General features: G+C 56.5%; 50 protein-coding genes (2 of these 50 running past the window's edge). 22 read left to right on the top strand and 28 right to left on the bottom strand.

All coding sequences use genetic code 11. The features are described 5' to 3' along the window. A protein-coding gene (locus AFL22_RS02955) for a zinc/cadmium/mercury/lead-transporting ATPase (protein WP_052270764.1) crosses the window boundary here: on the top strand, nt 1-567 show its 3' end. It extends 1,725 nt beyond the left edge of the window; 567 of the gene's 2,292 nt are visible here — the last part of the coding sequence; the start codon falls outside the window, past its left edge; its stop codon occupies nt 565-567. Between the two features lie 54 nt (nt 568-621). Here the strand turns inward: AFL22_RS02955 and tusA are convergent, their stop codons facing one another. Further along, the gene (gene tusA, locus AFL22_RS02950) at nt 622-873 is read right to left on the bottom strand and encodes a sulfurtransferase TusA (protein ID WP_010253330.1); all 252 of its coding nucleotides are present in this window, start codon (nt 871-873) and stop codon (nt 622-624) included. A 204-nt stretch (nt 874-1,077) separates the two neighbouring features. Between tusA and AFL22_RS02945 the strand changes: the two genes are divergently transcribed. Both AFL22_RS02945 and AFL22_RS02940 read left to right on the top strand, forming a co-directional pair. Continuing rightward, nucleotides 1,078-1,743: a 7-cyano-7-deazaguanine/7-aminomethyl-7-deazaguanine transporter gene (locus AFL22_RS02945; protein ID WP_052270763.1), complete on the top strand. Its 666-nt coding sequence runs from the start codon at nt 1,078-1,080 to the stop codon at nt 1,741-1,743. 116 nt (nt 1,744-1,859) lie between these two features. Next, nucleotides 1,860-2,414 carry a DcrB family lipoprotein gene (locus tag AFL22_RS02940; protein ID WP_010253333.1) on the top strand — a complete coding sequence of 185 codons (555 nt, stop codon included), beginning with the start codon at nt 1,860-1,862 and terminating at the stop codon, nt 2,412-2,414. 55 nt (nt 2,415-2,469) lie between these two features. Here the strand turns inward: AFL22_RS02940 and iolE are convergent, their stop codons facing one another. The 3 genes from iolE to iolD all read right to left on the bottom strand — a co-directional run bounded on the left by iolE (nt 2,470) and on the right by iolD (nt 6,427). Continuing rightward, nucleotides 2,470-3,366, bottom strand: a complete 897-nt coding sequence (iolE, locus tag AFL22_RS02935) for a myo-inosose-2 dehydratase (protein ID WP_052270762.1) — start codon at nt 3,364-3,366, stop codon at nt 2,470-2,472. A gap of 47 nt (nt 3,367-3,413) precedes the next feature. After that, complete coding sequence (locus AFL22_RS02930; protein WP_010253336.1) at nt 3,414-4,424, bottom strand: Gfo/Idh/MocA family oxidoreductase; 1,011 nt, start codon at nt 4,422-4,424, stop codon at nt 3,414-3,416. 62 nt (nt 4,425-4,486) lie between these two features. Continuing rightward, a complete protein-coding gene (gene iolD, locus AFL22_RS02925; protein ID WP_010253337.1) occupies nt 4,487-6,427 on the bottom strand; it encodes a 3D-(3,5/4)-trihydroxycyclohexane-1,2-dione acylhydrolase (decyclizing) in 1,941 nt (646 codons plus the stop codon). 545 nt (nt 6,428-6,972) lie between these two features. Between iolD and iolC the strand changes: the two genes are divergently transcribed. Beyond that, complete coding sequence (iolC, locus tag AFL22_RS02920; protein WP_033773070.1) at nt 6,973-8,886, top strand: 5-dehydro-2-deoxygluconokinase; 1,914 nt, start codon at nt 6,973-6,975, stop codon at nt 8,884-8,886. 499 nt (nt 8,887-9,385) lie between these two features. Beyond that, complete coding sequence (locus AFL22_RS02915) at nt 9,386-10,228, top strand: MurR/RpiR family transcriptional regulator (protein WP_010253340.1); 843 nt, start codon at nt 9,386-9,388, stop codon at nt 10,226-10,228. Between the two features lie 98 nt (nt 10,229-10,326). Here AFL22_RS02915 and iolB read toward each other — a convergent pair whose 3' ends face one another. Then, nucleotides 10,327-11,145 (bottom strand): 5-deoxy-glucuronate isomerase, encoded by an 819-nt coding sequence (gene iolB, locus AFL22_RS02910; RefSeq protein WP_010671521.1) that lies wholly within the window; start codon nt 11,143-11,145, stop codon nt 10,327-10,329. A 119-nt stretch (nt 11,146-11,264) separates the two neighbouring features. After that, on the bottom strand, nt 11,265-12,770 hold the full coding sequence (locus AFL22_RS02905) for a CoA-acylating methylmalonate-semialdehyde dehydrogenase (RefSeq protein ID WP_010671520.1): 1,506 nt from the start codon (nt 12,768-12,770) through the stop codon (nt 11,265-11,267). Nucleotides 12,771-13,191: 421 nt separating this feature from the next. Here AFL22_RS02905 and AFL22_RS02900 point away from each other — a divergent pair, with 421 nt between their 5' ends. Next, a complete protein-coding gene (locus tag AFL22_RS02900; protein WP_052270761.1) occupies nt 13,192-14,007 on the top strand; it encodes a TIM barrel protein in 816 nt (271 codons plus the stop codon). A gap of 84 nt (nt 14,008-14,091) precedes the next feature. On the opposite strand, the gene AFL22_RS02895 is transcribed toward AFL22_RS02900, so the two are convergent. Next, entirely contained in the window at nt 14,092-15,315 is a 1,224-nt protein-coding gene (locus AFL22_RS02895; protein ID WP_033785697.1) for an MFS transporter, read from the bottom strand. Nucleotides 15,316-15,615: 300 nt separating this feature from the next. Here AFL22_RS02895 and AFL22_RS02890 point away from each other — a divergent pair, with 300 nt between their 5' ends. Beyond that, nucleotides 15,616-16,671, top strand: coding sequence for an AI-2E family transporter (locus AFL22_RS02890; protein ID WP_010253354.1), 1,056 nt, complete (start codon nt 15,616-15,618; stop codon nt 16,669-16,671). Here the strand turns inward: AFL22_RS02890 and AFL22_RS02885 are convergent. Next, nucleotides 16,660-17,343 carry a FadR/GntR family transcriptional regulator gene (locus tag AFL22_RS02885; protein ID WP_010253357.1) on the bottom strand — a complete coding sequence of 228 codons (684 nt, stop codon included), beginning with the start codon at nt 17,341-17,343 and terminating at the stop codon, nt 16,660-16,662. The two genes, AFL22_RS02890 and AFL22_RS02885, sit on opposite strands and share 12 nt — an antisense overlap. A gap of 149 nt (nt 17,344-17,492) precedes the next feature. Between AFL22_RS02885 and uxuA the strand changes: the two genes are divergently transcribed. The 5 genes from uxuA (at nt 17,493) to AFL22_RS02860 (ending at nt 24,677) form a co-directional block, all read left to right on the top strand. Then, the gene (gene uxuA / locus AFL22_RS02880; protein WP_010253360.1) at nt 17,493-18,677 is read left to right on the top strand and encodes a mannonate dehydratase; all 1,185 of its coding nucleotides are present in this window, start codon (nt 17,493-17,495) and stop codon (nt 18,675-18,677) included. A gap of 286 nt (nt 18,678-18,963) precedes the next feature. Further along, complete coding sequence (locus AFL22_RS02875; protein WP_052270760.1) at nt 18,964-20,571, top strand: EAL domain-containing protein; 1,608 nt, start codon at nt 18,964-18,966, stop codon at nt 20,569-20,571. Between the two features lie 423 nt (nt 20,572-20,994). Continuing rightward, a complete protein-coding gene (proP, locus tag AFL22_RS02870) occupies nt 20,995-22,500 on the top strand; it encodes a glycine betaine/L-proline transporter ProP (protein WP_010253365.1) in 1,506 nt (501 codons plus the stop codon). 127 nt (nt 22,501-22,627) lie between these two features. Further along, nucleotides 22,628-23,605, top strand: a complete 978-nt coding sequence (gene hemB / locus AFL22_RS02865) for a porphobilinogen synthase (protein WP_010671515.1) — start codon at nt 22,628-22,630, stop codon at nt 23,603-23,605. Between the two features lie 103 nt (nt 23,606-23,708). Beyond that, a complete protein-coding gene (locus tag AFL22_RS02860; RefSeq protein ID WP_010253370.1) occupies nt 23,709-24,677 on the top strand; it encodes a sensor domain-containing diguanylate cyclase in 969 nt (322 codons plus the stop codon). Between the two features lie 26 nt (nt 24,678-24,703). Here AFL22_RS02860 and AFL22_RS02855 read toward each other — a convergent pair whose 3' ends face one another. After that, nucleotides 24,704-25,726: an alpha/beta hydrolase gene (locus tag AFL22_RS02855; protein ID WP_033759078.1), complete on the bottom strand. Its 1,023-nt coding sequence runs from the start codon at nt 25,724-25,726 to the stop codon at nt 24,704-24,706. Nucleotides 25,727-26,070: 344 nt separating this feature from the next. On the opposite strand from AFL22_RS02855, the gene AFL22_RS02850 reads away from it, so the two are divergent. Next, on the top strand, nt 26,071-26,571 hold the full coding sequence (locus tag AFL22_RS02850) for a helix-turn-helix domain-containing protein (protein ID WP_010253373.1): 501 nt from the start codon (nt 26,071-26,073) through the stop codon (nt 26,569-26,571). Here AFL22_RS02850 and AFL22_RS02845 read toward each other — a convergent pair whose 3' ends face one another. Continuing rightward, nucleotides 26,572-27,231, bottom strand: coding sequence for an epoxyqueuosine reductase QueH (locus tag AFL22_RS02845; protein WP_052270759.1), 660 nt, complete (start codon nt 27,229-27,231; stop codon nt 26,572-26,574). A gap of 271 nt (nt 27,232-27,502) precedes the next feature. On the opposite strand from AFL22_RS02845, the gene AFL22_RS02840 reads away from it, so the two are divergent. Beyond that, nucleotides 27,503-28,891, top strand: coding sequence for a sugar porter family MFS transporter (locus AFL22_RS02840; protein ID WP_010253379.1), 1,389 nt, complete (start codon nt 27,503-27,505; stop codon nt 28,889-28,891). Between the two features lie 15 nt (nt 28,892-28,906). Here AFL22_RS02840 and AFL22_RS02835 read toward each other — a convergent pair whose 3' ends face one another. After that, nucleotides 28,907-29,584 carry an SDR family oxidoreductase gene (locus AFL22_RS02835; protein WP_010253382.1) on the bottom strand — a complete coding sequence of 226 codons (678 nt, stop codon included), beginning with the start codon at nt 29,582-29,584 and terminating at the stop codon, nt 28,907-28,909. A gap of 228 nt (nt 29,585-29,812) precedes the next feature. On the opposite strand from AFL22_RS02835, the gene AFL22_RS02830 reads away from it, so the two are divergent. Continuing rightward, nucleotides 29,813-30,832: a LacI family DNA-binding transcriptional regulator gene (locus AFL22_RS02830; RefSeq protein WP_010253385.1), complete on the top strand. Its 1,020-nt coding sequence runs from the start codon at nt 29,813-29,815 to the stop codon at nt 30,830-30,832. A 58-nt stretch (nt 30,833-30,890) separates the two neighbouring features. Here the strand turns inward: AFL22_RS02830 and AFL22_RS02825 are convergent, their stop codons facing one another. Together AFL22_RS02825 and AFL22_RS02820 are read right to left on the bottom strand one after the other, a co-directional pair. Beyond that, complete coding sequence (locus AFL22_RS02825) at nt 30,891-31,718, bottom strand: hypothetical protein (RefSeq protein ID WP_052270758.1); 828 nt, start codon at nt 31,716-31,718, stop codon at nt 30,891-30,893. A 1-nt stretch (nt 31,719) separates the two neighbouring features. Further along, on the bottom strand, nt 31,720-31,917 hold the full coding sequence (locus tag AFL22_RS02820; RefSeq protein ID WP_033773307.1) for a hypothetical protein: 198 nt from the start codon (nt 31,915-31,917) through the stop codon (nt 31,720-31,722). A gap of 292 nt (nt 31,918-32,209) precedes the next feature. Between AFL22_RS02820 and AFL22_RS02815 the strand changes: the two genes are divergently transcribed. Beyond that, nucleotides 32,210-33,196: an aldo/keto reductase gene (locus tag AFL22_RS02815; RefSeq protein WP_052270757.1), complete on the top strand. Its 987-nt coding sequence runs from the start codon at nt 32,210-32,212 to the stop codon at nt 33,194-33,196. Between the two features lie 5 nt (nt 33,197-33,201). On the opposite strand, the gene AFL22_RS02810 is transcribed toward AFL22_RS02815, so the two are convergent. Beyond that, complete coding sequence (locus AFL22_RS02810; protein ID WP_072123800.1) at nt 33,202-34,386, bottom strand: NAD(P)/FAD-dependent oxidoreductase; 1,185 nt, start codon at nt 34,384-34,386, stop codon at nt 33,202-33,204. Nucleotides 34,387-34,629: 243 nt separating this feature from the next. Between AFL22_RS02810 and pitA the strand changes: the two genes are divergently transcribed. After that, nucleotides 34,630-36,132 (top strand): inorganic phosphate transporter PitA, encoded by a 1,503-nt coding sequence (pitA, locus tag AFL22_RS02805; RefSeq protein WP_010253391.1) that lies wholly within the window; start codon nt 34,630-34,632, stop codon nt 36,130-36,132. Between the two features lie 37 nt (nt 36,133-36,169). Here pitA and uspB read toward each other — a convergent pair whose 3' ends face one another. Continuing rightward, complete coding sequence (uspB, locus tag AFL22_RS02800) at nt 36,170-36,505, bottom strand: universal stress protein UspB (RefSeq protein ID WP_010253393.1); 336 nt, start codon at nt 36,503-36,505, stop codon at nt 36,170-36,172. Between the two features lie 416 nt (nt 36,506-36,921). Between uspB and uspA the strand changes: the two genes are divergently transcribed. Beyond that, nucleotides 36,922-37,359, top strand: a complete 438-nt coding sequence (uspA, locus tag AFL22_RS02795; RefSeq protein WP_010253396.1) for a universal stress protein UspA — start codon at nt 36,922-36,924, stop codon at nt 37,357-37,359. Nucleotides 37,360-37,409: 50 nt separating this feature from the next. On the opposite strand, the gene rsmJ is transcribed toward uspA, so the two are convergent. The 3 genes from rsmJ to AFL22_RS23920 form a co-directional block, all read right to left on the bottom strand. Then, the gene (gene rsmJ / locus AFL22_RS02790) at nt 37,410-38,156 is read right to left on the bottom strand and encodes a 16S rRNA (guanine(1516)-N(2))-methyltransferase RsmJ (protein WP_010253398.1); all 747 of its coding nucleotides are present in this window, start codon (nt 38,154-38,156) and stop codon (nt 37,410-37,412) included. An 8-nt stretch (nt 38,157-38,164) separates the two neighbouring features. Further along, nucleotides 38,165-40,207: an oligopeptidase A gene (prlC, locus tag AFL22_RS02785; RefSeq protein ID WP_010253402.1), complete on the bottom strand. Its 2,043-nt coding sequence runs from the start codon at nt 40,205-40,207 to the stop codon at nt 38,165-38,167. A 150-nt stretch (nt 40,208-40,357) separates the two neighbouring features. Further along, nucleotides 40,358-40,525: a hypothetical protein gene (locus tag AFL22_RS23920; protein ID WP_156311573.1), complete on the bottom strand. Its 168-nt coding sequence runs from the start codon at nt 40,523-40,525 to the stop codon at nt 40,358-40,360. Between the two features lie 112 nt (nt 40,526-40,637). Between AFL22_RS23920 and AFL22_RS02775 the strand changes: the two genes are divergently transcribed. Next, the gene (locus tag AFL22_RS02775) at nt 40,638-41,480 is read left to right on the top strand and encodes a 23S rRNA (adenine(2030)-N(6))-methyltransferase RlmJ (RefSeq protein WP_033780945.1); all 843 of its coding nucleotides are present in this window, start codon (nt 40,638-40,640) and stop codon (nt 41,478-41,480) included. Nucleotides 41,481-41,540: 60 nt separating this feature from the next. After that, entirely contained in the window at nt 41,541-42,359 is an 819-nt protein-coding gene (locus AFL22_RS02770; RefSeq protein ID WP_052270756.1) for a CPBP family intramembrane glutamic endopeptidase, read from the top strand. On the opposite strand, the gene rnz is transcribed toward AFL22_RS02770, so the two are convergent. Beyond that, on the bottom strand, nt 42,356-43,267 hold the full coding sequence (gene rnz, locus AFL22_RS02765) for a ribonuclease Z (RefSeq protein ID WP_022623987.1): 912 nt from the start codon (nt 43,265-43,267) through the stop codon (nt 42,356-42,358). The two genes, AFL22_RS02770 and rnz, sit on opposite strands and share 4 nt — an antisense overlap. A gap of 128 nt (nt 43,268-43,395) precedes the next feature. Here rnz and gorA point away from each other — a divergent pair, with 128 nt between their 5' ends. Further along, nucleotides 43,396-44,748 (top strand): glutathione-disulfide reductase, encoded by a 1,353-nt coding sequence (gorA, locus tag AFL22_RS02760; RefSeq protein ID WP_052270755.1) that lies wholly within the window; start codon nt 43,396-43,398, stop codon nt 44,746-44,748. A 385-nt stretch (nt 44,749-45,133) separates the two neighbouring features. Here gorA and AFL22_RS24365 read toward each other — a convergent pair whose 3' ends face one another. The 5 genes from AFL22_RS24365 to AFL22_RS02735 form a co-directional block, all read right to left on the bottom strand. Further along, nucleotides 45,134-45,424 (bottom strand): helix-turn-helix domain-containing protein, encoded by a 291-nt coding sequence (locus AFL22_RS24365; RefSeq protein ID WP_241773159.1) that lies wholly within the window; start codon nt 45,422-45,424, stop codon nt 45,134-45,136. A gap of 1,110 nt (nt 45,425-46,534) precedes the next feature. Next, nucleotides 46,535-47,431 (bottom strand): alpha/beta hydrolase, encoded by an 897-nt coding sequence (locus AFL22_RS02750; protein ID WP_052270754.1) that lies wholly within the window; start codon nt 47,429-47,431, stop codon nt 46,535-46,537. Between the two features lie 744 nt (nt 47,432-48,175). After that, nucleotides 48,176-48,520 carry a hypothetical protein gene (locus tag AFL22_RS02745; RefSeq protein ID WP_010253423.1) on the bottom strand — a complete coding sequence of 115 codons (345 nt, stop codon included), beginning with the start codon at nt 48,518-48,520 and terminating at the stop codon, nt 48,176-48,178. Between the two features lie 22 nt (nt 48,521-48,542). Beyond that, nucleotides 48,543-49,889: a cation:proton antiporter gene (locus AFL22_RS02740; RefSeq protein WP_010671500.1), complete on the bottom strand. Its 1,347-nt coding sequence runs from the start codon at nt 49,887-49,889 to the stop codon at nt 48,543-48,545. A 61-nt stretch (nt 49,890-49,950) separates the two neighbouring features. Next, nucleotides 49,951-51,153, bottom strand: coding sequence for an MFS transporter (locus tag AFL22_RS02735; RefSeq protein ID WP_010253427.1), 1,203 nt, complete (start codon nt 51,151-51,153; stop codon nt 49,951-49,953). A 93-nt stretch (nt 51,154-51,246) separates the two neighbouring features. Between AFL22_RS02735 and AFL22_RS02730 the strand changes: the two genes are divergently transcribed. Further along, complete coding sequence (locus AFL22_RS02730) at nt 51,247-52,215, top strand: LysR family transcriptional regulator (protein WP_052270753.1); 969 nt, start codon at nt 51,247-51,249, stop codon at nt 52,213-52,215. Between the two features lie 34 nt (nt 52,216-52,249). Here the strand turns inward: AFL22_RS02730 and AFL22_RS02725 are convergent, their stop codons facing one another. The 4 genes in view from AFL22_RS02725 to kdpB are tightly spaced (at most 54 nt apart) and all read right to left on the bottom strand, a layout consistent with a single transcriptional unit that may run on beyond the window. Then, nucleotides 52,250-52,753, bottom strand: coding sequence for a TIGR00645 family protein (locus AFL22_RS02725; protein ID WP_010253431.1), 504 nt, complete (start codon nt 52,751-52,753; stop codon nt 52,250-52,252). Nucleotides 52,754-52,807: 54 nt separating this feature from the next. Beyond that, nucleotides 52,808-55,483, bottom strand: coding sequence for a two-component system sensor histidine kinase KdpD (gene kdpD / locus AFL22_RS02720; RefSeq protein ID WP_010253433.1), 2,676 nt, complete (start codon nt 55,481-55,483; stop codon nt 52,808-52,810). A 16-nt stretch (nt 55,484-55,499) separates the two neighbouring features. Continuing rightward, nucleotides 55,500-56,066 carry a potassium-transporting ATPase subunit KdpC gene (gene kdpC / locus AFL22_RS02715; protein WP_052270752.1) on the bottom strand — a complete coding sequence of 189 codons (567 nt, stop codon included), beginning with the start codon at nt 56,064-56,066 and terminating at the stop codon, nt 55,500-55,502. Between the two features lie 10 nt (nt 56,067-56,076). Beyond that, nucleotides 56,077-57,671, bottom strand: partial view of a potassium-transporting ATPase subunit KdpB gene (kdpB, locus tag AFL22_RS02710; protein WP_010671495.1) — the 3' portion only. 454 nt of this gene lie beyond the right edge of the window; the window shows 1,595 of its 2,049 coding nt (coding positions 455-2,049); its start codon lies beyond the right edge, outside the window — the gene reads right to left on this strand; it ends in the stop codon at nt 56,077-56,079.

The following is a 57,671-nucleotide window of genomic DNA, read 5'->3' as shown; positions in this document are numbered from 1 at the left end:
ATGCGCGATGGCGAAGCGCTGGGTGCGCTGGCTCTGCGCGATCAGTTGCGCGACGACGCCGTCGAGGCGTTAAAGGCGCTGAAAAAGCTGGGTATTGAGAGCCTGATGCTGACCGGCGACAATCCGCGCGCTGCGGCGACCATTGCCCGCCAGCTCGATATTGATTATCGCGCCAGTCTGCTGCCCGCCGATAAAGTCGCGGCGATCCGCGAACTGAGTCAGCAACAGCCGCTGGCGATGGTCGGGGATGGCATTAACGACGCGCCAGCAATGAAAGCGGCAACGCTGGGCATTGCGATGGGCAGCGGCACCGATGTGGCGCTGGAAGCGGCCGATGCTGCCCTGACGCGTAATCAGCTCAGCAATCTGGCTCCGATGATTGCGCTGGCACGCCGGACTCGGCGCATCATCCGTCAGAATATCGGTATTGCGCTGGGGCTAAAGGCGATTTTCCTGGTCACAACCCTGCTGGGTCTGACCGGACTCTGGCTGGCGGTGCTGGCAGATTCGGGTGCGACCGCGCTGGTCACCGCCAACGCGCTGCGGTTACTGCGTCGCCGCGCCTGAGCAGGCGGCTTCTGATCTGAAGAGTGAGGTTAACGGCGGCCTGTACGGCTGTCGTCAACCCGCCATGCCTTTGCGGATCAGAAACTGATAGGGCAGCGTGTCGGTTTGCTGCGCCAGCAAGCCATGTTCCATAAAGCGGCAGAAGCCGGGAATATCGCGCGTGGTGGCCGGATCATCGGCGATGATCAGCAACGTCTCGCCATCCTGCAGGCTGCGTACGGTTTTGCGCACCATCATCACCGGCTCCGGGCAACGCAGGCCACGGGCATCCAGCTGATGGTCGGCAGAGGAAAAAGCATCGCTCATAATCAACTCGGTTCAGGTAAGGGGCGCTCATTCTAGCGCGTGCTGGCGGTGAAGCAAGGCGATAACGATTGCGCTAAAATTAACCATTGCATAAAAAGCACAACGCGGTAAGATGCCGCCGCTTTTTGCTCATAAAACTGCCAGGCGCTGCCCGAACGGCGTCCCGCAATGGGTTCCCTCACCCCAACATTAAAAAGGTTGAATATGCTCGCATTTTCTTCGCGTCAGCGCATGCATGCGCTTTTCTGGTTATCGCTGTTTCACCTGCTGGTGATCACTTCGAGTAACTATCTGGTTCAGTTGCCTATTTCAGTGTTTGGCTTCCACACCACCTGGGGTGCATTCAGCTTCCCGTTTATCTTCCTGGCGACCGATCTCACCGTGCGTATTTTTGGCGCACCGCTGGCCCGACGCATTATTCTGGCCGTGATGATCCCGGCACTGTTTATCTCTTACAGCGTCTCAGCGTTGTTCTATCAGGGTGAATGGCAGGGCTGGCAGGCACTGGAAGTGATGAATCTGTTTGTTGCCCGTATCGCCTGCGCCAGCTTTATGGCTTACGCGCTGGGTCAGATTCTCGACGTTCACGTATTCAACCGTCTGCGTCGCCTGCCACAGTGGTGGATTGCGCCGGGCTGCGCCATGTTCCTGGGGAATATCAGCGATACGCTGGCCTTCTTCTTTATCGCCTTCTATAAAAGCCCCGATGTGTTTATGGCGCAGCACTGGGTTGAGATTGCTCTGGTGGATTACAGCTTCAAGGTACTGATCTGCATGGTCTTCTTCCTGCCCGCCTACGGCGTGCTGCTCAACGCGGCGCTGAAACGTCTGGCTGAACGCCAGACCGCCCGCCAGGTCAATTTCGGCTAAGTGCCCATACGGTTTCCACTACTATCCGCTAAGATCTTCTGACAATCATCAGGTTGCGTTTGCAACCTGATTCCTGTTGTATTAATGCCTGACTGGAAACTTAAAAAGGGATTCTGATGCGCAACCTGGTGAAATATGTAGGAATGGGTTTACTGGTACTCGGCTTAGCGGCCTGTGACCAGAAGAAAGATGAAGCGGCGAATGACAACGGCGTCAGCGCCAGTCAGTCGGCGCAAACCGTCACGCTGATGGATGGCAAACTGAGCTTCTCGCTGCCACCAGGCATGTCCGATAAAAGCGGTAAACTGGGTTCGCAGACCACTAACATGCACGTTTATGCGGATGAAACCGGTGCCCGCGCCATTATTGTGATTGCCGGTGACCCGACCAATGATGGTCTGGATGTGCTGTCGCAGCGTATGGAACAGCAGCAGCGTAACCGCGATCCGCAGTTGCAGGTGGTGTCGAACAAATCTGTGACGCTAAAAGATCAGCCCGCACAGCAGCTGGATACGGTGATTTCTGCCAATAACCAGACCTCATGGTCTTCAGTGGTTCTGGCGAAAGTGGATGGCAAACTGGTGACGCTGCAGATTACGCTGCCAGGTGATAATCAGCAGCAGGCGCAGAGCGATGCTGACAACATCGTGAAAAGCATTACGCTGAAGTAAAACAAAAGGCTGGCTTCCCTGCACGGGGAAGCCAGCCTTCGTTCAGAAGGGCTTTTTATAAACCTGCATTCTCGCGAATATATTTCCGCGCTTTCACCGCATATTCAAACGGATTGGCCAGTGCCGGATCCTGCTCCGCTTCAACCACCATCCAGCCTTTATAGCCGTAATCATCCAGGATTTTGAACACCGGTCTGAAGTCGATCACGCCATCGCCCGGTACGGTAAAGGTGCCCTTTTTCACTCCTTCCAGGAACGAGAGATGGTTCTCACGCACCTCGGCGACCACCTCATCACGCACATCCTTAAGATGAACGTGGAAGATGCGCGGCAGATATTTCTCCAGTACCGCCAGCATCTTCTGCTGGGAGCATTCGGAGTAGTAGACGTGGCCGGTGTCATAGAGCAAACCGACCTGCTCGTCGGTCATCTCCATAAACCGGTCAATCTCTTCAGTGGTCTGAATGCCGGTGCCCATGTGGTGATGCAGCGTCACGCGCATCCCCTTCTCCGCCGCGATGCGGGCCAGTTCGTTGTAGCCTTCCGCGGTTAACTGCCACTCTTCATCGCTGAAAATGGCTTTCTCTTCAAACACCGCAAGCCCGGTGCCCTGAATACTTTTGCTCTGCTCGGAACAGCCAATCACCCGCGCGCCCATTGCATGCAGGAAGTTCATATGCTCGATGAACTGTTCGATGGTTTTCTGTTTGTCGCCGTTGGCGAAAAAGGTGCTGAACCAGGCGTTACAGATCTCGATGCCGCGAATGTCGAGCATCGGTTTCAGGATCGCCGGATCGCGGGGATATTTGCTGCCTACTTCGCTGCCGGTAAAGCCAGCCAGCGCCATCTCACTGACGGTTTGCTGGAAGGTATTCTCACTGCCGAGATCCGGCATGTCATCGTTGGTCCAGCCGATCGGGGCGATCGCCAGTTTTACATTCTCTTTGTTCATTATCTTATTCCCAGGCGGAGAGCGGCCATGCCGCATAGACAGCTAAATCAGTTATAGAAAGCAGGACGCGGCGGCATCTCTACCGGCTCAATCGCACCACTGTTCTGCGCTTTAATGCAGGCATCGGCGGCGACTGAGGCGGCAAAGCCATCCCAGGCAGAAGGACCGGTCAACTGGCCCGCTTTGATGTCGTTGATAAACGCCTGCAGCTCAACGTCATACGCCTCGATAAAGCGATCTTTCCAGTCCACCAGAATGGTGTTCGACAGGCGGGCCTCTTTGCGCAGCTGCACCGAAGAGGGCTCTGGCAGGCGCGCAATCCCCTCTTCACCCACTACTTCACACTGAATGTCATAGCCGTAAGCGCAGTTAACGAAGATCTCGACGTCAATGCGAACCCCTTTCTGGGTTTCGAACAGCACGATCTGCGGATCTTTCAGCTGACTGTGTGACTTCGAGGTAACGCGCGGGAAGACTACCTGCACCGTTTTATAGTCATCGTTTGTCAGCCAGCGCAGCACATCCAGCTCGTGGATCAGGGTGTTGGTGATCGCCATCGGCGTGGTGTAGTTCTCCGGCACGGTCGGGTTGCGGTGCGCACAGTGCAGCATCAGCGGCTCACCGATATCGCCATCGGTAATTACTTTTTTCAGTGCACGGTAGCCCGCATCGTAAGGACGCATAAAGCCGACCTGCACCAGGCGTTTACCCGCCTGAATCTCTGCATCCACGACCCGGCGGCAGCCCTCGGCGCTCATCGCCAGCGGCTTTTCACAGAACACCGGTTTACCGGCGGCAATCGCCGCTAAGGTGAACTCTTCATGGGTCGGATCCCATGAGGTGACCAGCACCGCATCAACATCCGGAGACTGAATCACGTCGTGTCCATTTTCGAATACCTCCGCCTCAATATTCAGGCGTTGCAGTGCGGCACGCGCGCCTTCGACATTAATGTCAGAGACGGCAACCACCTGTGCACCCTGCAGCACGTGGCTGCAGCGACGAATATGTTCCTGACCAATTGCACCTGTACCGATGACGCCAAGTTTCAAAGTCATAATTACACCTGTGTAGGGTTCGTACGGAGAAGAGCAAAACGGGCCGCGGCACGGCCCTGAAATTAATATTTTCGCGCCTGATCCAGATGGCTGTTGAGCTTGTCCGCCACCGCCTGAGAACGTTCGGTCTTCGAGGCCTGCGCCACGCCGACGTGCCACCAGCTGAAATATTTGTGGATCATGGTTTTTGGCAGCACTTTGATGTCGATAAGGGTGGAAACCGTCTGGGTGCGGGCATCTTCCAGCGCCGCCTTGAGCTGCTCCAGCGTGGTCACACGATAGGTTTTGCAGCCATAACCGGCGGCGATAGCGGCAAAATCGACCGGGATAAAGCCGCCGTCCAGCTTGCCGCCTTCCGCATTACGGAACCGGAACTCGGTGGTAAAGCTGTCCATGCCGTGTTCCATCTGCAGGTTATTGATGCAGCCGTTGGTCATGTTATCCAGCAGCACTACGTTGATCTTCGCCCCTTCCTGAATCGAGGTGACCAGCTCTGAATGCAGCATCATAAAGGAGCCATCACCGACCAGCGCATAGACCTCGCGCTGCGGCTGCGCCAGCTTCACACCCAGCGCGGCATTCACTTCATAACCCATGCAGGAGTAGCCATATTCAACGTGGTAGGCGTTGTAATCTTTGGTGCGCCAGACGCGCTGCAGGTCGCCCGGCAGACTGCCCGCCGCTGCCACTACCACTGCGTCTTTCGGCAGTTGCTCATTTAAGGTGCCGAGCACGCTGCTTTGCGTCAGTAGCGACTGGGTCAGGCGGTTAAACTCAGCGAACACTGCTTCGCGGTCGAGATGATCCGCAATCTCCGGCACAAAGTCGCCATCGTGATATTCCACCTGGTAGACACGCTGCGTCTCTTTCAGCAGCTGGCTCTGCGCCTGCTCAATCTGATTGCCCCAGTCATTACTGTAGTGCTGCGAGGCCAGCCCGGCGGTGAGCGCGGTCAGCCCTTCGCGGGCATCAGCCAGCAGCTGCACGCCATCGAGCTTGTAGCTGTCAAAGTTGCTGACGTTGATGTTCAGGAAGCTGACATCGGGATGCTGGAAAATCCATTTCGACGCGGTAGTGAAGTCGGTGTAGCGGGTGCCGATGCCGATCACTAAATCGGCCTCTTTCGCCAGCAGGTTAGCCGCCAGACAGCCGGTTTCGCCCACGCCGCCGACATTCAGCGGATGGTCAGAGACCAGCGTGCCTTTGCCCGCCTGCGTCTCCGCAAAGGGAATCTGATAGCGCTCGGCAAACTGGCGCAGCGCCTCGCCCGCTTCGGAGTATTTCACTCCGCCGCCGCAGATAATCATCGGCTTGCGCTTACGGTTAATCAGCGTCAGGGCATCTGCCAGCTGCGCCGCCACCGGCAGGCGGCGATCCAGACGGTGCACCCGTTTCTGGAAGAAGTAGTCCGGGTAATCCCAGGCTTCGCCCTGCACATCCTGCGGCAGCGACAGCGTGACAGCGCCGGTTTCTGCCGGATCGGTCAGTACACGCATGGCGTTGATACAGGCGGACATCAGCTGTTCCGGGCGGCTGACGCGATCCCAGTATTTGCTGACGGCGCGGAAGGCATCGTTGGTGCTGATGCTGAGATCGTAGCTCTGCTCAATCTGTTGCAGCACCGGATCGGGCTGACGGGTGGCGAAGACGTCGCCTGGCAGCAGCAGCAGAGGAATGCGGTTGGCGGTCGCGGTCGCCGCGGCGGTGATCATATTGGCCGCACCAGGCCCCACAGACGAACTGCAGGCGATAATCTGGCGGCGCAGCGACTGGCGCGCAAAGCCGGTGGCAGCATGAGCCATACCCTGCTCATTACGGCCCTGGTAGACCACCAGATCGCCGCTATCCTGTTCCAGCGCCTGGCCCAGCCCCAGCACGTTGCCATGTCCGAAAATGGCGAAGATGCCTTTTACGAACTTCGTCTCAACGCCATCGACATCAATGAATTGATTATCAAGAAATTTAACCAGCGCCTGTGCCGTGGTCAGTCTGATAGTGCCCATATTCTTCCTTACATGCTGGTGGACCCCGACTTCCGCGACAGCACGCCAGGCGTTGTCATCGGCGGAAAAGGCGACCTGAATAACTGAAACGTGAGGCGATTATAAACAAATATATTTTTCATAAAACACGATTACAGAAGAAACATTTCATTTTGCGAGTGAGATCAAATTTAATGACGGCAACAGGTCTGGCGGGCGATTACAGTGGGGAAATCTGGAACGTTTAACAGAGAGTGGTGCCTGATGAAAAAATTCATTTCAATGCAGCAGCTTGCCTGACTGGCGTGCGGATTCCTGCGATCCCCTTCACAACCCTGACATACCGCACATCACGCTGGCAGAGTTCGCTCAGGCGGGCGGTAATCAGGAGTTTTACCTGGTTCACAAAATTGCGATGGATATTTCATTTCGTATTGAATATGGAATTTTTATTCCTCATACTCCCCTCATAGCCAGTCAGACACCTACAGACCCGGAAGCAGAGCGTAACTGGTGTCGGTCTTCACGCCCGCCAGCGCTGCTAATCACAGAAGGAAACCACAGGTATGAGTACACAACAGAAACCGCTTGATGTGATTTGTATCGGGCGCATCGCCGTTGATTTTTATGGCCAGCAAATCGGGGCGCGACTGGAAGATGTCACCTCCTTTGCTAAATATCTGGGCGGCTCGTCGGGCAACGTCGCCTATGGCACCGCGATTCAGGGGCTGAAATCGGCGATGCTGGCGCGGGTGGGAGATGAGCATAATGGTCGCTTTCTGCGTGAAGAGTTGCAGCGCGTAGGCTGTAACACCGATGCGCTAATCACCGATCCGCAGCGTCTGACCGGACTGGTGATCCTCGGCATCAAAGATGAAGAGACTTTTCCGCTGATTTTCTACCGCGATAACTGCGCCGATATGGGCCTGGTTCCGGACGATATCGATGAAGCCTTTATTACCTCTGCGCGCGCCGTCGCGGTTACCGGCACCCACTTATCCCATCCTCAGACCCGCGAAGCGGTGCTGAAAGCGCTGGATATTGCCCGCCGCAACGGCCTGCGCACGGCGCTGGATATCGATTACCGTCCGGTGTTGTGGGGACTGACCTCTCTGGGCGACGGTGAAACACGTTTCATTGAGTCGTCACAGGTCACGCAGCAGTTACAGGAAGTGGTGCACTATTTCGATTTGATCGTCGGCACCGAAGAGGAGTTTCATATTGCCGGTGGCAGCACCGACACCCTGACCGCGCTGAAAAACGTGCGTCAGGCGAGTCAGGCGACGCTGGTCTGCAAACGTGGACCGCTGGGTTGCGTGGTGTTTGAAGGCGAGATCCCGGATAGCTGGGAACAGACTGAGCTGCACACGGGCGTACGCGTCGAGGTTCTCAACGTGCTGGGCGCGGGCGATGCCTTTATGTCTGGCCTGCTGCGCGGCTGGCTGAATGATGAGGGCTGGACTCAGGCGTGCCGTTACGCCAACGCCTGCGGAGCGCTGGTAGTATCACGCCACGGTTGTGCGCCCGCCATGCCAACCAAAGCGGAGCTGGATGATTTCCTGAGTCGCGACAAAGAGGTGAAGCGTCCCGATCTCGACAGCCGTCTGAACCATCTGCACCGCGTGACTACCCGCAAGCAGCAGTGGCCGGAGCTGAATGTCTTCGCCTTTGACCACCGCAAACAGCTGGCGGATATGGCGCAGGAAGCGGGCGTGGACGAGAGCCGCATTCCGGAACTGAAACTGCTGCTGCTGGAAGCCGCTCAGCAGGCTGCCAGAGAGGCAGGATTAGAGAATAAAAGCGGGATTCTGGCGGATACGACCTACGGTCAGAAGGCGCTGAACGCCATCACCGGTAAGAACTGGTGGATTGGCCGCCCGATTGAGCTGCCGAGCTCGCGTCCGCTGCGCCTGGAACATGGCAACATCGGCTCACAGCTGATCGACTGGCCTGCCGAACACGTGGTGAAATGTCTGGTCTTCTATCATCCGCATGACAGTGCTGAACTGCGTAAAGAGCAGGATGAGCTGGTGCTCGACGTCTGGAACGGCTGTAACAAAAGCGGTCATGAGCTGCTGCTGGAAGTGATTCTGCCTGACAACAACCCGGATAAGAATGAAACGTATTACTTTGATATGTTGAGCCATTTCTACAGTCTGGGCATCCAGCCTGACTGGTGGAAACTGCCACCGCTGTCGGCGGAAAGCTGGCAGGCGATCAGCGGTCTGATTGAGCAGCAGGATCCCCACTGTCGCGGCATTCTGTTACTCGGTCTGGATGCGCCCGAAGAGAAGCTTAAAGCGGGCTTCGCCGCGGCGGCCAAAGCGCCCTGGGTGAAAGGTTTTGCGGTAGGCCGCACTATCTTTGGTCAGCCTTCCCGCCAGTGGTTACAGGGGGAGCTGGACGATCAGGCGCTGATTGAGACGGTTAAAGGCAACTATCTGCGACTGATTGAGTACTGGCGCGCTGCCCGCGCCTGATTTGCTGCTGCTCTGCCAGAGGCTATCTCAACCAGGGATAGCCTCAGACTGCTGACTCATTCAAAGCAGGGTGAACGTTGCCGCAACGAATAAGCTCAATGCGCAGGTAACACGGTCAGAGGAGGAAAGCGTCCCGCGCCAGGGACGGCGCGGGCCGAGCGGCCAGGGATGGCTTTAGCGACTTTCCGATCTGACCGTGTTACCTGAGCCTGCACAGTCTTACAGCTGGAAGGGCACACTTTTCAACAATCTCACGCCATCACACCTGGGATGGCGTTTTTACTCGCATCCCTCTTCCCCTCACTTACTTTCCACGCCGGTTTTCATCCTGTTATGACCTGTGCAGAGGCGCGTCTCGAGTGCTGAGGCTAATCTGTGAACCATTTCATAAAGCCATGAAATAAACCGCGTCGTTGACGCAAAGAAATGAAATTTTCCATCCATCTGATACTATAGCGCTCATTATGCAGCCATTATTCTAATTATACGGGCAGAAGTGATGAACAATAATCCCACCCAACTTTCTCTCTTGCAGGACGATATTCGTCGCCGCTACGAAACGCTGAGCAAGCGTCTTAAACAGGTTGCGCGCTACATCCTTGATAACAGTAACAGTATTGCTTTCGATACCGTCGCCTCGATTGCTCAGCAGGCCGATGTGCCACCGTCGACGCTGATCCGCTTTGCGAATGCTTTTGGCTTCAGCGGCTTCAACGAAATGAAACAGGTTTTTCGTCAGCATCTGATGGAGGAGACGGTCAACTATACCGAGCGCGCTCGCCTGTTTCGTCAGACTTCAACGGACGACAGCGCCAGTGCGCCTGAAAGTCCGGCGGAAATCCTCAACGTCTTTACCATGGTTAACAGCCAGGCGCTGCAGCAGCTGGCGATGCAGGTTAATCCTGAGCAGCTGAACAAAGCGGTGAAACTGCTGAATGAGGCTGAGAATATCTATGTTATCGGCCTGCGCCGCTCTTTCAGCGTCGCCTCCTACCTGGTCTACGCGCTGCGTCATCTTGAGCGCCGCGCTTTCCTGATTGATGGCCTGGGCGGGATGTTTACCGAGCAGCTCAGCCTGGTAAACCCGAAAGATGTGGTGATTGCGATCAGCTACTCGCCTTATGCACGTGAAGCGGTCGAGGTGGTTGAAATGGGTGCCAAACGCGGTGCGCATCAGATTGCCATTACCGACAGTCAGGTCAGTCCGCTGGCCGCCTTCAGCGATGTCTGCTTTGTGGTACGTGAAGCGCAGGTCGATGGCTTCCGTTCGCAGGTCGCTTCACTCTGCCTGGCACAGACGCTGGCGGTTTCGCTGGCACTGAACAACGCAAAGACCAGCTGAGTTCCACACACAAAAAAGGGCAGCGCGACAGGCTGCCCTTTTTACTGATATGAACGCGGGTTATAAACCGTGATTGCTGTTTATTTTTCTGCGATGACTTACGCTTTCCGCGGATAGCTGTCGCTGTTCACCCAGGCGTGATCTTTCTCCCAGGTAAATTTCCACAGCCGCACCGGCCCCGCCATCACGTTCAGATAGTAGTTATTGTATCCCGCCAGCGTCGCTACCGGATGATAGCCGCGCGGTACCATCACCACGTCGCGATTATAGGGTGCCATACAGACATCCAGGGAACGGTCGTCGGTGTAGACGCGCTGCATGGCAAAGCCAGGTTCCGGATCGAAACGGTGATAGTAGGTCTCTTCCAGGTAGGTTTCGTTTTCACTCTCCTCCTGGTCGTGCTTGTGGCTGGGATAAGAGCTGGTATCGCCCTCGTTGGTATAGACTTCCACCACCAGCAGGCTATCAGCCGGTTCATTGTCAGGCAGGATATTGTGAACCAGGCGCTGGTTGCGCCCTTTTCCGCGATGCTCAACGCCGACATCGGCTGGTGCAATCAGGCGCGCAGGCAGATTCCCCTGACCGGGCGCATTACAGACCGCCAGCTCAAGATCGCTGTCAGCGTAAACCTCTACTTCATCATCATGCGGCACATAAACGGAATAAGGCGGTACGCGCTCAAAAGGCGACATGCGCTGACCGATACCGGGAAAATCAGCATGGCGGGTTTTTACCGAGGCCAGCCCGGCCACCAGCACCAGACACAACTCTTTGTCACCACTGCTGAGACGCAGGGTTTCCCCTTTCTTCAGCAAATAGGCATCAAATCCCACATAACGCCAGCCGGCGCGCTCAGGCGTCACATGCTGAATACGACCCTGCGCGTCAGGGGCTTGTGCTTTCGACAGTAAAGACATCCTGATACTCCTCTCTGTCACGATTGACGCTGCGGTGGGCTCGCGGGCGCGGTGCCAGCGAACAAAGCGACCGGCAGATTATCCTGCCGGTCGCGCACCGGGATCAGCGTTGAAATGAATCAGCCTAAGGTTGGCATACTGAATTCAGACACAGTCTGCTGACCGGATGGCCAGCGTACGGTGGCCGTTTTCATGCGGGTATAGAAACGCACGCCATCCGGCCCATGAACATTGAGCGCGCCAAACACTGAACGCTTCCAGCCGCCGAAGCTGTGGAACGCCATCGGCACCGGAACCGGCACGTTGACACCGACCATACCCGCTTCAACGTTCTGCACAAACTCACGTGCGGTGTGACCGTTGCTGGTGAAAATCGCGCTGCCGTTGCCGAACTCATGGCTGTTAACCAGTTGCAGCGCACTGTCGTAGTCCGGCGCGCGCATGATGCTCAGCACCGGCCCAAAAATCTCTTCACGCCAGATCACCATCTCAGAGGTGACATGATCAAACAGCGTGCCGCCGACGTAGTAACCTTCGGCGTGACCCGCAACCTGCACGTTACGACCATCGACCACCAGCTTCGCGCCTTCCTGCTCGCCTTTGTCGATGTAGCCCAGCACTTTCTTCTGGTGCGCCGCTGAAACGACCGGTCCCATCTCATTTTCATCAGCGCCCTGATTAATGCCAGGGCCGATGCGCAGCGCGTTCACCAGCGGAGTCAGACGGGCGATCAGCTTGTCGGCGGTATCATCGCCCACGGCGACCACAACCGGCAGCGCCATGCAGCGTTCACCAGCAGAGCCAAACGCACCGCCCATGATGGCGTTGACGGTGGCATCCAGATCGGCATCCGGCATAACGATAGCGTGGTTTTTCGCCGCGCCAAACGCCTGTACCCGCTTGCCGTGGGCGCTGGCGGTTTTATAGATATGCTCAGCCACGCCAGAAGAACCGACGAAGCTCACCGCGGCAATACGCGGATCTTTATAGAGCTGCTCAGCATCTTCATTGGAACTGTGCACCACGTTGAATACGCCATCGGGCAGGCCCGCTTCGGTCAGCAGTTCAGCCATACGCACTGCCGCGGAAGGATCCAGAGCCGGTGGCTTCAGCACAAAGGTGTTACCGCAGGCCAGGGCTATCGGGAACATCCACAGCGGTACCATCGCCGGGAAGTTAAACGGCGTAATGCCCGCCACGACGCCGACCGGTTGCATCAGCGAGTAGCTGTCAACGCCGCTGCCGACGTTCGGGGAATATTCGCCTTTGAGCAGATGGGGGATCCCGCAGGCAAACTCAATCACTTCGATGCCACGCGTCAGTTCACCCAGCGCATCAGACCAGACTTTGCCGTGCTCAGAGACAATCAGCGCCGCCAGCTCGTCACGGTGCTTCTCCATAAGGGCTTTAAAGTTGAACAGAACGCGGGCGCGACGCAGCGGCGAGGTTTTCGACCAGGCGGCAAAAGCGTCATGCGCGACACCAATCGCCTGGGCCACTTCATCAGCGGTACTTTGCGTCAGTTCACGTACCACTTTGCCGGTTGCCGGATCGTAAACAGGAATGGTTTCGTTGCTGGCGCTGAAAGTGGTTTTACCGCCAATAAAGTTACCTATGATTGTCATGATGTTGCCTCTTTAGATGGTTAAGTTCCCTGCAGACGGACCATGCGACCTGCCACACTGCCTGACCAGGCAAACCTGAAAGCGTGCTATGAAGCTATTACAGTGGAACAAATTTTTCAAATGGTTCTTTTTGGAAAATTTGATTTTAGCGGCACAGATCGCATTTTTCCCGCCACTTAGTCTCTCGCGGCATCACGATGACGGGAGGCCACTAATAGCGGCCAGCCTTAGCGTAGCAGGGTAATAGCCGGGGAGTGGTTTGGGCGTTTTACTGCGAAGTCGATCCAGCCTTTATGCATCGGGCTGAAACGGAATATGAAATTAATGCGAGGCTGATCTAATAATTTGTTTTTCATTATTCACTATTAATGAAATAAATGTTCTCTTTGGTCGCATCATCCTCCTGTCCCGGAGTCAGTGCATGGCCATCGATCCAACCCGTTTCTGTATCAACCGCAAAATTGCGCCCCGGCTCTCGCTGGAGGCATTTTTTCAGCTGGTTCAGCGCCTGGGGCTGAGCAAGGTTGAACTGCGAAATGACATGCCGGGCGGCAGCGTCACTGACGATCTCAGCACCGATCAGCTGCGCGCTCTGACCGACAGGTATCATATTGATATCATCACCATTAATGCGCTCTATCCGTTTAACCGCATTGATGACGCGCTACTGGCCCGGGCCGAAGCACTGTTACAGACAGCACAACAGATTGGTGCAAAGGCGCTGGTCATGTGTCCGCTGAATGAGGGGATTGCCGTGTCGCCTCAGCAAACCCAGGCGGCGATGCAGCAGCTGGCCCCGCGCTTTGCCCACTATGGCATTCAGGGTCTGGTGGAGCCGCTGGGTTTTCCGGTCAGCTCGCTGCGTTCGGCGGTACAAAAGCAGCAATTGATCGCCGCGGCGGACGTGCCCTTTAAGTTATTGCTGGATACCTTTCACCATCATCTTTATGAGCTGGCTGAGCAGGAGTTCCCAGCAGGCATTGATGTTAACCAGATTGGTCTGGTGCACCTTTCGGGCGTGGAAGATCGCCGTCCGACCGCCGAACTGACCGATGAAGAACGCATCATGCTAAGTGATAACGATGTACTGAAGAGCGTGGTGCAGGTGAAGCGGCTGGAGATGCTTGGCTATAAGGGCGTTTATGCCTTTGAGCCTTTCTCCAGTCAGCTCAGCAACTGGACCCCTGCGGAGATTGAACGCCAGATCCGCAACAGTATTGAACTGCTGCAAGCCTGAATCCTGTTCTGCGCTTTGCGCGCACCATTAATCGGTTTATCTGTGTCTGAAAAGACGTTCTGGCCCGCTGCTGGGCCATTTTTTTTATCCTGATGAATCGTCTGCTGCCGGCAACACCGCCTGACGCCGCTGCATGCGCAGCGTGCAGAAAAAAGCGACGCAGACCAGCAGCGCCGTGAGCAGGTAGACGCGTGAGACACCCGCATAAGTCATGATGAATCCGGCAAGTGGCCCGGTTATCCCCAGCGACAGATCCATAAAGGCGGTGTAGGTCGCCAGCGCGCTGCCCTGATTCTGCTGCGGCACCACTTTTACCGCCACCACGCCCAGCGCCGGGAATACCAGCGAGAACCCGGCACCGGTCAGAAATGCGCCTGCTTTTGCCATCCAGGGATCGCCCGCTGCGGCTACCAGAAACAGTCCGGCGGCTTCAACCGCCAGGCAGATGCTGGCGACCCGCAGACCGCCGTGGCGGTTAATCGCATTCGGGAACAGCAGGCGCGCGCCGACGAAAGCGCCGCTGAACAGGGAGAGCGCAAAGGCGGCCCCTTCCCAGCCTTTATCCTGATAGAACAGGGTAATAAAGGTGGCGATGACACCGAAACCCGCCGAACCCATCGCCAGAATCGCACCAAAACCGGCGATTTTCCCCAGCACCGCACGAAACGGCAGGGGTCTGGCCCGGCTGGCTTTTACGGCCGGACGCGGCACCGCGCAGACGATGCCCACCACGCAGATAGCAACAATGACCAGCGACAGCCACAGCAGGCCACCCGCCCGGAATATCACTACGCCGAGCGGCGCGCCAATCGCCATCGCGCCATAAGTGACGATGCCGTTCCAGGAGATGACCCGGCCAATGTGAAGCGAACCCACCCGCGCCACACCCCACAACGAGGTGCCGGTGCCGGTAAAACTCTGGCCCACGCCCAGAATCAAGCGGCCCACGCAGAGTAGCGTCAGGCTTAACAGCGGTGATTCGATGAGCGCAGCCAGCAAAATACATAACCCGCTGATCAGACAGCCAACCAGTCCGGTCACCACCACTTTCTTTGGCCCCCAGAGATCGGCGTAGCGTCCGGCGTGTGGGCGGCTCAGCAGCGTCGCCACATATTGCAGGCTGATCACCAGGCCCGCCCAGAATGCGCTGAAGCCCAACTGGTCATGCACCCATCCTGGCAATACCGCCAGCGGCAGACCGATAGTGAGATAGCTGGCAAAGTTGTAGGCCACGATAGAGAGGATCAGCAGAGAGATGTGCAGGTTTCCGGATGGGGTGTTCGGTTCCGCGGCAGGCTGTTCAGGCATGAGTCCTCGCGCTCGTATTTGGCTGAATGATAAGGTTTATCCTTTAACTATACCCGCTTTCGCCACTGGTGCATCTTAATGACACGGCTATCGGGCGGCTGCCCCTGCCCGGACGTGCAGCAGAAAGCCGGGTAAAAACCGGCACAATGGGGAGTTGCTGCTCTGCCGCGATAGCTGAGTGCTGTGGCGCTGATTACATCACCCACCTGCCGCCGTGCTTTACCGTTTCTCTGATAAATCAGATTGTTAATTTTGTTTCAGCTACACTTTCAACAGCCAAATTACGTTATGAGAGAGAGAATGAGCGAGCTGCAACGGGAAAAGATCGGACAAAATATTCTGATAAAACTGGCGATGCTGGTCATTATCCTCGCCGGGGTTCGGGCAGCGTCCGATATTCTGGTTCCGCTGCTGCTGGCGGCGTTCTTTGCCATTGTGCTGAATCCGCTGGTGACGATGCTGATGCGTCGTGGCTTCCGCCGTGGACTGGCGATTGGGCTGGTGATCACGGTGATCTTCTGCGCTCTCGTGCTGCTGGGTGCCATTATTGCCAGCTCAATGAGCGAGTTTTCCGATCTCTATCCGCAACTGCGCGCCACCATGGAGCAGAAAATGACGGTGCTGCAACATCTGGCGGCGGGCTTTCATCTTAATATTTCAACCGATGCGCTGGTACAGCGTTTCGATCCTAATACCATGATGAACCTGGCTACCGTGGCGCTGAGCGGCTTTTCCGGCGCGATGACCAATACCGTGCTGCTGGTGCTGACCGTGGTCTTTATGCTGTTTGAGGTCCATCACCTGCCCTATAAAATGCGCAACGCGCTGGTGAATCCGAAAATTCGCATCGCCGGATTGCATAAAGCGCTGAAAGGCGTCACGCACTATCTGGCGCTGAAAACCCTGGTGAGTCTGATAACCGGCATCGCGGTCTGGCTGAGTCTCTATCTGCTGGATGTGAAGTTTGCGCTGTTATGGGGTGTCGTAGCGTTTATCCTCAACTTTATTCCCAATATCGGCCCGATTATCGCCGGTATCCCGCCCTTCCTGCAGGCGTTGTTACTGAACAGCCTGTTTGATGCCGCGATGGTGGCGGCGCTGTTTACCGCGATTCATATGGTGTTTGGCAATATGCTGGAACCGCGCCTGATGGGGCGCGGTCTTGGCTTATCGACACTGGTGGTGTTTCTGTCGCTGGTGTTCTGGGGCTGGCTGCTCGGTCCGGTCGGCATGCTGCTCTCGGTGCCGCTCACCAGCATTACTAAAATTCTGATGGAAACCACGCCAGGCGGCAGCCGTCTGGCGATTATGCTAGGCACCGGACGACCCAAGCGGGCGCGGGCATTAACCAAGTAGCCGCTGCTGCACGTGCTGGAGATGGCTCTCCATCGCCTGACGGGCTGCTGCTTCATCGCCCGCCACAATCGCATTGGCGATCTGCTGATGGTCAGCGTTCATCTCCTGCGCGAAGCTGTTATCGGCATAATGGCGCTCCAGTCGCTGCACATGCGGGCTGTGGCGCCGGTTCCATAACTGCTCCAGCAGGTCGCGTAATACATCATTGCCGCTCATCTCACTGATCAGCAGATGGAAGCGCTTGTCCTGCTCCAGAAAGGCCGCGTCGTTTTCATTGTACTGCTGCAGTTCAGCGGTCAGCGCCAGCAGTGCTGCACGCTGAACGGTGGTGCCGTTACGTGCGGCAAATCCTGCCAGCATCCCTTCAAAGGCTTCACGCGCCTGCAACAGATCCTGCAGACTGCAGGTTTCGCTCTCCTGCGGAACCGCAGCCTGCGGCAACGGCTGGGCGACGTAAACGCCGTTGCCAGTGCGGATATCGACCCAGCCGGTCATCTCCAGCGCAATCAATGCTTCACGCACTGATGAACGACTGACACCCAGCTGTTTTGCCAGCTCACGCTCCGGTGGCAGCAACCCACCTGCCACAAAGTCACCGCGCGTGATACCGGCCATGATGACATTGGCGATCTGACGGTACAGGCGCTCGGTTTTTATTACTGGCAGCGTCATCACCCTCTCCTCTGATTGCACTTAAAAGCGATCTCTTCACCGATGCAGTTTGTCATGCTGCGATCCGGATCACGGCCCTGTTTTGTCCACTATCATACTCTTGGCCCAGCGGCCTGACCACTGGGCCACATCACAGTTGAGGAGTAAAAATGGAACATACATGGCGATGGTACGGCCCCAACGACCCGGTCTCACTGGATGATGCGCGTCAGGCGGGCGCGACCGGCATTGTGACGGCGCTGCACCATATCCCTAACGGCGAGGTATGGCCGGTTGAGGAGATTAAAGCGCGTCAGGCACTGCTGGCGGAAAAAGGTCTGGTCTGGTCGGTGGTAGAGAGCATCCCGGTCCATGAGGCGATTAAAACCCAGCGTGGTGACTACCTTCGCTATATCGCCAATTATCAGCAGTCGATACGCAATCTGGCCGCCTGCGGCATTGATACCGTCTGCTACAACTTCATGCCGGTGCTGGACTGGACCCGAACCGACCTCGCCTGGACGCTGCCGGATGGCGCAAAAGCGCTGCGCTTCGACGCCGACGCTTTTGCGGCCTTCGAGCTTTATCTGTTGCAGCGTCCGGGGGCCGAGCAGGATTACAGCGCTGCCGAGCAGCAGGCCGCCGCTCAGCGCTTTGCCGCCATGAGCGCAGAAGAGAAAAGCACCCTGGTGCGCAATATTATCGCCGGTCTGCCAGGCGCCGAAGAGGGTTACACCTTGGAGCAGTTTCAGGCGCAGCTGACGCAGTATGACGGCATCGACAAAGCGAAACTGCGCGAGCATATGGCCACCTTCCTGCGCGCCATCGTGCCGGTTGCGGAGGAAACGGGCGTTAAACTGGCGGTGCATCCGGATGACCCACCACGTCCTATTCTGGGTCTGCCGCGCATTATTTCTACCCAGGAAGATATGCAGTGGCTGAAAGAAACCGTGGACAGTCTGCACAACGGTTTCTGTTTCTGTACCGGCTCCTATGGCGTGCGTGCTGACAACGCGCTGGTTGAGATGGCGGAAACCTATGCCGACCGCATTAATTTTATCCATCTGCGCGCCACGAAACGCGAGGCAAACCCGGCCAGCTTCCATGAAGCAGCGCATCTGGCGGGCGACGTCGATATGGTCGGCGTGATCAAGGTTATTCTGGCGGAAGAGCAGCGCCGCCGTCGGGCGGGCAACCTGCGGGCGATTCCAATGCGTCCCGATCACGGCCATCAGATGCTGGACGACCTGCATAAGCGCACCAATCCCGGTTATTCCGCCATTGGCCGCCTGAAAGGCCTTGCCGAACTGCGCGGCGTTGAAGTGGCGCTGAAACAGATCTATTTTGCCGATTAAATAAAACGTCCTGCCCTGCGCCCGCCCAGGACGGGCCAGGGTCTCTTCTGGCCGCTGCGGCGGATCGGCCTTTTGCCCTGCCTGCCTCCCGTTTTCACCTGATTGTTTTGCTGCATCGCAACGAAAACCAAACAACCTGTCAAAAAATGCAATGTCTGGTCGATAATTGACCTTAGTCAGTTCTCCTGATCGCAAAAACGCTAATCTGCACCGCCCGGAGAGATGCTATGCTGCGCCACTGATCAGCACCTCCGCATAACACCAATAATACTCAGAGGATTCAGCGGTGCCGCTACTGAAACGAAAACGCGACTACGCCAGGCTGGTGATTATTATTTCCGGCGTGCTGCCTCTGATTATTGGCATTTTTTTCACCGCCCTGGATGCACGCCACACCGTGTATCAGCAGCAGGTAACCGCGGCGAATACGCTGTTATCTCAGGCTGAAAGAATGAGCGACAGCGCCTGGGATATGATTACCGTGCTGCGCCAGTTTCATCATCAGCCCTGCAGCCAGATTGAAAACCAGTTGCAGCGCATTGGCTCGCTCAACCCCTATTTTCGCGCGATCGGTAAAATGGAGCAGGATCACATCGCCTGCTCGTCGGTGTATGGTTCACGCCCAGGCCTGCTGAAAGAGATGATCATGCGCGACGCGCCGGTTACCGGAAAAGCCTGGTGGAGTCTGTCCATTGCCGGGACATCGGGCGTACCGAATCGTCCGGCCGTGATTTTTATGCGCGATCTGCCCGATGGCGAGGGATTCTGGGCAGTGATTGATGGCCAGTATCTGATCGATTTTATGCGCGCGATCAGCAGCAGCCATCTCTATCATTTCAGCATGACGTTCAGCGGCGGCGCGCCGATCTCGTTTGGCGATCCACACATCGCCGCGTCCAGCTGGTTTGAACCCATGATTTATCAGGCCCTCTCCCACCGCTATCCGCTCTCTGTCACCCTCATTGCCTCACCCTCTGAACTGATCTCGGCCTGGCGTCAGGTGATGTTTATCATCATGCCGATGGCCGCTATCTTCTCTATTCTGCTGATGATGCTGATGGCGAACTGGCTGAAACGGCGTATTTCATGGCGCGATGAGATTCGCCGAGCCATCACCAGCGGCCAGTTCAGGGCGCACTATCAGCCGGTCTATGACAACCGGCTGCAACGCTGCAGCGGCGCTGAAGCCCTGCTGCGCTGGACAACGCCCGACGGTAAAGGCGTGCGGCCAGATATTTTTATCGGCGCAGCAGAAGCGGAAGGCATGATTGTGCCGCTGACCCGCCATCTGCTCGATTTAATTGCAGAGGATGTGCAGGCGTGGCAGGTTGAGTCCCATTTCCACCTGGCCATTAACGTGGCGGCGGATCATCTGCAGCATCCTGACTTTGTCGACGATATGCTGCAGTTTGCCGAACGGATCAAAGATAAGCAGTTTCTGATTACCCTGGAGCTGACCGAGCGCAGCCTGATCAAAGATGGCGCTGAGGTGGCACGCAAGCTGGAGCAGTTACGTGGTTGCGGCATGAAGGTCGCGATTGATGATTTTGGTACCGGACACTGTTCGCTGAGCTATTTACAGACCTTCACGATAGATTATCTGAAAATCGATCGCGGCTTTATCAACGCGATTGAATCCCTGGAAGGCAGAACGCCGGTGCTGGACGCCATTATCCAGCTCAGCCATGAGCTTGAGCTGGAAGTGCTGGGAGAAGGCGTTGAGACCGCGTTACAGTTCAGCTATCTGCAACGGCGCGGCGTGGTCTTTATCCAGGGCTATTATTATGCCCGCCCGATGGACAACACGGCGCTGGTTGCCTGGCTGACCGATCGGGGCGAACAGCCGATTGAACGGGAGCTGGCTCTTCAGACCCGGCAGGAACCCGACGTCTGAACCAGAGCAGATGGCAGCTGAACCGCCAGTCGAGCCACATTCACTCATCTTTCTGCTCTCCGCCCTGTGATGCAAAGCGGATAGCCGCTTCCGGTGCCAGCGTGGCCCGTATCTTCCCTTCTTTGCCCCTGATTCGCTGAAAAAAACGGCGGTCGTCACGCTCAGTGATAATTTTTTTGCGGTTGCAAACAGCTCTATTTGTTGTAAAAACAGGCCGGATGTAGCCCAAACATGACAGATATCACACAAAAACGGTATACTCTGTCGCTGTTCGCAATAATCACAACAGTAATTATTGTGTCTGCCGGCGCATAAACAGTGCTTATTTACGGCTATGCTTAAATTTCTCAACGCAGCGGTCTGAACGACTCACACCCGGCTCGCGCCGTTGAGGACTTTCGTGTTCCAATACAGGGTAATTCTATGAAATTGCGTAGGAAGCGTGTAAAACCAATTGGGATCGATGATGTGACTATCATCGATGATACCCGTTTACGTAAAGCCATCACCGCGGCCTCTCTGGGCAACGCGATGGAGTGGTTCGACTTCGGTGTTTACGGCTTTGTGGCCTATGCGCTGGGTAAGGTCTTTTTCCCGGACGTTTCACCGGGCGTTCAGATGATAGCGGCGCTCGCCACTTTCTCTGTTCCTTTCCTGATTCGCCCGCTGGGTGGACTGTTCTTCGGTATGCTGGGCGACAAATATGGTCGTCAGAAAATCCTCTCCATCACCATCATCATCATGTCGGTCAGTACTTTCTGTATCGGCCTGATACCGTCCTACGCCTCCATCGGCATCTGGGCACCTATTCTGCTGCTGTTAGCGAAGATGGCTCAGGGCTTCTCGGTGGGCGGTGAATATACCGGTGCCTCAATCTTTGTGGCCGAATATTCGCCTGACCGTAAACGCGGCTTTATGGGAAGCTGGCTCGACTTTGGTTCGATTGCGGGCTTCGTGCTCGGTGCGGGCCTGGTGGTGCTGATTTCCTCCATTATCGGAGAAGAGAGTTTCCTTGAGTGGGGCTGGCGTCTGCCGTTCTTCGTCGCGCTGCCGCTGGGAATTATCGGTCTTTACCTGCGTCATGCGCTGGAAGAGACCCCGGCATTCCAGCAGCACGTGGACAAACTGGAACAGGGCGACCGCGAAGGCCTGCAGGATGGTCCACAGGTATCGTTTAAAGAGATTGCGACCAAACACTGGCGCAGCCTGCTCTCCTGTGTCGGCCTGGTTATCGCCACTAACGTCACCTACTACATGTTGCTGACGTACATGCCGAGCTACCTGTCACATAACCTGCACTACAGCGAAGACCACGGTGTGATGATTATCATCGCCATCATGATCGGTATGCTGTTTGTCCAGCCAATGATCGGCATGATGAGTGACCGTTTCGGCCGTCGTCCGTTTGTCATCATCGGCAGTATCGCCCTGATGATCTTCGCGATTCCCGCCTTTATGATGATCAACAGTGGCGTACTGGGACTGATTTTTGGTGGTCTGCTGCTGCTGGCGGTAATCCTCAACGCCTTTACTGGCGTGATGGCCTCTTCACTGCCTGCGATGTTCCCGACGCACATCCGCTACAGTGCGCTGGCGAGTGCGTTTAACATCTCGGTACTGGTTGCCGGTCTGACGCCAACGCTGGCTGCCTGGCTGGTAGAAACGACCAATAACCTCTACATGCCAGCCTACTATCTGATGGTGGTGGCAGTGATTGGTCTGATTACCGGTCTGTACATGAAAGAAACTGCCAACAAGCCCCTGAAAGGCGCGACACCGGCGGCTTCTGATATGGAAGAAGCGCGCGAAATCCTGCAGGAACATCACGATAACATCGAGCACAAAATCGAAGATATCGACGAAGAGATCTCCCGCCTGGAAGCGAAACGTAAAAACCTGGTGCAGCAGCATCCGGATATCAACGAGTAATCGTTCTGCTCTCCCGCCGCCCGGCGGGAGAGTTCTTTTCCCCCTCTCTTACCGCACACAAACCTTCATCCCTCGCGGGCAAAGGGAGTAAACTGTTGTCACTTTTTTCACCTGCGTAAGAATGAAAATGTCTGATTATTCCCTTATCCAGCGCCCAAGAAGATTGCGCGCCAGCGCCTCAATGCGTGAAATGTTCCAGGAGTCCTCACTGAGCCTGAACGATCTGGCTCTGCCCATCTTTGTTGAAGAAGAAGTCGACGATTACAAAGCGATTCAGGCGATGCCTGGCGTGATGCGTATTCCGGAAAAACGTCTCGCCTATGAAATTGAGCGCATCGCCAAAGCGGGTATCCGCTCGGTGATGACCTTCGGTATTTCGCACCACACCGATGCCACCGGCAGCGATGCCTGGAACGAGAACGGTCTGGTGGCACGTATGTCCCGCATCTGCAAAGATACCGTGCCAGAAATGATCGTGATGTCTGACACCTGCTTCTGTGAATACACCAGCCACGGCCACTGTGGCGTGTTGTGTGATCACGGCGTCGATAACGATGCTACCCTGGAGAACCTGGGTAAGCAGGCCGTCGTTGCCGCCGCAGCCGGTGCGGATTTCATCGCCCCGTCAGCGGCGATGGATGGTCAGGTTGAGGCGATTCGCCGGGCACTGGACGCCGCGGGCTTCACTCAGACCGCCATCATGTCCTACTCCACCAAATTCGCCTCCTCGTTTTACGGCCCTTTCCGTGAAGCGGCCGGAACGGCGCTGAAAGGCGACCGTAAAACCTACCAGATGAACCCGATGAACCGCCGTGAAGCGATCCGTGAATCGCTGCTCGACGCGGCGCAGGGCGCGGATTCACTGATGGTGAAACCGGCAGGTGCTTATCTGGATATCCTGCGCGATATCCGTGAACGTACCGAATTGCCGCTGGCGGCTTATCAGGTGAGTGGTGAATACGCGATGATCAAATTTGCCGCTCAGGCCGGTGCCATTGATGAACGCAATGTGGTGCTGGAAAGCCTGGGTGCGATTAAACGCGCCGGTGCAGACCTGATTTTCAGCTATTTCGCCCTTGATCTCGCCGAACAAAAAGTGCTCTGATCCCCTCCTTATAAAGAGCGTGATGGCTATGTCACGCTCTTCTTCTTCGCCGTAAGGCAAACACCAGAACCTGGCTTGAGCTAAAAAAATAAAGGGCTCTGTGATGAAAGCACCTGAAATCGCTGCCGACGAGGCACAACGTTTATCGCAGTTGCGTGCGCTGAACATAATGAACACCCCAGCGGAAGAACGATTTGATCGTTTAACCCGTCTGGCGCGCCGCCTGTATGACGTTCCTATCGCGTTAGTAAGCCTGCTGGAAGCTGACCATCAGTGGTTTAAATCCGCTCAGGGCTATGAACCCGCAGGATCGCCCCGCGACATCTCCTTTTGCGGTCATGCCATCCTGCAGGATGAGATCATGATCGTTGAAGATGCCGCAGAAGATGAACGTTTTTATGATAATCCGCTGGTTACCGGCGAACCGCATATCCGCTTTTATGCCGGCTGTCCGCTGCGGGCACCGGGCGGCGCTAAAATGGGTACCCTCTGTATCATTGGTCGTGAACCGCGTCAGTTTAATGAAGAGGATCAGGCCACGATGCGCGACCTGGCCGCCATGGCCGAAGCGGAACTGGTCGCCTTTCAGACTGCCACCTGTGATGAACTGACGCAGATCACCAATCGTCGCGGCTTTATGACGCTGGGACAGATGGTGCTGAACGAGTGCCGGCTGAAAAACCGGCCTGCCTGCCTGACCTTTCTCGATCTCGACAAATTTAAGCAGATTAATGACACGCTGGGCCACCGCGAAGGCGACCGGGCGCTGATGGACTTTGCCGATGCGATGAAAGTGGTGTTTAAGCATTCGGATCTGTTTGCCCGTCTGGGTGGCGATGAGTTTGTGGTGCTGTTTAATGGTCTGCAGCAGCAGCAGAGCGAAGCGCTGCTCCTGCAGTTTGACCGTTATCTGCAACAGCAATCAGTCAGTCTGAACCGCCGTTACCGCCTGCAATTCTCGTCCGGCGTCGTGGAGTTTGACGCGGCGCATCCGCAATCGCTGGAGCAGTTGCTGCACGACAGCGATGAGCAGATGTACCTCAGTAAAAAGCAGAAACGCGTGGCGATCTAAGGTCAGGCGCCGCAGCGCCTGACGGTTCAGGGACGCGCCAGATCGTCGAGCAGCGTCTGGTTAAATTTTGCCGGCTCTTCCATTTGCGGCGCGTGTCCCATACCGGGGAATTCGATTAAGCGCGCCCCCGGAATGCGTTTTGCGACCTCTTTCCCCAGTACCGCGTAATCACCCAGCCGGGCTTTCACCTCTGCCGGGGCGATATCACTGCCGATGGCAGTCGTGTCTGAGGTGCCGATCATCAGCGTGGTGGGCACTTTCAGATCGCCGAATTCATAAAATACGGGCTGCGTGAAGATCATGTCGTAGATTAAGGCGGAGTTCCACGCCACCTTCTGGTGGCCCGGCCCACTGTTGAGTCCGGCCAGCATATCAACCCACTTGTCATATTCGGGTTTCCAGCGACCGACATAGTAGGTCTGCTGCTCATACTTCTTAATGCCCTCTGCGCTGAGTTTGAGTTCGCGCTGATACCATTGATCCACGGATCGCCACGGTGCGCCTTTGGCTTTCCAGTCCTCCAGCCCGATCGGGTTAACCAGCACCAGCTTCTGCGTCTGTTCCGGGTACATCAGCGCATAACGTGTTGCCAGCATTCCGCCAGTGGAGTGACCCATAATCACCGCCTTCTTCACACCCAGCCGGGTGAGCAACTGGTGGGTGTTATCTGCCAGCTGCTGAAAACTATACTGGTAACTGGCTGGCTTGGTCGAGCTGCAGAAGCCAATCTGGTCGGGCGCGATAACGCGATATCCCTGCTGACTGAGTGCGCGAATGGTCTCTTCCCAGGTCGCACCACAGAAGTTTTTACCGTGCATCAGCACCACGGTTTCGCCGTTGGCCCGTTGCGCCGGTTTCACATCCATATAGCCCATACTCAGCGGCTGCTGCTGGGATTTAAAATCAAAATGCTGCAACGGATAGGGGTATTGAAATCCTTCCAGCTGTTCGCCATACACACCAGCGGCACTGGCCGGTGCATGAGCAAATAACGCCAGCGAGGTGAGCAAGGCGGCAAGCGGTTTTTTCAGCGCGTATGTCGGGCTCATCCGGGGGGTTCTCCAGGTTAAAGGTGAGCCGTAAGCCTGGCATGTCGCAGCCAAAAATCTATTGATGTGCCGTGCTATAGCCGTGATGACAGAGACTCCGGCAGGGTAAACCGTGAGTCTGGCTGCGGACCCACACCTCGTTTTGATTACTGTCCCGCGGAATCACTTATTCATTCACCTACAATTACCAACAGATTAATCACAATTCATCTTTTTTATTAATAACACCCCCTCAAATGAATATCTTCAGAGATAACGATTAAAATCCTGAAAAATCTTTACGCAAAGAATAAGCACATTAAGATAAATATTTTAGAATCTTCTTAAATCAAACAGGGGGTTCTATGAACGAAAATAAATATAACGAAAGCGTGATCGTCTCTATCACTGAGTGGATTAATAATAATCTGGACCAGCGTTTAAGCGTTGATGATATTGCAGAAAAGGCGGGTTACTCTAAGTGGTATTTACAGAAACTTTTTGCCCGTTATCATAATGAAACCCTGGCGCGATATATTCGTAAGAAAAAGCTTAACGCCAGTGTTCATGATTTAAAAAACAGCCGCACGCCCATCATCAGCCTGGCGCTGAAATACCATTTTGAAAGCCAGCAATCTTTTACCCGATCTTTTAAGCAGATTATGGGTTGCACGCCGAGCGTCTGCCGTAAACGTCTGATGAAGGACGAGGCAAAGCAGCAGCTGGACGACGTTGATGATCCCTGTGCGTTGTGCAGTTACGGTCGGGCGGAAAGCATAAAGCAGAGCTGTGGCGTAACAGTCCGGCCTGTTACGCGCTCAGCGCGCGGATATGCGCCGGCAGACGCTTTCCGCGATCCAGGTTAATCAGGATTCATCCGGCTGATAATATTGCACACCAATCTTAATACGCTCACGTCCCTGGGTGACGCGATGACGATTGGTGTCGCGCAGTGAATAGACACAGCCACAATATTCCTGCTGATAGAAACTCTCGCGCTTGCTGATTTCAATCATGCGCGACGACCCGCCGCCTTTACGCCAGTTAAAATCCCAGTACATCAGATCCGGATACGCCGCCGCTGCGCGGACTCCGCAGCTGTTAATCTGCTTCATATCTTTCCAGCGCGAAATACCCAGGCAACTGGTCATCACCGGGAAACCGTTCTCATGGGCATAGAGTGCCGTACGTTCAAAGCGCATATCAAAGCACATGGTGCAGCGTTCACCCCGTTCCGGTGACCACTCCAGGCCGCGCGCCCGCTCAAACCAGTTATCCCGGTCATAGTCCGCATCAATAAACGGCACACCAAATTTTTCGGCAAAGCGAATATTCTCCTCTTTACGCAGCTCATACTCTTTGAGCGGATGAATATTCGGGTTGTAGAAATAGATCGTGTATTCAATGCCGAATGCCAGCATCGCTTCCATCACCTCACCCGAGCAGGGTGCGCAACAGGAGTGCAGCAGGACTTTTTTATGGCCGCCCGGCAGAGGCAGCGGCTGACGCTGGAAAGGTTCAGACATAAGCACCTTCAATCAATAGCAGTAAAGCGGCAGTGTAATGCCGCAGGCGGGCAGTTGCAAAACCTGACCTGACGCGCCCTGTTTTGCGTAATCGTGCCCCGGCCACGGTTTCCCTCTCCTGAACCAACCCGCTGATCTCTGATGCTTTCTTATCGCAGCAATGCTATGTGGCACCGGTGATAGCCGGAAGTGTGATCGCCCCCACACTGGCATCGACTATGTTTACATAACATTAACAATATTGACACAGAACCCCCGCAAGGAGACTCGCATGGTCGCGGCAAAAAAATCGGGAAATCAACAGAACCGCTTTACCTGGTTCGTCTGTTTTATGGCTGCGCTGTCCGGCCTGCTGTTTGGTCTGGATATCGGCGTCATTGCAGGTGCCTTGCCGTTTCTGGCGAAGGATTTGCAGATCACTAACCATCAGCAGGAGTGGGTAGTGAGTTCGATGATGTTTGGCGCGGCGCTGGGCGCACTGGCGGCGGGCTGGATGTCATCAAAGCTGGGACGCAAGAAAAGTATGCTGGCGGGCGCGACGCTGTTTGTCATTGGCTCGCTGTGGTCAGCCTTCTCACCGGATGTGGAGTCGCTGGTCTGTGCCCGCGTGATGCTGGGTCTGGCGGTGGGAATCGCCTCTTACACTGCGCCACTCTATCTGGCGGAGATTGCGCCTGAACGTATTCGTGGCTCAATGATTTCGATGTACCAGCTGATGCTGACCACCGGCATTGTCGTGGCCTATCTCTCCGACACCGCGTTCAGCTACAGCGGTAACTGGCGCGGGATGCTCGGCGTGATCGCCATTCCGGCGGTGATCCTGTTTATCGGCGTGCTGTTTCTGCCCAACAGTCCGCGCTGGCTGGCGGCGCACGGACGCTTTAACGAGGCGCAGCGGGTGCTGGATCGGCTGCGTAACAGCAGCGAACAGGCCCGGGAGGAGCTGGAAGAGATCCGGGAAAGCCTGCAGGTGAAGCAGCGCGGCTGGTCGCTGTTCCGTTCTAATGGCAATTTCCGCCGCGCGGTGTGGCTGGGTATGCTGCTACAGGTTATGCAGCAGTTTACCGGCATGAATGTGGTGATGTATTACGCGCCTAAAATCTTCAACATCGCCGGCTTCTCCAGCACCAGTGAGCAGATGTGGGGCACGGTGATTGTCGGGCTGGTCAATATGCTGGCCACGCTGATTGCGATCTTCTTTGTCGATCGCTGGGGTCGCAAGCCGATGCTCACCACCAGTTTTCTGGTGATGGCGGTTGGCATGGGCGTGCTGGGAACGCTGTTGCACATCGGCGTTGAAACAGATTTCCGCAAATACTTTGCTGTCGCGATGCTGCTGATGTTTATCGTCGGCTTTGCGATGGCGGCCGGACCGGTGATCTGGCTGCTCTGTTCAGAGATTCAGCCACTGAAAGGGCGTGATTTCGGCATTACCGCCTCCACCACCACTAACTGGGTCGGCAATATGATTGTTGGCGCCACCTTCCTGACCATGCTGGATCAGCTGGGTAATGCCAACACCTTCTGGTTCTACGGCGCGCTCAACCTGGTGTTTATCGTGCTGACGCTGATGCTGGTACCGGAGACCAAACATGTGACGCTGGAGCACATTGAACGCAATCTGATGAAGGGTAAAGCGCTGCGTGACATCGGGGCGTAACCGCCCCGCTTCAGGCTACCACTGCAGTTGCTGTCCGGCGTAATCGACATAGTGATGACCACCGCGACCGCGCCACTGGATCAGCTGCTGGACGATACCGGCGGCACTCTCTTCTGCCGTCAGGGGCGCACTCTCGCCGCCCATATCCGTTTTCACCCAGCCGGGATGCAGCGTCAGCAGCGTCCCGCTCTGCGCTTCCACTGCCGGAGTCAGCGTGCGGCTCAGCATATTCAGTGCGGCTTTGCTTGCCGAGTAAATCGGCATCTGCGCCTCCGGATTTTCATTCAGGCTGCCGAGCTGGGATGAGGTCAGCGCCAGCACGCCATCCTGTTTCAGCAGCGGCAACAGGATCTCTGCGCTGCGAACCGGGGCTATCGCATTGGTCAGGAACAGCTGCGCCAGCGCCTGATCGTCACTCTGCGACACCTTCTGGTGCGCAGGCCCGGAAATCCCGGCGTTAATCAGAATCGCATCGAACGACTTGCCACTGAGCTGGCTGGCAAACTGTTGAACCGCTGATGAGTGGGTCATATCCAGCGAATGCCAGTGAATGTCTGGCCGGTTACCCTGCTCCGGGATGCCACTACGATGCGTGGCCGTGACCTGCCAGCCCTCATCGGCAAAGGCCTGCGCCACCGCCAGACCGATACCACGTGAAGCACCAATAATCAGAACCTCTTTTTGCTGAGCCATATTCATTCCTCGTTGATTGTCTCGTCACAAGCTTAACGGTAAATCTGCCCAGGCAGCGGCCAGTTGTGCTTTTTAGCCAGACGACCGCACTGCAGGTAAAACCCCACGGCGTAGCGCTGTTGATGGTTTTCCATCATTAAATCGCTTTATCTTTTACTTTTAACCGGTTAGAAGAGATAAACAGTCTGACAGGCAGCAGTCAATTTGCCATTTTCGCATGGAGTCTGAATGAAAAAGCTCACCTTAGAGGTGGTGGCAAAAATGGCAGGCGTCGGGATTGCGACGGTCGATCGGGTGCTGAATGAGCGCGGCGGTGTCTCCCTGGAGACCAGCCGTAAAGTCCTGAAAGCCGCGCGCGAAGTGGGACTGAAGCGTCTGCTGCCAGAGGAGTACCAGCATCCGTGGCAGATTGAGGTGTTCCTCAGCAATAACGGCTCATCCTTTTTTCAGCAGCTCACCACCCATTTCAGCGAGGTCGCCAGTCAGCTTGGCTATCGCCGCCTGAAACTGCACAAAACCCTGGTGGCCGAAGCGCAGCCTGAGCAGCTGGCGCAAAGCATTATCGCCCGCAGTAGCACCCGCGACGGCATTATTGTTTTTGCGCATGACTCGCCGCCCATCTATCGGGCACTGGCGCTGTGCCGCAGCCGCAATGTGCCGGTGATCACCATCGTCACCGATCTGCCCGATGCCGACCGCTTGTGTCATGTTGGTATCGACCAGTATCAGGCGGGACGCACAGCCGGACTGCTGATGAGTAAGACAGTGAACCAGCCCGGCGACATTCTGATGGTCAGTGGCCGTTTTGATTACCGCGCCCATCGTCAGCGTATCGCGGGATTCCGTGAGGCCATGGAGCAGCGCGCGCCGCAGCGTCATCTGCGTGAAGTGCTGTCGGGTCAGGATCAGCGGGAAACCATCCGCAGTGAGCTGGCCCGCCATCTGCGTCCGTCGCAGGCGATTGCAGGGGTCTATAACACCGGCATGGGGAATAGTGATGTCAGCGACACCCTGCGCGCCCACCAGCTGCTGGGTAAATGCACCTACATCACCCATGAGCTTTATGATGTCACCCGCCAGCTACTGCTGAACGATGAAGTGGCCTTTACCCTGGATCAGCATGCTCAGCAGCATGCCCGTTTAGCGATTGATCTGATGCTGAGTCATCTCGAAACCGGCTATCAGCCGGATGTCTATCAGGCGGGCAAAGTGGCCTTTCGGCTGTTTACGGCGGAAAATATGGTGTGAGGTGGAAACTGTTTCCCATGATGAAGCGCTGTCATTAAGGGAAACAGATTGGGCTCAATTAACCCGCGGTATCCCGGCTTTCATCGTCCGGGCTGTCGCCTTCCTCATTACCCTGGCTCTTCTCCACTTCCTGCGGATGTCCCATCGAAAGCGCCGTGGCGCTGGCCGGATCGAATAGTGACAGACTTTCTATCTGGTCAACCATGATCACTTTACGGAACGACATCGCATCTTTGGGTTTCGAGTCGAGCGTGATGCCATGCTCGGCGTACCATTTGCTGTAGTTATGTTCCACCGCCAGCTTCAGCGTCTTGCTGTCGCGATATCCGCTCAGCATCGGGATCAGCACGATGTTTTTGGTGCTTTCATATTCAAAGGTCGAGGCATGAACCATGCCGATGTAGATGCGGCGCGACTTCAGCGTAATCCACGCCAGTTCGCCCTCTTCCATGCACTGAAACAATAATTGCTCCACGCCATTGGAGCGTGACAGTCGCTGATAGAGGTCTTTACGACCGGAAACGTTCAGTCGTGCGCTGCCTGCCCAGTTTGAGCGATAGAGACAGAGCAGAATGGCAAAGGCGAGCATGATCACCACCGGAGCCTGGATGCCCAGGAAGCTCCAGTTCATAAACTCCACCTGCCACTTCAGATGAACGCCGGGGATTATCTGGACGGCGTTGGCGATGCCGGAGATACAGAGCAGCAGTAACCAGACGATGCCGGTCGCGAACACACCCTGCAGCACAAAAATACAACCGTAAAGCGCGACCAGGAAATAGACATCCCAGCCCGACGAACGACGGATTTTAAAGCGGCTGTTCAAATCACGGCTGGTGTACCAGTAACCACTGACCATCAACACCATAAATATTGCGGTACCCACCTCACACTCCCTTTAACGTATTCACGTGGCGGGAAAAATCTTCATGGACTTCCTCGCTCAGCGTGTTAACCGAGATATTGCCGTTTTCATCAATGATGATGCGCTCACCTTCAGCGATTGAGTCGTTGATATCCTGACGGGTCATGATCTGCAAAAACTTCTCGGGACTGGCAAAGACCGACTTAACAAATTTAAACATGGCGATCCACTTATTGGCCTGAAAATTGAAGTATGTGACCGAATCCACACTCTCGCCTGTTTAATTTCGGGTGAAATTTCTTAAAATCAATTAATTAGCGAAGCGGTAGTCACCTTGCCCATGCCGTTTTCCGCTGAAATCTTCAACGTAACCAGCAGCATGGCGTAGCAGCATCGTATTTTTACCGTGCAGATCTGCAACGACGTCTGGTCGCCTCTCTGCCAGGAAGCGCTAAGCTCATTGGTTAGCCGCTTTCTGTCACCCTGTCTGAAACGCATCGAGGAAGGTTTGCATGAAACTACGAACACTGGGCCGTACCGGTCAGCGCGTCTCCGAAATTGGCTTTGGCGCATGGGCCATTGGCGGAACCTGGGGGGAAGTGAGCATGGAGGATGCCAAAGCCGCGCTGAATGCTGCGCTGGATGCGGGCATTACCTTTATTGATACCGCCGATGTCTATGGCGATGGCCGTTCCGAAAAAATCATCGCAGAGGTGCTGAATCAGCGCGGCGGTGAACGTCCGTTTGTCGCCACCAAGCTGGGGCGTCGCCTCTCGTCACATGTGGCTGAAGGTTACAATGCTGAAAACCTCAACGCCTTTATTGACCGTTCACGCGAGAACCTGCAAACCGACACGCTGGATTTAGTGCAGCTGCATTGCCCGCCGACCGAGGTCTACTACAACCCGGACGTCTTTGCGGTGATGGATGAGATGGTCGCTGCCGGAAAAATCCGTCACTACGGTGTCTCCGTTGAGAAAGTTGAAGAAGGTCTGAAGGCGCTGGAGTTTCCTAACGTCTCGTCAATTCAGCTGATCTACAACATTTTCCGCCAGCGTCCGGCTGAACTGCTGCTGCGTGAAGCGAAACGCCGTGATGTGGCGATCATCGCCCGTGTACCGCTGGCGTCGGGCCTGCTGACCGGCAAAATGCGTGCCGACAGCGTATTTGCCGCTGACGATCACCGCGCCTTTAACCGTAATGGCGAAGCGTTCGATAAAGGCGAGACCTTTTCCGGCGTACCTTATGAGGTGGCGCTGGAGGCGGTTGAAGAGATTCGCCGCTTTGTCACTGGCGACACCACCATGGCGATGTTTGCCCTTCGCTGGATCCTGATGAACGAAGATGTCAGCGTAGTGATCCCTGGCGCGAAAAACCGCGAACAGGCTGAAGCCAATGCCCGCGCCAGCGATGTCGATGCGCTCTCTGCAGATACCATGGCGGCGCTGAAGCAGATCTATCAGGAGAAGATCGCGCCTCATGTGCATCAGCGCTGGTAAGTGCCTTACAACGCCTGGGCGCAGGCCCAGGCGGAACTCCACGCCCACTGGAAGTTATAGCCGCCCAGCCAGCCGGTGACATCAGCCACTTCACCAATAAAGTAAAGTCCCGGCACCGCACACGCCTCCATCGTTTTCGAGGAGAGCTGTGTGGTATCCACGCCGCCCAGCGTCACTTCAGCAGTTCGATATCCCTCGGTACCGTTTGGCTGAATGCGCCAGGCGTGCAGCGTCTGCGCCAGCTCGGTTTGCTGTTTGCTGTTAAGCTGCTTCAGAGTGATATCCGGCACCACCTTCAGCGCCTGTAATACTTCCACCAGACGCTTCGGCAGGATTTTCGCCAGGCTGTTCTTCAGGCTGAGATTCGGGTGTGCTTCACGCTGCGCCGTCAGAAACGCCTCAAGCGGCGTGGCAGGCGACAGATCGATGGTGACGAATTCTCCGGGTAGCCAGTAGCTGGAGATTTGTAACACCGCCGGGCCGGAGAGGCCGCGGTGGGTAAACAGCATCGCCTCTTTGAAGCGGGTGCCATCCTGCGCATCGATAGTGGTCTCCAGCGCGACGCCTGACAGCGTCTGCAACTGCTCCAGCAGCGGCTTGTGCAGGGTAAAGGGCACCAGCGCCGCCCGCGTCGGAAAGACGCTCAGCCCGAACTGCTCCGCTATTTTATAGCCAAACGGCGTGGCGCCCAGGCCTGGCATCGACAGACCGCCGCTGGCGATGACCAGCTTCTCCGCCTGAACCGTGCTGCCGTTAAGTTGCAGGGTATAGCCGCTTTCATCGCGCGCCACGCTGAGCACTTCACTGCGCAGCCGCAGGGTGACATTGCCCTTGTCACATTCGGCCAGCAGCAGATCGACAATCTGCTGGGCGGAGTCGTCGCAGAAGAGCTGGCCCAGGGTTTTCTCGTGCCAGGCGATGCCGTGGCGATTAACCAGATCGATAAAATCCCACTGGGTATAACGCGCCAGCGCCGATTTACAGAAATGAGGATTGTGCGACAGATACGCCGCCGGTTCGGTGTAGAGATTGGTGAAGTTGCAGCGGCCACCGCCAGACATCAGAATTTTACGTCCCGGCTTTTTGCCGTTATCCAGCAGTAACACGCGGCGTCCCCGCTGCCCGGCCTGGGCGGCGCAGAACAGCCCTGCGGCACCGGCACCAATGATGATAACGTCAAACTGTTCCACTACGACTCGCTCACTTAACTGGAAAGGCGCAGATTGTAGTGATCTGCTCACTGAGACGCCAGCGTCAAAAAAATGCCGCAAATGTGTCATATTGTATCTGTCTAATATCTAACCCTTTTTCTCTGAGTTACCCTTACGCCTTACATCGAAAGGTTAAATTAGCGCTATATTTTCCTTTCCCATACAGCACGTTGTCGCGGATAATGCGCCGCGTTCATGTCCTCCAAAAATGGCGTAACGTTTATGCTACATCTGTTTGCTGGTCTAGACCTCAGTACTAGCCTGTTATTGGTTCTTGCCCTGCTGTTTGTATTGTTTTACGAAGCGATCAACGGTTTCCACGACACGGCCAACGCAGTTGCGACGGTCATCTATACGCGTGCCATGCGTGCCCAGCTTGCTGTGGTCATGGCGGGTGTATTTAACTTCCTTGGCGTGCTGCTCGGTGGATTGAGTGTCGCTTACGCTATTGTTCATATGCTTCCCACCGATCTGTTGTTAAATGTTGGATCGGCTCACGGTCTCGCCATGGTGTTTTCTATGCTGCTGGCGGCGATTATCTGGAACCTCGGCACCTGGTATCTCGGTCTGCCGGCCTCCAGCTCCCATACGCTGATCGGCGCCATTATCGGTATCGGTCTGACCAACGCCCTGATGAGCGGAACCTCGGTGGTTGATGCGCTCAACATCCCGAAAGTGCTGAACATCTTCCTTTCTCTGATCCTGTCGCCGATTGTCGGCCTGGTGATGGCGGGCGGCTTAATCTTTATACTGCGTCGCTACTGGAGCAATACCAAAAAGCGTGCGCGTATTCATATGACGCCTGCTGACCGAGAGAAGATCGACGGCAAGAAAAAACCGCCGTTCTGGACCCGTATCGCCCTGATTGTTTCGGCAATTGGCGTGAGTTACTCCCACGGTGCGAATGACGGTCAGAAAGGGATCGGCCTGATCATGCTGGTCCTGATTGGCGTGGCACCTGCTGGTTTCGTGGTGAATATGAATGCCTCCGGTTACGACATCACGCGAACCCGCGATGCGGTCAATCACCTGGAGCAGTATTATCAGCAGCATAACGCTTCGCTGACCCACATCATCCAGATGGCACCGCCTAAGCTGCCCACGCCGGAAGAAGTGCCAGCAACCAGCCCGCAGGAGTTCCACTGTGACAGCGCGCGCGCATTACAGGCGGTACAGGGTGCGCAGGTGTTGCTGAATAACCTGCAGAGCTACGATCAGCTGACGGTTGATCAGCGCGGTCAGATGCGTCGTCTGCTGCTGTGTATCTCCGATACCGCTGATAAAGCGGCTCGTCTGCAGGAAACCTCGCCAGATGACAAACGCTTCCTCAATAAGCTGAAAAGCGACCTGCTTGGCACCATCGAGTATGCGCCTATCTGGATTATTGTGGCCGTCGCGCTGGCGCTGGGCATCGGCACCATGATTGGCTGGCGTCGTGTTGCCACCACCATTGGTGAGAAGATTGGTAAAAAAGGCATGACCTATGCGCAGGGAATGTCAGCACAGGTGACAGCAGCGCTGTCGATTGGTGTCGCCAGCTATACCGGCATGCCCGTCTCCACCACGCATATCCTCTCTTCATCGGTTGCCGGTACCATGCTGGTCGACGGTGGCGGGCTGCAGAGCCGGACCATCAAGAACATCGCCATGGCGTGGATCTTCACCCTGCCGGTCTGTATTCTGCTGTCAGGTTCGCTCTACTGGATTGCCTTAAAACTGGTGTGATGCCAGCAAAAAAAAGGGCGACGCAGGTCGCCCTTTTTTAATGCCAGATCGCCAGCGCCACCAGACTGATGACCACCAGTCCGCACAGCGCACTGGTCAGCATAAACTGCCCCCGCACCCGCTCGCAGCGCCGGATAAACTCATCGTCATGATGATCAAGATAGCGCTTTGCCCAGATATAAGTGACCAGCCGCACCTGCTTGCTCGGCTGACCATGAGAGGTGAAAAAACCCGCCCCATCGACATACTGATACAGCAGCGGATCACAACCGCGTAAGACCGCCAGCAGAGCGCGCAGAGATGAAAAATAGCGCGCCATATTCACGATACACACCACGCAAAGCGCCCAAAAAAGCGCAATAGTGCTGATCATATTCTCCCCCTCCCGGCTGGAATCGCAGCAACAGGCCCAGCGTCAGACACTGAGTCCACCTGCAGAAATAACCAGCCACTGAATCACCGGACTGCGAAAGTTTTTCGACCCCCTGAGCGGTTGCGAATCGGACCGCCTTTTTTCAGTGTAGGAGAAATCTTTACATTTTTTCCAACGATGATTTTCGTTCAGCGCGAGTAAATCTGGCATAGCCTTGATCTTATTCATAAGCCAGGCGGCAACGGCAGCATTTACAGTGGGAGAAGGCTATACTGAGGACATAACAACATCATCACCTGCAATGCAGGTAGACACTTTGGTGGCGCTCATCGCCCGCTCGCGCAAGGGATTTCGCTAAGCTGTGACGCGGCAGGAACACCGGATGCCATCCTTAACCTCGTGAAAGGAGTTTTATCATGGCTTATAAACATATCCTGATTGCAGTAGACCTTTCTCCCGAAAGCCAGTTGCTGGTGGATAAGGCCGTCTCGCTGGCTCGTCCGTACGATGCCAGAATTTCCCTGATTCACGTTGATGTCAATTACTCCGACCTCTACACCGGCCTGATTGATGTCAACTTAGGGGATATGCAGAAGCGTATCTCTGAAGAGACGCATGCGGCGCTGAAAGGGTTGTCAGATGCGGCGGGCTACCCGATCAGTGAGACGCTGAGCGGCAGTGGCGACCTCGGCCAGGTACTGGTTGACGCGATCAGAAAATATGACGTTGACCTTGTAGTATGTGGTCATCATCAGGATTTCTGGAGCAAGCTGATGTCCTCAGCCCGTCAGCTGATCAACACCGTGCATATCGACATGCTGATTGTGCCGCTGCGCGATGAAGACGAGGCGTAATTTCGCCGTATAAATGATTAAAGCCGGCGCAGAGCCGGCTTTTTTATGCTTTAAAGCGGTGGGTAAATATCAAAGCGATGGCTTTTGGTTACCACGGCCGCCTGCGTCACAATACCCGCCAGCGGCGGTGCATAGTCTGGCCGTTTAACCACGATGCGTTTCTTCGCCAGCCGGCGAGCGGGTTCCAGTAATGCGTCAGCATCTTCATCCGGCCCCACCAGCGACTGAAACACCCGCATCTCCTTTTTCACCAGCGCACTTTTCTGGCGATGGGGATACATCGGATCGAGATAGACCACATCCGGCGGCGGCGTGATATCCCCCAGCGCCTGCGCGCTGGCCGCATGAATCAGCGTCAGCCGATCGCGCAGCCAGGGGCCAATTTCCGCATCCTGATACCCGCGCTGCAATCCATCTTCCAGCAGCGCAGCGACAACAGGATGGCGCTCCAGCATTCGCACCCGGCAGCCCAGCGCCGCCAGTACAAACGCATCACGTCCCAGCCCGGCGGTGGCATCGACCACATCCGGCAGATAACCGCCTTTGATGCCGACCGCTTTGGCGACGGCTTCGCCGCGTCCACCGCCGAAGCGACGGCGATGGGCCATCGCGCCAGTGACGAAATCAACAAAAATGCCGCCCAGCTTTGGCTCATCACGCTTGCGCAGTTCAAGGTGCGTTGGGGTCTGCACCAGCGCCAGCAGTGCGTCTTCATCGTGCTCCAGCTGCCAGCGCTGCGCTAAACGTGATAAGGCGCCGTCTCCGGCGCCTGATTCATCGAGCAAACAGATTTTCACGAACCGACTTATCCCTGAATGCCGTAATGTTCCAGCATCGCATCGAGCTTCGGTTCACGGCCACGGAAGCGTTTGAACAGTTCCATCGGCTCTTCAGAACCGCCACGGGTCAGGATGTTATCCAGGAAGGACTGACCGGTTTCACGGTTGAAGATGCCCTCTTCCTCGAAGCGGGAGTAAGCATCCGCCGCCAGCACGTCTGCCCACAGATAGCTGTAGTAACCCGCCGCATAGCCACCGGCAAAGATGTGGCTGAAAGCGTGCGGGAAACGGCCCCATTCCGGACCCGGAACCACTGCCACGCGGCTTTTCACTTCGCGCAGGGTTTCCAGAATCTGTGCGCCTTTCTCCGGATTAAACTCGGTATGCAGGCGGAAATCGAACAGGCCGAACTCCAGCTGACGCAGGATAAACAGCGCAGCCTGATAGTTCTTCGCCGCCAGCATTTTATCCAGCAGCTCTTTCGGCAGCGGTTCGCCGGTTTCAAAGTGGCCCGAGATAAAGGCAAGCGCATCCGGTTCCCAGCACCAGTTCTCCATGAACTGGCTTGGCAGTTCCACTGCATCCCATGGCACACCGCTGATACCGGAGACGCCAGGCGCTTCGATACGGGTCAGCATGTGATGCAGGCCGTGACCAAACTCATGGAACAGGGTGATCACTTCGTCATGGGTGAACAGCGCAGGTTTGCCTTTCACCGGACGGTTAAAGTTACAGGTCAGGTAGGCAACCGGCTTCTGCAGGCTGCCATCGGCTTTACGCATCTGGCCGACGCAGTCATCCATCCAGGCACCGCCACGTTTATGTTCGCGGGCGTAGAGATCGAGATAGAAGCTGCCGCGCAGTTCGCCGGTTTCATCGAACAGATCGAAGAACTTCACGTCAGGATGATAAACCTCAACGTCGTTACGCTGCTTCGCCGTGATGCCGTAAATGCGTTTCACCACTTCAAACAGACCGGCGACCGCACGCTCTTCCGGGAAATAAGGGCGCAGTTGCTCATCGCTGATGGTGTAGAGATGCTGCTTCTGCTTTTCACCGTAATAGGTGAGATCCCACGGATTAAGCTCGGTCACGCCGTGCTCTTTACGGGCAAAAGCGCGCAGCTGCTCCAGCTCTTTTTCACCCTGCGGACGGGCGCGTTCCGCAAGGTCATTAAGGAAGTCGATTACCTGGGACGGGCTTTGCGCCATTTTGGTCGCCAGCGATTTATCGGCGTAGGAGTCGAAGCCCAGCAGCTGTGCCAGCTCATGACGCAGCGCCAGCTCTTCCGCCATGATTGGGCCGTTATCCCACTTACCGGCGTTCGGACCCTGATCGGAGGCGCGCGTCGCATAGGCGCGATACATCTCTTCACGCAGCGCAGCGTTGTCGCAGTAGGTCATGACCGGCAGATAGCTTGGGATATCCAGCGTCAGCAGCCAGCCTTCCTGCTCTTTGGCTTCAGCCTGTGCTTTAGCCGCCGCCAGCGCGCTTTCCGGCATACCGGCCAGCTCGCTTTCATCGGTAATCAGCTTGCTCCAGCCCATGGTGGCATCGAGCACATTGTTGCTGTAAGCCGAACCCAGCTCAGAGAGGCGCGCGGCGATTTCGCCGTAGCGCTGCTGTTTATCTTTTGGCAGGCCGATACCGGAGAGTTCGAAATCACGCAGGGCATTATCGACCGCTTTCTTCTGCGCCAGATCCAGTGCAGCGTACTGATCGCCCTCTTTCAGGTTGCGATACGCCTGATAGAGCCCTTCATGCTGACCAACCCAGGTGCTGTATTCAGAGAGCAGCGGCAGCGTCTGCTCATAGGCTTCACGCAGCTCCGGGCTGTTTTTCACCGCATTAAGGTGGCTGACCGGTGAGAAGATACGGCTCAGGCGATCGTCAGTTTCCGCCAGCGGCTGAACCAGATTATCCCAGGTATACGGCGCACCCTGCGCCACGACTTTTTCGACTTCTGCGCGACAGTGGCTCAGCACTTCCGTCACGGCAGGCACCACATGTTCAGGCTTAATGGCAGAAAAAGGGGGTAGCGTAAAAGATGTCAGTAGCGGATTGGTCATAGCGCAGTCCTTTATAGATGTATGGGGCGCAGCGGGTCGCGCAACGCAATCTAAGTAACATGCGGCTTAGTGTAGCGAAAATCAATGGCAGCCAGGATGAGGTGGGGAAGAAACGCGCGAATAGCAGCACGGAAGATGCACGCTTTTATCTCATGCACGTAATGCTGGCTGGCGCGTCGGGGAGGATTTGCGGTCGCTTTCCGTGACTGCGTGCCGGGAACCACACGCCCCGCCCTGAGCGGCTCGCGGTAATCCCGATTTGTTATCACGCTTCTGGCCCATCAACAGGTCATCCCTGATATAATCGCGGATTCTCATGCTTTTCCTGCGTCGGTTGCTGTGCGTCGTTCTGTGGGTAATACGTGAGGTAATAATTGGTATAAATTGATTTTCCATCAATTAAAACCTTATACATTCAACAGGATAAACAATGCTGAGTTATCGCCATAGCTTCCATGCTGGCAACCACGCCGACGTGCTGAAGCACACCGTTCTGAGCCTGATCATCACGGCGCTGAAAGAGAAAGAGAAACCGTTTTTCTACCTGGATACCCATGCGGGCGCAGGCCGTTATCAGCTTAGCGGCGAGCACGCCGAGCGTACCGGTGAATATCTGGAAGGCATCTCACGTATCTGGCAGCAGCCCGATGCGCCGGAATTGCTGCAACCCTATTTTGATGCGATTCGTGCGCTGAACCGCAGCGGCACGCTGCGCTACTATCCGGGTTCGCCGCTAATTGCCCGCCATCTGCTGCGTGAAGATGACAAACTGCAACTCACTGAGCTGCACTCCAGCGACTATCCGCTGCTGCGTAACGAATTCAGCAAAGATGACCGCGCCCGCGTCGATCGTGCCGACGGTTATCAGCAGTTAAAATCGAAACTGCCACCGCCGTCACGTCGCGGTCTGGTGCTGATCGATCCGCCGTATGAGATGAAAAGCGACTACCAGGCAGTGGTGAAAGGGATTCAGGAAGGCCATAAACGTTTTGGCACCGGCGTCTTTGCGTTGTGGTATCCGGTGGTTTTACGCCAGCAGATCAAACATATGCTGCGCGACCTGGAAGCGACCGGCATTCGCAATATTCTGCAAATCGAACTGGCGGCCCGTCCGGACAGCGATCAGCGCGGCATGACCGCCTCCGGCATGATCGTGATTAACCCGCCGTGGAAGCTGGCCCAGCAGATGAATACCCTGCTGCCGTGGCTGCACCAGAAACTGGTTCCGACGGGTACCGGCCACTACGCGGTTAACCAGATCGTACCCGAATAACTCTCTTTGTCTTCTACGCTGCTCACTACCGGTGCGGCGGCGTTGTACCAGGTCTTTACCATGTGGATCATACTGGCTGGCGCGCTGGCCGCGCTGCAACCGGCCCGACGGCTGGCATTATTATTACTGGCGCTCGCCACACTGCTGGGTTTTTATCAGGACGTGTTAGCGTGGCCGGTGCTCCTGCTGTTTACCGGCACCGCCGCTGTGGTGGCACTCCGTATTTATGACCGTGACCATCATCGACGACAAATAGTGACCGAAGCGCTGCTGGTGCTGATCGCCATCGGGTTGCTCCTCCATCTTTTTCCAGGCTTTAATAATCCCCTTAAGGCAGAGGATGTGCAGGCCGGACCGCGCAGCGTGCCTTTCAGCTTCGGGTTTAACTTCGATAAAGCGCTTATTCCTTTTGTACTGCTGGCCTGCCTGCCGACGCTGTTTCGCGCGCCTGCCACGCCACCACGCTATCGACTACCCGCCGCACTGGCGCTGATCGCCGCCATTCCGCTGCTGCTGTACTCCGCGCTATTATTGGGCGGATTAGCGTTTGAGCAACATACGCCGGACTGGCTGGGCCCATTTATTCTCGCCAACCTGTTCTTTGTTTCGCTGGCGGAAGAGGCCCTGTTTCGTGGCTATCTGCAGCAACGATTAAAGCAGGTAGTGGGCGGCATCCCGGCACTGTTACTGAGCGCGCTGCTGTTTGGTCTGGTGCATCTGAGCGGCGGCCTGTTGCTGGTGATCTTCGCCACCCTGGCCGGGCTGTTATATGGGCTGGCGTGGCACTGGAGCGGCCGCTTATGGCTGGCGACCGCCCTGCATTTTGGCCTTAACCTGACCCATCTGCTGTTTTTCACTTATCCCGCACTGCATCATTAGAGGTTAAAAACCGCCAGATCCCAGGCCAGCTCGGTGCAGGGAAAAATCGTCTGGCACTCCGCCAGCAGGCGGTTCATGTCTTTTGCCAGATAGCGTGAACTGAAATGGGTGGCGATCAGGCGTTTTGCCCCGGCGCGTTTTGCCACTTCGGCGGCCTGCAGTGTGGTGGAGTGCCCGCGCCCGTTGGCTTTTTCTACCATCGCGGCCTCCAGCGTGGTTTCATGCACCATCACATCAACATTGGCCGCCAGTTGCAGCGCGACCTCAGTAGGTGCCGTATCGCCAAAGATGGCCAGCGTTTTGCCGGGTGTCGCGGGGCCAAGATAGTCAGCACCGTTGATTACCCGCCCATCTTCCAGCGTCACGCATTCACCCTGCTTCAGCTGCTGAAACCACGGGCCGCGTGGCACCCCTTCCGCTTTCAGCCGGGCGGCATCCAGCAGGCCGGGTTTGTCATGCTGTTCAATGCGATAGCCAAAACACTCCACCGGATGGCTCAGCGGCCAGGCGCTGATACGAAACTCACCGTCGTCCAGCGTCCAGCCCGCCTCAATCTCAACGATGGTCAGCGGGTAGTCGGTGTAAGAGCCGCTGATCGACAGCGCCGTCTCAACAAAGGTCTTTAATCCCCTGGGGCCATAGACCGTCATCGGTGTGGTCAGCCCGGCCATTGACCGGCTGGTGAGTAATCCCGGCAGCCCGAAAATATGATCGCCATGCAGATGGGTGATAAAAATCTTATCCAGCTTGCCCGGTTTGAGGCTGGAGCGCATAAACTGTAATTGTGTGCCTTCCCCGCAGTCGAACAGCCAGGTTTCACCACTCAGCGCACGGGTAAAAGCAATAGACGTGACGTTACGTTGCAGGCTGGGAGCACCGCCGCCGGTGCCGAGAAAAGTAAGGTGCATGGTATGCTTCCCTGTAAGCGAGTGAAAAAACAGAACCCTATTACAATCATAGGCGCAAACTTTGCGTCATTTCGACCCGCAGCGTTACACTCAACCCCAATTTTTTATGCAACCGGATGGATACTTCAATGACCCGACATTTCGACTATCTCGCCATTGGCGGCGGCAGTGGCGGCATCGCCTCAATTAACCGTGCGGCTATGTATGGCCAGAAATGTGCCCTGATTGAAGCGAAAGAGCTGGGCGGCACCTGCGTGAACGTGGGCTGCGTGCCGAAGAAAATCATGTGGCATGCCGCGCAAATCGCCGAAGCGATCCATCTCTACGGACCGGATTATGGCTTCGACACCACCGTGAATCGCTTCGACTGGGCCACACTGGTGAAAAACCGCAGCGCCTACATCGATCGCATCCACAACTCCTATGACAACGTGCTGGGTAAAAACAAAGTCGAAGTGATCAAAGGCTTTGCCCGCTTTGTCGATGCGCACAGCGTTGAAGTCAACGGCGAGATTATCACCGCTAACCATATTCTGATCGCCACCGGCGGTCGTCCGGTCCACCCTTCTATTCCGGGTGCAGAGTACGGCATTGATTCCGACGGTTTCTTTGAGCTGGACGCGCTGCCAAAACGCACTGCGGTCATTGGCGCAGGCTACATTGCGGTTGAGCTGGCTGGCGTGGTTAACGCGCTGGGTTCAGAAACGCATCTGTTCGTCCGTAAACACGCGCCGCTGCGCAGCTTCGATCCGCTGCTCACCGAAACGCTGGTCGAAGTGATGAACAGCGAAGGCCCGGCGCTGCATACCGAATCTATTCCAAAAGCTGTGATTAAAAACGGCGATGGTAGCCTGACGCTGCAGCTGGAAAACGGCAGCGAATATACCGTGGATTGCCTGGTCTGGGCGATTGGCCGTGAGCCCGCCAACGATACCCTGAATATTGACGCCGCTGGCGTCGCGCTGGACGACAAAGGCTATATCAAAGTCGATAAATTCCAGAACACCAATGTGTCAGGCATCTACGCCGTGGGCGACAACACCGGTGCGGTTGAGCTGACGCCGGTTGCGGTCGCGGCGGGCCGTCGTCTCTCTGAGCGTCTGTTTAACAACAAACCGGACGAGCATCTGGATTACAGCAATATTCCGACGGTGGTGTTCAGTCATCCGCCGATTGGTACCGTGGGACTGACCGAGCCGCAGGCACGGGAACAGTATGGCGACGACCAGGTGAAGGTTTATAAATCGTCATTTACCGCCATGTACACTGCGGTAACCCAGCATCGTCAGCCGTGTCGCATGAAGCTGGTCTGTGTGGGTGCAGATGAGAAGATTGTCGGCATTCACGGTATCGGATTCGGCATGGATGAGATGCTGCAGGGCTTCGCTGTGGCACTGAAAATGGGTGCCACCAAGAAAGACTTCGATAACACTGTCGCGATCCACCCAACCGCAGCGGAAGAGTTTGTGACGATGCGTTAATTCCCCGAACAAAATACTATTGGGAAAAACTGGTCATCAGGGCCAGTTTTTTCCTGCAACTGCGCTCAACGAAAATTAATGCGCCCGCTGACGCGAAATGTAAAATCTGCGTTTCTCTTCATATTATCAACACCCAGCAAGAGCCAGGCTGATTAACAGCGAAAAAACCGAACCGACAGTAATTAAATCCATTTATATATGAAATTATTTAATGACTACCGATTATATTCACAGGCCCGGCGTCCATTTCCACAGGATTATCGTTAGTGAATTTATCGCTGTGCTTAATGAATGCCTGAAGTGATACGACTGCTAAATAACCTCTCCACGCTGTCGCTTTTGAGGAGATAGCCTTTCTTCGAAACTCTCAGGATCACATCATCACTTAACCCAGAAAAAAGAGCTTCGACTTTAAATTAGACATAACCTGCCAGACCCGCTGCGTAGAAGAACTCAGTCCATGTTTATCCCAGACGTTCTCCATAAGTTCCGAATCCGTGACAACATCAATAGTGGCATTTTCAAAAAGATACTCTAATACGTGCGACATGGTTTTTCTCAGGATGATATCTTCACCATACCCATTCAGACAAATTAGTCGCTTTGTCTTGTGTAAATAAACCACGTTCTCTTCAATAAGATAGCCAATAAAATTTACTTCATTACCCGGTAGCATGATGTTCTCCAGAACAATGATGAAAACAAGATAATAACTTTTATTCAGGTATTTAAAAAACATCCCTTCATTATTTGTACATCACTTTTTAATCAGCCCTGGCCACGCCTTTCCATTGTTCCTGGTCTGTAATAGCGATGCCTCGATGATCGTCATGCATATAACCCTTTGTTGTGTGTTAAAATCCTGGCTATCCACCTCGCCACATCGTTAATAAAAAGTAATAATAAATAAGTCTGTTCTGGCGGAGAAGCAGACTGACCTTAATACTCATCCGACAGAGTGCAATAAGATGTTGTTGCTTATCATCGCCGGCAAGAAAACTTAAATATTTCTTAGTTAAATCAGAAACCACCGATAAACTGACCAGGATGGATTGCTGTCTGATTTGCCTCATCTTATGCGTAGCCGTTATGAAATCATCTAACGTTAACGAAGACAATAAAGTGGGATTTTTATTTTAGTTCAAAACTTACGGGTTTTATCACGGCCATCTGTAGCAGAATCAGCCAAAATAAAGCTTAAAAGAAGAATCGCTTTGGATTGAAAGACGATTGCGTCATCCGAACACGCCCGCTTCAACGCTTTCATTAGTTTTTTTATAATCCATAAGACCTGATATTTCTGGCCAATTTTTGATCTGTATCAACTGGCAATATATCGGTGGAAAAAGCAAAGTAATGGCGGAAAAACAGAAGCAAAAGATATGAGATAGGAATGTTCTTTGCCCGGGAATTAATCAGATCCGTTTGTTTATTAAGATAATTATTAAAGCGTCCTTATTTAGCTATTTTGTACCCTACTAACGGCAAGAGATTGTCATCTTATTGTATACAGAGTCAGAAATAAGCGTGAGTGCCCCTTAGCTCCGTTCCCCCTCGTTAACGTGATAAATAAGAATGAGTTATTAATGCGCCCTGACCTGTCAGCATAGTCCGCTGATATCAATATTAAGGGGTTGGGTCTGGCTCTGGATTGGGAGATTTAAGATGGCAGAGGGCGCAGCATTAACCGGGACCGGGACAAAGGGTCACCTTCGATCTGGTGACCTTGCGCCAGGCAGGGGGAGAACGGATCCCCCGGTGCAGTCGTGCACCGCGCCAGTGCAACTCAGCTCACGCGATCCAGCCAGCGAACATAAGCCTGATCCCATAGCGCCGCTGGCGTGCCCGCCTTGCCAAGGCCAAAGCCATGCCCGCCTTTGCTGATCTGAATCAGCTCAACCGGCACACGATTACGGCGGCAGGTATCGCGCATCAGCTCGGTGTTGAACGGATTTGAGGTGTGATCGTCCTCGGCCTGCGCCAGAAACGTCGGCGGATATTGCCGGGTTACGTAGTTCTGCACTGACCAGTTCGCCTCATCCTGCGGCGTGGCATTTTTGCCGACCATCATCAGATGGGTATTGGTGTGCTGATAAGGCGCTTCCAGGGTGATGACCGGATAGATCAGACCGACGCTGTCGACTTTGGGCACCACTTCATCCAGCGGATCGATGGCCGGATAGGATTCAAAATCCGGACGCGCCGCCGCCATTCCCAGCAGATGCCCACCTGCCGAGAAGCCCAGCACATGCACCTTGCGCTCAAAGGATCGCACCAGCCGGATGGCACGCTGCGCATCCTGCAGCGGTGCCAGCCGCCCCGCCTGCCACTTCTCATGCGGCAGCCGGTAGCTGAGCACATAGGCGGTATAGCCATTGGCATTGAGCCAGCGCGCGACCGGCCAGGCTTCGCGTCCCATGCCGATCCAGCGATAACCGCCACCCGCTGCAATTAATACCGCTTCGCCATTGGGATTTTCCGGTTTAAAGCGCTGAATCGCCGGGCTGACGATATTTGACCAGGAACCGGTGCTGTTAATATGCAACTGGCCCGATGGGCCGCCGCCGCCGGGCGGATCGTCCGGCCAGAGGGGAATAATGTCATCGCGGGCAAATATTTTGCCGGTGGTCATGGAGAGCCCGAGCGCTCCCGTGCCGAGAATAAAGCGTCGACGCGTAATCATAATGCCTGTTATGTGATACCAGAAGAGTGAGCAAACCGTTGCGGCAGGCTGCAGTAGAATCAACAGATGCAAGTCGGGTGCCATGGCTGGCGATTATGTACGCAATGGCCCCTGAAAAGCCATAAAAAAACGCACCCGGCAGGCGTAATGCCAGTCAGTTAAGTGACAGGTGATAACGCAGTCTGGTGCCGGGCAGGGGCTGGCGGTCCTCGCGCCGCTGCGCGGTTCCTTCACTCCATTCCTCTGCCTGACGGACCGCCGGGGATGGCACATCCTGTGCCGCCCCGCCTTTCGCCCGCGTCCTGCGGGCTCTCCTGGCAGACTCATTCTGTTCAGCGCTGCGGATTGCCTGCCCCTGCCCGGCATCAGCCTGCTCTGAAACTTCAGTGTGTATTGTTAAAAAGGGCACGAGAATGGAGGCCTGAGCGCCTCTGCTGCTGAAAGGGCTATCCACAGCGCTGAGGCGTGACGGTGGGCCAGAAGTCCACGCCGGGAAGCGTGGACAGTTCGGGGCCGGCCAGGGAGGGCCGATCCCCGAACGGTTCGTCGGCACGACGTCAAAGCCGAAGGTACCGCGTGAGCGGCGCGAGGACGGCCCGGCAGCAGCAGAGGTGCGCAGGCACGCACTGTGGCTTGCTCGCCCGGAAAAAAAGCTGCCACGTTTGACCGTGACAGCCTTTACAAATTTAATCTTAACTGATCAGTATTAGCCCGGCAGGCGCGTTTTTATTTAATCCGATGCGGTTAATCTTCCTGCTGGAACTGCGCCATCACGGCCTGCTCACACTGCTGTTCGTTAACGCGCAGTTTGGCACGCTCATCATCTCCCAGCTGCAGCCAGGCACTGGCCACTTCACGCGCGGACTCTTCATCGAACTCGGGCTGATTCATCGCCGATGACGACTGACTGCGCGCCACGGTGGACTTCATCTGTTCGACATACTGATCCGCACTGGCGACCTTTTTCTCGCCGCTGACAATGTGGCACAGCTGACTGGCATAAACATTCTGCTCAGTGTCAGCCTCGTCCGCCGCCAGCGCGCTGCCGGTGGCGAGGATGCTCAGCAGCACTATCTGAGTTACTTTCATTCTTAACTCCTGTTAGTTCGGGTTAAACCTTACGCTGAAGGGCTTCAAGGCGTTTCTGACGCCAGTTCAGCAGCGGCGACACGGTGGTGCCGTGGACCACCACGCTGCAGACCACCAGCGTTAACGCCATATTGGTCATAATTTCCATCTGCGGGCCTTCCATACCGTGCGTCCAGGCATAGGCGATGTAGTTCAGACTGCCAATCCCGCGGATGCCCAGCCAGCCAATCAGCAGACGCTGCCCCAGCGGCAGTCCGGCGCGCAGCGTCACCAGCCAGACGGCCAGTGGCCGCACCACCACAAACAGCACCAGGCCAATCAGCACGCCGTAGATGTTCCAGTGCTGCGCCAGTGTGACGCCCAGCACCACCATCATGCCAGCCGCCAGTAAACGTTCAATAGTATCGCCAAAAGAGAGGGCGTCGCCTACTACAAACCCTATCGACTTCACCATATTGTTGTCGCCCTGATGCGCCAGGCGTTTGTTAGGGTTCACCAGTGCTTCAGAGGGCAGCACGCGCTCGTCGTCAGAGAGATCGTCCGGCTGATGGCGACGGAATACGCCCATCTCAGCACGGCGTAATCCCAGCCCGGCGGCGAAGGCAGCCAGGAAGCCGGAGGCACCCAGCCACTCCACCAGTGAATAACTCAGCGCAATCAGCGCCAGCGCCAGGAAATCATTGGGCGCCACGTCGCCATTGGCATTGCGCAGTCGGGTCGCCAGCAGGCCTATCAACTGCCCCAGCACAAAACCGATGATCAGACCGCCGCCAATTGCCCAGAGCACCTCGACCGCACCCCAGTGCCCCAGCATCGCCACGCTCAGGCTTTCGCCATTAAACAGCAGCAGCGCCAGCATCAGCAACGGCAGCGCGGAACCATCATTCATACCCGCTTCGCTTGAGATTGCCACGCGCAGCGAGTCATCATCCTGCGCATCGTTGACCGAGATTAAGCTCGCCAGCACCGGATCGGTTGGCGCGACAATGGCACCAAACGCCAGTGCAATCGGCCAGTCTAATCCCACCAGGAAGTGCGACAGCAGGGTCATCGCGGCCACGGTCAGCAGCATGGCGGGAAAAGCCAGTTTCAGCCCGGTGTGCCAGCAGTTATTTTGCAGCGGCTGACGCAGCTTGAGGCCGGTGATGAACAGCGAGGCAGCCATGGTGATTTCAGTGATGTGCGCCACGGCTTCGGAATGGGTAACAATATCGATGTGGATAACATCAAATCCCCACGGGCCGCACAGAATGCCCGCGATAAGGAACAGACCAAATGAGGTGACTGGCCCCCGGTGAATCCAACCGGAAGCCAGCGACATCAGCAGCAGAAGGCCGCCCGTCGCTGCTGTCCAGGCTAAAAAGTTCATAACACTCCAGATTATTTCGGGTTTATGAATAAGCCTGGCACATTTTTTGACGGGCGAGGTGTCAGTTTTTCAGGTGTCGACTGGCGAAGCGGACCGCCAGCGCGGCGGCACCGGCTAAGGTCGAGAGCGCAACCACGCCATTCCAGCCCCAGTGTGCCAGCGCCAGACTTCCCAGCGCCGCACCGGTGGCCATACCGATAAACACCACGGTAAACAGCAGCGCATTCAGGCGACTGCGTGCTTCCGGCGCCAGGCCATAGACCAGCGTCTGATGCGCCACCAGCGTGGCCTGCACCCCTAAATCGAAGCCGATGGTGCAGAGGACAATCAGCGCCAGCTGGGCTGGCATTGGCAGTAGCGGCAGCAGAAACATCAGCGCAAAGGAGATCGTTACCAGCGCGGCGCCAGCCTGCGTGACCCTTGCCGGACCGATGCGGTCAGCAAAACTGCCCGCCAACGGTGCCGCCATGGCACCCGCCGCACCGGCTAAACCAAACGCCCCGGCCACGGCACTGTCCAGATGAAAGCGGTCGCTGAGCATTAACGCCAGCGTCGACCAGAAGGCGCTAAAGCCCACTGACAACAGCCCCTGAGCCAGTGCGGCACGACGCAGCGTCTGATGGTGACGCCACAGGTGAACCAGCGACAGCAACAGGCGCGGATAGCTCACCGAGGTGCCTGGCGCGAAACGCGGCAGTACCCGCCACAGCGTGAGCGTAATCAGCAGCACCGCCAGCGCAGCAATCATATACATGGTGCGCCAGCCGAAATACTCTGCCACCACCCCGCTGACCACCCGCGACAGCAGGATGCCCACCAGCAGCCCGGTCATCACCGTGCCGACTGTTTTACCCCGACTGCGTTCCGGCGCCAGCGCCGCCGAAGCGGGCACAATATCCTGCGCCACGGTGGCGGTCAGGCCGGTGATAAAACTGGCAATCAGCAGCGCGCTGAGTCCACCGGAAAAACCACACAGCAGCAGCGCCGCCACCAGCATTAAGCCTTTGATAAAGATAATGGTGCGCCGGTCATGGCGATCGCCCAGCGGAGCCAGCAGCAGGATGCCCAGCGCATAGCCCGCCTGGGTCAGCATCGGCACCATGCCGACCGCGCCGATGCCGGCGTTAAACTGCTTGCTGATGATATCCAGCATCGGCTGGCTGTAGTAGATCGACGCGACGCTGAGTCCGGCACCGGCGGCCAGAGTAAACACCAGCGGCGCAGAGAGCGGTTCATTTTGAGTCTGGGTCTGTATGGCTGACATGCTGTAATCCTCATCATTTCGTCCTGCCATTAAAGCGCATTGCGGTTATACGCGGTAGACTGACATCAGGCAAAACCGTTATACGTGGTGCGTATGAACAATCCTAACAGCAGCGATCGCATCGATCTGATGCAGACTTTTATCCGTATTGTGGAGAGCGGCAGCTTATCCGCCGCCGCCGCGCAGCTCGGCACGACACAACCCACCGTCAGCCGCCGATTGCAGAGCCTGGAGCAGCGGCTGGGCCTCAAGCTTATCCTGCGCACCACCCATGCACTGAAGCTTACCGATGATGGCGAGCGCTGCTACGCCCAGGCGCGGCAGCTGCTGGCGACCTGGCATGCGCTGGAAGATGAGCTGACCGGGGCCAGCGATGACCCGGTGGGTACGCTGCGGGTTCGCGCCCCGCACGCCTTTGGCCAGGATCAGCTGATCGCCCCGCTGGTGGACTATCTGCACCGCTACCCGCGGCTCAATATTGAGTGGATGCTGAATGATCGCACGCCCGACTTTATGGCGGAGAATGTGGACTGCGCCATTCAGGTCGGTGCGCCAACCGATCCTTCGGTAGTGGCGATACTGCTGGCAGAAGTGCCGCGTATTGTGGTGGCCGCCCCGCACCTGCTGGCGCAGCAGCCGCCGATAGAGCGGGTTGAACAGCTGCGCGATCTGCCGTGGCTGGCACTGACCAGTTTTTACCGTAACGAAGTGGTGTTGCAGAAGATTGACGACGGCCAGCCGGTAAACCTGGCTATTACGCCCCGGCTGAGCAGCGACAGTTTATATGCGGTGCGCAAAGCGGCACTGGCGGGGATGGGAGCCGCGATCGTCTCGTCCTGGGCGGTGCAGGAAGATCTGGCGGATGGCGGCCTGGTTCAGCTGATGCCTGCGTGGCAGGCACCGCCGCTGCCGGTGTGGCTGACCTATCCCTGGGCGAGTTACTACCCGGCCAGGCTGCAACACTTTTTTGCCATGATCAAAGAGGTGATGCCGCAGCTGGCGGGCACGCGTCCGGCCTCACAGCCAGCGGGTCGTTCAGGGGGAACAGAGCGGAAAGGGTAAAGCAGGCGCCCGCCTCAGCGGGCCGCCAGAGAGGTTACTTCGGTTTTTTATCGCTGCGCGACATCTGATCCAGCCAGCCCATCACAAAGGCGGAGAGCACAAAGGTCAGGTGGATAATCACGTACCACATCAGCTTGTCGTTTTCGACGTTGCGCGCTTCCATAAACACCCGCAGCAGGTGGATCGAGGAGATGGCGACAATGGAGGCAGCGACTTTGTTTTTCAGCGAGCCGGAGTCCATCTTGCCCAGCCAGCTCAGCTTCTCTTTATCTTCGTCGATATCGAGCTTAGAGATGAAATTCTCATAACCTGACAGCATCACCATCACCAGCAGGCCGCCAACCAGCGTCATATCCACCAGCGACAGCAGCAGCAGGATCAGATCGTTTTCCGCAATGCTGAAAATGTTGGGCAGCAGGTGGAAAATTTCCTGGAAAAATTTAATGGTCAGCGCCAGCAATCCCAGCGAAAGTCCAATGTAAACCGGGGCCAGCAACCAGCGCGATGCATACATCAGGTTTTCGGTAAAACGTTCCATACAATCCCACGAATAATCAAACAGGTCCGGGAGTATAACCGATCAACTGTGAAGTTATTTCAGCCCTTCGTCAGAAATTTCAGGGACCGGCGGCAGCGGCAGCGAGAGACGAAATGCCGCGCCCCCTTCGGCCCTGTTCTCTGCCCAGATCTGTCCGCCGTGGCTCTCGATAATGGTTTTACAGATTGCCAGACCCAGCCCGACGCCCGGCACCGCCGACTCTTTGTCGCCCCGCCAGAATTTATCGAATATCCGGCTTAAATCGTCTTCGGCAATGCCCGGTCCGCTATCCCAGACCGAGATCTCCAGCCGTGACGCCGCACGCCAGGCGCGAATGCCGCGTGGTGCGCTGTTACCGGCATACTTCAGGCTGTTCTCAATCAGGTTGGTGAAGACCCGCTCCAGCAGCGTGCTGTCGCCTTTGATCAGCACGATGTCGTCCGGCAGATCGAGCCGGACCTCATGCCCTTTCAGTGATGGTGCCATGCTGCTCAGCGCCCCGCCGACCACCTCTTCCAGCGCCAGCCACTCCTCACGCAGGTTGAGGCCGCCCGACTGAATGCGCGCCATATCCAGCATGTTGCTCACCAGCCGGATGGTGCTCAGCGTCTGCTCGCGGATCTGACTGGCCTGCGGCACATATTTTGAGTTGTCGCTGGCCAGGTCGAGCATCAGCATTTCCGCCTGACCAAACAGCACGGTCAGTGGGGTGCGCAGGTCGTGGGACAGCGCCGACAGCAGCGCATTGCGCAGCTGTTCACGCTCCGCCGAGAGCCGGGACGCCGCCTCGCTATGCGACAGCGCCATCCGTTCCAGTGCGTTCGCAATCAGCACCGTAAAGGTTTCCACCAGCCGCTGCTGCTCGGGGATCATCAGCTGACGCAGGTTCTGCGGCTCCACCACCAGCAAACCCCGGCAGTGCGCGCCACTTTTCAGCGGCAGGATCTGATAAGGCACCGCCGGTAAGGTATCGGTGCCCGCACCCGCAGGCTGGCCTTTGCTGTAACTCCATTTAGCAATCGCGCGATCCGGCTCGCTGGCCGGTAACGCATCGCCCACCGGTTGCAGTTCGCCCTGCTCATCCGGCAGCAGCAGCAGGCAGCGCGCCTGTAACGTGGCATCCAGCACCCGCTGGCTGGTGGCGGCGATATCCTGCGGCGTTAACGCACTGCCCAGCGATTTCGCCATCTCATAGAGCTGGCGCGCCCGCTGCTCGCGGTAGCGCGCCACCCGCGCCTGATAACGCACGCCTGCCGTGAGATTGCCGACGATTACGCCCACCGCCAGCATCACGCCAAAGGTCACCAGATATTGCAGATCGGAGACCGCCACTGTGCCGGTGGGGGCAACAAAGAAGAGGTCAAAGGCGACGATATTCATCACCGTGGCGATCACCGACGGCCAGCGGCCATAGCGCAGCGCCACGATCACCACCGCCAGCAGATAGATCATCACACAGTTGGCGGGATCGAAACCGATCAGTACCGACTGCCCGGCGGCGGTTACAAGGATACAGAGCACCAGCGCCATCATTACGCCGCGCAGCTGAATACGCCATTTTTCGCTGGTGACGCGGCCATCCGGCAGCGGATGCGGCGCATCCTTCAGCGGCTCATCCAGCGCCACCACCAGCAGATCGAGATCCGGCCCCAGCTGGCCGAGCCGTTCGGCAAAGCTGTCACGCCGCCAGCGCCGCAGCGGGCGACGACCGGTGACAATTTTGCCCAGATTGTGCGCGCGGGCGTAACCCAGTACCGCTTCGGCTTCATCGGGCTCAGAGAGAGTCGCGGTTTCCGCGCCCAGCTCCTGCGCCAGCTGTAACGTACGGAGAATCGCCCGTCGCCGCGCTTCCGGCAGCCGGTGCAGCCGGGGCGTTTCGACATAGACCGCGTGCCATTCACTGCCAAGCCGCGCCGCCAGTCGGGCGGCGGTGCGCACCAGCTTTTCACTGCCGCTGTCGTCGCCAATGCAGAGCAGAATGGCGTCGCGGGTGTGCCAGACGCGCTCCCGTCCCTGCTGATCGCGCCAGGCGCGCATCTGATCATCCACCCGATCGGCGGTACGACGCAGGGCCAGCTCACGCAGGGCGAACAGGTTACCTTTGCGGAAAAAGTTTTCGATGGCGCGTTCCGCGCGGTCGCCAATGTAGACTTTGCCCTCTTTAAGCCGCTGCCGCAGATCGTCGGGCGGCAGATCGACCAGCACCACTTCGTCGGCGCTGTCGAAAAAGGGATCGGGCACGGTTTCGCGCACCTGAATGCCGGTGACGCCGCCTACCACATCATTGAGGCTCTCAAGATGCTGTACGTTGACGGTGGTCAGTACATCGATGCCCGCTTCCAGCAGCTCCTCAATATCCTGCCAGCGCTTGGGATGGCGCGAGCCCTGCACGTTGGTGTGCGCCAGCTCATCCATCAGGATCACCGCCGGATGGCGAGCCAGCGCGGCATCGAGATCAAACTCCGCATGACGCGAGCGGCCGGTTGCGCGACGCGGCAGCAGAGTTAACCCTGTCAGCAGCTGCGCGGTTTCCGGCCGGTCATGGGTCTCTACCACGCCGATTAAGACATCCAGACCCTGCGCGCGCAGCCGCTGTGCCTCCTGCAGCATGGCATAGGTTTTACCCACGCCCGCACAGGCACCAAAGTAAATTTTCAGCTGCCCGCGATGACTTTCGCGATTAGCCTGCAGTAGCGCGTCGGGATCGGGACGCTGGGGTTCGTGGTTCATCGCTTCCTTTACACCATTACAGTTCGTTGAGCGCCATATTCAGCTGCAACACATTGAGGGTCGGGGTGCCGAGGAATGGCAGCAGCGGACGATGCGTCATCTTATCAATCAGCGCCTCGACCTGCGGCAACGGCAACTGGCGGCTGGCGGCGATACGCGGTGCCTGCCAAAGGGCGGCCTGTGGCGAAATATCCGGGTCAAGCCCGCTGGCTGACGCGGTGACCAGTTCAACCGGGACGGCAGCCAGTGCCTGCGGATTCGCGGCCCGCAGCGCAGCGACGCGATCGGCTACCGCTTTGTCCAGCGCCGGGTTGCTGGCGGCCAGATTGCTGCCCCCTGAGGCCAGCGGATTATAAGGTTTATCACCACTGGCTGAAGGGCGGCCCCAGAAATAGTTGGGCTGGGTAAAGTTCTGGCCAATCAGCGCCGACCCGCGCGCCACGCCATCCTTCTCCAGCAGCGAGCCGCTGGACTGGGACGGAAACAGCCACTGCGCCAGACCGGTGGTGAGCAAAGGATAAACCACGCCGGTAACAAGCGTAAGCAGCAACAACAGTAAAATTGCCGGACGTAACTGACTCATTTTTCTCTCCTCAGGCCATGCCTGAAAACACTAACAGCAGATCGATCGCTTTGATGCCGACAAACGGCACCAGCAGGCCACCCAGACCGTAAATCAGCAGGTTGCGGCGCAGCAGCGCAGCAGCGCTCAGTGGGCGGTAGCTGACGCCTTTCAGGGCCAGCGGGATCAGGAAGACAATCACCAGAGCGTTAAAGATCACCGCCGACAGAATCGCACTGGCTGGCGAGTGCAGGTGCATCACGTTAAGCATGTTGAGCTGCGGATAGGTCGCCGCAAACGCCGCCGGAATGATGGCGAAGTATTTCGCCACGTCGTTGGCGATACTGAAGGTGGTCAGCGAACCGCGCGTCATCAGCATTTGTTTACCAATGTGCACCACTTCAAGCAGCTTGGTCGGGTTCGAGTCGAGATCGACCATGTTGCCCGCCTCTTTCGCCGCCTGGGTACCGGAGTTCATCGCTACCGCCACATCCGCCTGCGCCAGTGCTGGCGCATCGTTGGTGCCGTCGCCGGTCATCGCCACTAAACGTCCTTCCGCCTGATACTGGCGGATCAGCGCCAGCTTGGCTTCCGGCGTGGCCTCTGACAGGAAGTCATCCACGCCCGCTTCCGCAGCAATCGCTGCGGCCGTCAGCGGGTTATCGCCGGTGATCATCACCGTTTTGATACCCATTTTGCGCAGTTCGGCAAAGCGCTCTTTGATGCCGCCTTTGACGATATCTTTCAGCGCCACCACGCCCAGCACGTTCGCGCCCTCTGACACCACCAGCGGCGTACCGCCACTGCGTGCCACCTCTTCCACCTGCGCATTGACCTCGGCCGGGAAACGGCCATGGTTCGCTTCGATGTGGCGTCGTACCGCATCGACCGCGCCTTTGCGGATCAGTCGATCCTGCACGTTTACGCCGCTCATGCGGGTCTGCGCAGAAAACGGAATAAAGCTGGCACCCATGCTGCTGAGATCGCGCTCACGCAGATTAAATCGCTGTTTTGCCAGCACCACGATGCTGCGCCCTTCCGGCGTCTCATCGGCCAGCGAGGCGAGCTGTGCGGCGTCGGCCAGCTGCTCTTCGCTGACGCCCGGCGCGGGCAGGAACTGGGTCGCCTGACGGTTACCCAGCGTGATGGTGCCGGTTTTGTCCAGCATCAGCACATCCACATCGCCGGCGGCTTCCACCGCACGCCCGCTGGTCGCAATGACGTTAGCACCCAGCATCCGGCTCATCCCCGCCACGCCAATCGCCGACAGTAAGCCGCCGATGGTGGTCGGGATCAGACAGACCAGCAGCGCCACCAGTACCGTGATGCTGACCGGCGTTCCGCCCCATGCCGAGAACGGCCAGAGTGTCACGGTCGCCAGCAGGAACACGATGGTCAGTGACACCAGCAGGATGGTCAGAGCGATCTCATTCGGGGTTTTACGGCGTTTCGCGCCTTCCACCATGGCGATCATCCGGTCAAGGAAGGTTTCGCCCGGGTTGGCGCTACAGGTGATCACCAGCCAGTCAGAGAGAATGCGGGTCCCGCCGGTGACGGAGGCGAAGTCACCGCCCGACTCGCGGATCACCGGTGCGGACTCACCGGTAATGGCGCTCTCATCCACCG

It is taken from the genome of Pantoea sp. CFSAN033090 (assembly GCF_001264395.1).
Lineage (GTDB): Bacteria > Pseudomonadota > Gammaproteobacteria > Enterobacterales > Enterobacteriaceae > Pantoea > Pantoea agglomerans.
This window is presented reverse-complemented; position numbering and strand designations above follow the sequence as displayed.

Excerpts from the sequence above, each read along its gene's own strand:
- tusA (WP_010253330.1), bottom strand. The coding sequence starts at position 873 with ATGAGCGATGCTTTTTCCTCTGCCGACCATCAGCTGGATGCCCGTGGC.
- AFL22_RS02945 (WP_052270763.1), top strand. The coding sequence starts at position 1,078 with ATGCTCGCATTTTCTTCGCGTCAGCGCATGCATGCGCTTTTCTGGTTA.
- AFL22_RS02940 (WP_010253333.1), top strand. The coding sequence starts at position 1,860 with ATGCGCAACCTGGTGAAATATGTAGGAATGGGTTTACTGGTACTCGGC.
- iolE (WP_052270762.1), bottom strand. The coding sequence starts at position 3,366 with ATGAACAAAGAGAATGTAAAACTGGCGATCGCCCCGATCGGCTGGACC.
- AFL22_RS02930 (WP_010253336.1), bottom strand. The coding sequence starts at position 4,424 with ATGACTTTGAAACTTGGCGTCATCGGTACAGGTGCAATTGGTCAGGAA.
- iolD (WP_010253337.1), bottom strand. The coding sequence starts at position 6,427 with ATGGGCACTATCAGACTGACCACGGCACAGGCGCTGGTTAAATTTCTT.
- iolC (WP_033773070.1), top strand. The coding sequence starts at position 6,973 with ATGAGTACACAACAGAAACCGCTTGATGTGATTTGTATCGGGCGCATC.
- AFL22_RS02915 (WP_010253340.1), top strand. The coding sequence starts at position 9,386 with ATGAACAATAATCCCACCCAACTTTCTCTCTTGCAGGACGATATTCGT.
- iolB (WP_010671521.1), bottom strand. The coding sequence starts at position 11,145 with ATGTCTTTACTGTCGAAAGCACAAGCCCCTGACGCGCAGGGTCGTATT.
- AFL22_RS02905 (WP_010671520.1), bottom strand. The coding sequence starts at position 12,770 with ATGACAATCATAGGTAACTTTATTGGCGGTAAAACCACTTTCAGCGCC.
- AFL22_RS02900 (WP_052270761.1), top strand. The coding sequence starts at position 13,192 with ATGGCCATCGATCCAACCCGTTTCTGTATCAACCGCAAAATTGCGCCC.
- AFL22_RS02895 (WP_033785697.1), bottom strand. The coding sequence starts at position 15,315 with ATGCCTGAACAGCCTGCCGCGGAACCGAACACCCCATCCGGAAACCTG.
- AFL22_RS02890 (WP_010253354.1), top strand. The coding sequence starts at position 15,616 with ATGAGCGAGCTGCAACGGGAAAAGATCGGACAAAATATTCTGATAAAA.
- AFL22_RS02885 (WP_010253357.1), bottom strand. The coding sequence starts at position 17,343 with ATGACGCTGCCAGTAATAAAAACCGAGCGCCTGTACCGTCAGATCGCC.
- uxuA (WP_010253360.1), top strand. The coding sequence starts at position 17,493 with ATGGAACATACATGGCGATGGTACGGCCCCAACGACCCGGTCTCACTG.
- proP (WP_010253365.1), top strand. The coding sequence starts at position 20,995 with ATGAAATTGCGTAGGAAGCGTGTAAAACCAATTGGGATCGATGATGTG.
- hemB (WP_010671515.1), top strand. The coding sequence starts at position 22,628 with ATGTCTGATTATTCCCTTATCCAGCGCCCAAGAAGATTGCGCGCCAGC.
- AFL22_RS02860 (WP_010253370.1), top strand. The coding sequence starts at position 23,709 with ATGAAAGCACCTGAAATCGCTGCCGACGAGGCACAACGTTTATCGCAG.
- AFL22_RS02855 (WP_033759078.1), bottom strand. The coding sequence starts at position 25,726 with ATGAGCCCGACATACGCGCTGAAAAAACCGCTTGCCGCCTTGCTCACC.
- AFL22_RS02850 (WP_010253373.1), top strand. The coding sequence starts at position 26,071 with ATGAACGAAAATAAATATAACGAAAGCGTGATCGTCTCTATCACTGAG.
- AFL22_RS02845 (WP_052270759.1), bottom strand. The coding sequence starts at position 27,231 with ATGTCTGAACCTTTCCAGCGTCAGCCGCTGCCTCTGCCGGGCGGCCAT.
- AFL22_RS02840 (WP_010253379.1), top strand. The coding sequence starts at position 27,503 with ATGGTCGCGGCAAAAAAATCGGGAAATCAACAGAACCGCTTTACCTGG.
- AFL22_RS02835 (WP_010253382.1), bottom strand. The coding sequence starts at position 29,584 with ATGGCTCAGCAAAAAGAGGTTCTGATTATTGGTGCTTCACGTGGTATC.
- AFL22_RS02830 (WP_010253385.1), top strand. The coding sequence starts at position 29,813 with ATGAAAAAGCTCACCTTAGAGGTGGTGGCAAAAATGGCAGGCGTCGGG.
- AFL22_RS02820 (WP_033773307.1), bottom strand. The coding sequence starts at position 31,917 with ATGTTTAAATTTGTTAAGTCGGTCTTTGCCAGTCCCGAGAAGTTTTTG.
- AFL22_RS02815 (WP_052270757.1), top strand. The coding sequence starts at position 32,210 with ATGAAACTACGAACACTGGGCCGTACCGGTCAGCGCGTCTCCGAAATT.
- pitA (WP_010253391.1), top strand. The coding sequence starts at position 34,630 with ATGCTACATCTGTTTGCTGGTCTAGACCTCAGTACTAGCCTGTTATTG.
- uspB (WP_010253393.1), bottom strand. The coding sequence starts at position 36,505 with ATGATCAGCACTATTGCGCTTTTTTGGGCGCTTTGCGTGGTGTGTATC.
- uspA (WP_010253396.1), top strand. The coding sequence starts at position 36,922 with ATGGCTTATAAACATATCCTGATTGCAGTAGACCTTTCTCCCGAAAGC.
- prlC (WP_010253402.1), bottom strand. The coding sequence starts at position 40,207 with ATGACCAATCCGCTACTGACATCTTTTACGCTACCCCCTTTTTCTGCC.
- AFL22_RS23920 (WP_156311573.1), bottom strand. The coding sequence starts at position 40,525 with ATGAGAATCCGCGATTATATCAGGGATGACCTGTTGATGGGCCAGAAG.
- AFL22_RS02775 (WP_033780945.1), top strand. The coding sequence starts at position 40,638 with ATGCTGAGTTATCGCCATAGCTTCCATGCTGGCAACCACGCCGACGTG.
- AFL22_RS02770 (WP_052270756.1), top strand. The coding sequence starts at position 41,541 with ATGTGGATCATACTGGCTGGCGCGCTGGCCGCGCTGCAACCGGCCCGA.
- rnz (WP_022623987.1), bottom strand. The coding sequence starts at position 43,267 with ATGCACCTTACTTTTCTCGGCACCGGCGGCGGTGCTCCCAGCCTGCAA.
- gorA (WP_052270755.1), top strand. The coding sequence starts at position 43,396 with ATGACCCGACATTTCGACTATCTCGCCATTGGCGGCGGCAGTGGCGGC.
- AFL22_RS24365 (WP_241773159.1), bottom strand. The coding sequence starts at position 45,424 with ATGCTACCGGGTAATGAAGTAAATTTTATTGGCTATCTTATTGAAGAG.
- AFL22_RS02750 (WP_052270754.1), bottom strand. The coding sequence starts at position 47,431 with ATGATTACGCGTCGACGCTTTATTCTCGGCACGGGAGCGCTCGGGCTC.
- AFL22_RS02745 (WP_010253423.1), bottom strand. The coding sequence starts at position 48,520 with ATGAAAGTAACTCAGATAGTGCTGCTGAGCATCCTCGCCACCGGCAGC.
- AFL22_RS02740 (WP_010671500.1), bottom strand. The coding sequence starts at position 49,889 with ATGAACTTTTTAGCCTGGACAGCAGCGACGGGCGGCCTTCTGCTGCTG.
- AFL22_RS02735 (WP_010253427.1), bottom strand. The coding sequence starts at position 51,153 with ATGTCAGCCATACAGACCCAGACTCAAAATGAACCGCTCTCTGCGCCG.
- AFL22_RS02730 (WP_052270753.1), top strand. The coding sequence starts at position 51,247 with ATGAACAATCCTAACAGCAGCGATCGCATCGATCTGATGCAGACTTTT.
- AFL22_RS02725 (WP_010253431.1), bottom strand. The coding sequence starts at position 52,753 with ATGGAACGTTTTACCGAAAACCTGATGTATGCATCGCGCTGGTTGCTG.
- kdpD (WP_010253433.1), bottom strand. The coding sequence starts at position 55,483 with ATGAACCACGAACCCCAGCGTCCCGATCCCGACGCGCTACTGCAGGCT.
- kdpC (WP_052270752.1), bottom strand. The coding sequence starts at position 56,066 with ATGAGTCAGTTACGTCCGGCAATTTTACTGTTGTTGCTGCTTACGCTT.